The sequence below is a fragment of the Burkholderia sola genome, assembly GCF_905400185.1.
GTDB classification, from domain to species: Bacteria; Pseudomonadota; Gammaproteobacteria; order Burkholderiales; family Burkholderiaceae; genus Burkholderia; species Burkholderia sola.
In genome coordinates this window covers 969,879-1,027,549 of the sequence record NZ_FR989677.1, presented here as the reverse complement: position 1 = coordinate 1,027,549, position 57,671 = coordinate 969,879, and the positions used below count along the sequence as shown (strand labels likewise).

Below are 57,671 nucleotides of genomic sequence, written 5' to 3'. Positions count from 1 at the left end.
CAGCGCCGTGCCCGCCGACGACGCGCGCGACGGGATCGAGCCGTACACGTCGGCGATCGCGATGAACTCGGGGTGGACCTGGAAGATCCCGATGCTCGGCCGGTTCGGCAGCGGCTATGTGTTCTCGAGCAAGTTCACGTCGCGCGATCAGGCCACCGCCGACTTCCTCGACCTTTGGGGGCTCTCGGACAAGCAGCCGCTCAACCAGATCAAGTTCCGGGTCGGGCGCAACCGGCGCGCGTGGGTCAACAACTGCGTCGCGATCGGGCTGTCGTCGTGCTTTCTGGAGCCGCTGGAATCGACGGGCATCTACTTCATCTACGCGGCGCTTTACCAGCTCGTGAAGCACTTCCCCGATACGTCGTTCGACCCGCGGTTGGCCGACGCATTCAACGCCGAAATCGTCTACATGTTCGATGACTGCCGGGATTTCGTGCAGGCGCACTATTTCACCACGTCGCGCGACGACACCGCGTTCTGGCGCGCGAACCGGCACGACCTGCGGCTGTCGGACGCGATCAAGGAGAAGGTCGAACGCTACAAGGCGGGGCTGCCGCTGACCACCACGTCGTTCGACGATTCCACGTACTACGACACCTTCGATTACGAATTCAAGAACTTCTGGTTGAACGGAAACTACTACTGCATTTTTGCCGGCCTGGGACTGCTGCCCGACCAGTCGCTGCCGCTCTTGCGGCACCGGCCGGAGTCGATCGACAAGGCCGAGGCGATGTTCGCGCGGATCCGGCGCGAGGCGGAGCGTCTGCGAGCGACCCTGCCGACGAACTACGATTACCTGCGCTCGCTGCGCGCGGGCGATGCGGGACTGTCCCGCAGCCAGCCCGGGCCGACGCTCGCGACGCCGGAGATCCTGTAGTGGACCGCGCCCCGGACCGGGTACGCGCGATCGCGGCCACGCACGCTGCCGTGGCGGCCTGCGACCCGCTGCAGGCGCGCGCGCTCGTCCTGCGGCTGCCGGGCCTGAACCGTCGACAGGATGTGCCGGGCATCGTCGGGCTGTTGCGCGAGTTCCTCCCGGCGCGCGGCGTGCCCTCGGGCTGGGGCTTCGTCGAAGCCGCCGCCGCGATGCGCGACATCGGGTTCTTTCTGGGATCGCTCAAGCGGCACGGACACGAGCCCGTGGATGCGGTGCCCGGGCTCGAGCCGGTGTTGCTCGACCTGGCGCGCGCGACCGGCCTGCCGCCGCGCGAGACGCTGTTGCACGTGACGGTCTGGAACCCCGCGGCGGCCGACGCGCAGCGCAGCTACACGGGGCTGCGCGACGAAGCGCACCTGCTCGAGAGCGTGCGCATCTCGATGGCCGCGCTCGAGGCGGCCATCGCGTTGACCGTCGAGCTGACCGACGTGCCGCTGCGTTCGCCCGCGTTCGCGCAAGGGTGCGACGCGCTGGCGGACTATCTGCAGAAAATGGTCGACTCGATCGTCTACGCGTATCGCTTCATCTCGCTGCAGGTGTTCTACGACGAGCTTCGTCCGTACTACGAACCGATTCGAGTTGGCTGTCAGAACTACCTCGGCCCTGGTGCGGTCGAAATGCCCCTTTTCGTGCTGGAGCACGTGTTGTGGGGGGCGCGATCGGACCACGAGGCTTATCTGGAGTTCAAGGAGACGTACCTGCCCTACGTGCTTCCCGCGTTCAGGGCGATCTACGCGCGGTTCGCCGGGCGGCCGGCGCTCGTCGACCGCGTGCTCGGCGAAGCGCAAGCGGCCCGTGCGCGCGGCGAGCCGGTCGAGGCCGGGTTGGCGGCCCTCGACCGCGTATTCGAGGTCCTGCTGCGTTTTCGCGCGCCGCACGGCAAATTGGCCGAGCGTGCGTACGAAGTCGGGCGAAGCGGCCCCACGATCGGCAGCGGCGGGTACGCACCGAGCATGCTCGGCGATCTGCTCACGCTCACGCGCGCGGCACGGTCACGCGTTCGCGCCGCGCTCGACGCGCGCTGACGGCGCGACGCGGGCGGCGGCCATGTGTTCCATCTCACCAGGAGAGTTTGCCCCATGACTCAGCAGAGCCCCGCGAACGGGCGCGACAGCAACCACTACGACGTGATCATTCTCGGCTCGGGCATGTCGGGCACCCAGATGGGGGCCATCCTGGCCAAGCAACGGTTTCGCGTGTTGATCATCGAGGAATCGTCGCATCCGCGCTTCACGATCGGCGAATCGTCGATCCCCGAGACGTCGCTGATGAACCGCATCATCGCCGATCGCTACGGCATTCCGGAGCTCGACCACATCACGTCGTTCTATGCGACGCAGCGTTACGTCGCGTCGAGCACGGGCATCAAGCGCAACTTCGGCTTCGTGTTCCACAAGCCCGGCGAGGAGCACGACCCGAAGGAGTTCACGCAGTGCGTGATTCCCGAGCTGCCATGGGGGCCCGAGAGCCACTATTACCGGCAGGACGTCGACGCGTACCTGTTGCAAGCCGCCATCAAGTACGGCTGCACGGTTCGCCAGAAGACGAGCGTGACCGAATACCACGCCGACCAGGACGGCGTCGCGGTGGCCACCGCCCAGGGCGAACGCTTCACCGGCCGCTACATGATCGACTGCGGCGGGCCGCGCGCGCCGCTCGCGACCAAGTTCGGGCTGCGCGAAGAGCCGTGCCGTTTCAAGACGCACTCGCGCAGCCTCTACACGCACATGCTCGGGGTCAAGCCGTTCGACGACATCTTCAAGGTCAAGGGGCAGCGCTGGCGCTGGCACGAGGGAACCTTGCACCACATGTTCGAGGGCGGCTGGCTCTGGGTGATCCCGTTCAACAACCACCCGCGATCGACCAACAACCTGGTGAGCGTCGGCCTGCAGCTCGACCCGCGTGTCTACCCGAAAACGGACATCTCCGCGCAGCAGGAATTCGACGAATTCCTCGCGCGGTTCCCTAGCATCGCGGCGCAGTTCCGGGATGCCGTGCCGGTGCGCGACTGGGTCAAGACCGACCGTCTGCAGTTCTCGTCGCGCGCGTGCGTCGGCGACCGCTACTGCCTGATGCTGCACGCGAACGGGTTCATCGATCCGCTGTTCTCCCGCGGGCTCGAGAACACCGCGGTGACCATCCACGCGCTCGCGGCACGCCTGATCAAGGCGCTGCGCGACGACGACTTCTCCCCCGAGCGCTTCGAGTACATCGAGCGCCTGCAGCAGAAGCTGCTGGACCACAACGACGACTTCGTCAGCTGCTGCTACACGGCGTTCTCGGACTTCCGCCTGTGGGACGCGTTCCACAGGCTGTGGGCGGTCGGCACGATCCTCGGGCAGTTCCGGCTCGTGCAGGCGCACGCGAGGTTCCGCGCGTCGCGCGACGAGCGCGCCCTCGATCATCTCGACGACGATCCCCCGTACCTCGGGTACCTGTGCGCGGACATGGAGGGGTACTACCAGTTGTTCAACGACGCCAAAGCCGAGGTCGAGGCCGTGAGCGCGGGGCTGAAGCCGGCCGGGGAGGCCGCAGCGCGGATTCACGCCCTCATCGACGAACGCGAATTCGCGAAGCCGATGTTCGGCTTCGGATACTGCATCACCGGCGCCAAACCGCAGCTCAACAACTCGAAGTACAGCCTGCTGCCGGCGATGAAGCTGCTGCACTGGACGCAGACCAGCGCGCCGGCGGAGGTGAAGCGGTACTTCGACTACAACCCGATGTTCGCGCTGCTCAGGGCGTACGTCACGACCCGCATCGGCCTGGCGCTGAAGTAGTCGACCGACCCCGGAATGAAAATGATAGACGACGTTCAATTGAATCAAGTGCGCGCCAGCGAGCATCCGTCGGCGGCGTATGACGCGACCACGCGCGTGGCCGCGAGCTGGTACGTCGCGATGCGCTCGGACGACCTCAAGGACAAGCCGACCGCGTTGACGCTGTTCGGCCGCCCGTGCGTCGCGTGGCGCGGCACGACGGGCCGGGCCGTGGTGATGGACCGCCACTGCGCGCATCTTGGCGCGAACCTGGCCGACGGGCAGATCAAGGATGGGTGCATCCAGTGCCCGTTTCACCACTGGCGGTACGACGAGCACGGCCAGTGCGTGCATATTCCCGGCCACAGTGCGGCGGTGCAGCGCCTGGAGCCGGTGCCGCGCGGGGCGCGCCAGCCGACGTGGGTCACCGTCGAGCGGTACGGCTACGTGTGGGTCTGGTACGGCTCTCCGCAGCCGCAGCACCCGCTGCCTGAAATCGCCGCGGCCGACGTCGACAACGGCGACTTCATGCACGTGCACTTCGCGTTCGAGACGACCACGGCGGTGTTGCGGATCGTCGAGAACTTCTACGACGCGCAGCACGCGACCCCCGTCCACGCGCTCCCGGTCTCGGCCTTCGAGCTCAAGCTCTTCGACGATTGGCGCGCGTGGCCGGAGGTCGAGCCGCTGGCAAGGGCCGGTGCGTGGTTCGGCGCCGGGATCGATTTCAGCGTCAACCGGTACTTCGGGCCCCTCGGCATGCTGTCGCGCGCGCTGGGCCTGAACATGTCGCAGATGAACCTGCACTTCGACGGCTACCCCGGCGGGTGCGTGATGACCGTCGCGCTGGACGGAGACGTCAAGTACAAGCTGCTCCAGTGCGTGACGCCGGTGAGCGACGGCAAGAACGTCATGCACATGCTGATCTCGATCAGGAAGGTGGGCGGCGTCCTGCGCCGCGCGACCGACTACGTGCTGTTCGGGCTCCAGACCCGGCAGGCCGCGGGGTACGACGTCAAGATCTGGAACGGGATGAAGCCGGACGGCGGCGGCGCTTACAGCAAGTACGACAAGCTCGTGCTCAAGTACCGCGCGTTCTACCGCGGGTGGGTCGACCGCGTCGGCTCGAGCGAGCGGTAACGCATGAGTCGGCGGCGCTGGCCGGCCCGGTGTCGGTCGCGCCGCTTCGTCCGGCGCTCGCGAACCGCGGCGCACTGAGCGACCGCGTGTCGCCTTCGCGTGCCGCGAGTCGGCCGGATCCGCTTCCGCGCGATTGTCGCCGGTGCGTTCCAGCGTGCACAGGAAAGGGCCCGCCTGTCTCAGCCGCTATATGGCGATCTGCGTCGAAGAAAAAACCTGCTTGAGCACCATGAAAGTCCGAATCTGACGCACGCCGGGCAGATAAAGCAGTTGCTCGGCATGGAGCCGGTTGAAGCTTTCGCTGTCGCGGGTGCGCAGCATCATGAAGTAGTCGAACTCGCCGGTCACCACATGGCATTCCATGCAGCCGGATACGTTCTGTGCCGCTTTTTCAAACGCGGCAAAGGATTCGGGCGTCGATCGATCCAGCACGACCCCGATGATGACGACCATGCCCGCGTCGAGGGCAGGCGCGTTGAGCAACGCGACGATTCCTCGGATCAAACCGAGGCTCTTGAGCCGTTCGACGCGGCGCAAACAGGCCGGCGCACTCAAATTCACCTTCGCCGCCAGCGCGACGTTCGAGATCGATGCGTCCTTCTGAAGGGCGCGCAGGATCGCTTTGTCCGTACGGTCAAGTTCGACGTGGCTCGCGTCCGCCGGGTGCGATTTGTCGAGAAATTTTGTTGTCGATTTCATCGATTCGAAAAAATTTGCGTTCGTCGGGATGGGGAAAATTGTATTTCAAAGCACGGAGGAGGAAATATGTTTGCAACCACGTTTCGAGGGTATTTCACTAGAATTTCTTCATGCCCGGTCGCCCTGACGACAGGCGTCCGAACCCACCGCCCATCTTTCGGAGAACCTCCGTGAACCTCGATCGCTTTCCCCGCCACAAGCTGACCTTCGGACCCACCCCCATTCATGAGTTGCCGCGCCTCGGCAAGGCGCTGGGCGGCAAAGTGCAGCTCTATGCAAAACGCGAAGACTGCAACAGCGGCCTGGCGTTCGGCGGCAACAAGACCCGCAAGCTCGAGTACATCGTGCCGGACGTGCTGGCGAGCGGCGCCGACACGCTGGTATCGATTGGCGGCATCCAGTCGAACCAGACGCGTCAGGTCGCGGCAGTCGCGGCTCATCTTGGCCTGAAATGCGTGCTGGTTCAAGAAAACTGGGTCAACTACTCGGATGCTGTGTATGACCGCGTCGGCAACATTCAGATGTCCCGCATGATGGGCGCCGACGTTCGGCTGGTCAGCGACGGCTTCGACATCGGCATTCGCCCGAGTTGGGAAGAGGCGCTGGAGAGTGTCCGCAACGCGGGCGGGAAGCCGTATCCGATCCCCGCCGGTTGTTCCGAGCATCGGCTTGGCGGCCTCGGGTTCGTCGGTTTCGCGGAGGAAGTGCGCGCCCAGGAAGCTGAACTCGGATTCAAGTTCGACTACATCGTCGTGTGTTCGGTGACCGGAAGCACGCAGGCCGGCATGGTCGTCGGGTTCGCGGCGGATGGACGCGCGGATCGCGTGATCGGTATCGATGCGTCGGCCAAACCCGAGCAGACGCGCGAGCAGATTCTTCGCATCGCACGCCAGACCGCCGATCTCGTGGAACTCGAGCGGCCGATCGAGGACGCGGACGTGGTGCTCGATACGCGCTACGGCGGCCCTGAATACGGCCTGCCGTCGGAAGGGACGCTCGAAGCGATTCGACTGTGCGCGAAGACCGAGGGAATGCTGACCGACCCGGTTTATGAAGGCAAGTCGATGCACGGAATGATCGATAGGGTGCGCCGCGGCGAGTTTCCGGAAGGGTCCCGGGTCTTGTATGCGCACCTCGGCGGTGTCCCCGCATTGAACGCATACAGCTTCCTGTTCAAGAACGGTTGAGGCTTTGGCCGCGTTCCGACTGCAAGTGAAGTCGGAACGCGGCGTGCATATCGCCAATTCGGGGCGCCAAGTATGGACATGCAGAATCGACTTCCGACCAGCACGATGACGGATCCCGACCCGGAGGAACTCAGGGAATGGTGCGACGCGCTCGATGGCGTGTTGCATGCGTGGGGCGGCGATCAAGGCAACGCACGTGCACGCCATCTTCTCGACTCGTTGTTGGCGCATGCACACACCCGTCGCGTCGCGTGGCGGCCGCCGCTGGTCACGCCGTACGTCAATACCGTGGCGCCCGACGAGCAGCCGGCCTATCCGGGCGATCTGCACCTCGAGCGGCGGATCGCGGCGTTGATACGGTGGAACGCGCTCGCGATGGTGGTTCGCGCCAACCGTGCGCTGGGTGAACTGGGCGGGCACATTGCAAGCTATGCTTCCGCCGCGGATTTGTTTGCTATCGGTCTGCTAGCGTCGCCCCTGCGCGGGGCGGCGGTCACTTTTCTTTGTCTTCCAAAGAAAAGTAACCAAAAGAAAGGCGCGTCCTTGGGCGGACGGCAAAGGAGGTCCTGCTCAGGGTCGTGGTTTCCTTGTTGTCCCAGTTCGTGGGATTCGGACTGGGCGTGACAACAGTGCGACGTCGCCGTGTACCTAATCGGCCGTTTGCAGTTGCTTCACCAATTCGCCAACGAAGTCGATCAATACGGTCGACAACACTCTTCCGGTCAAGGTCTGGATCTGGATCGCTCGCAACGACATGCCCGGATGATCGATCGGTATCGCCACCAGACCGTCCGTCGCCAGACGCGCCTGCACCGTCAGGCGGCTCGTCAGGGACACGACCCCCGACATTTGAGTGAATGCATACAGGCTGCCAGAGTTGTTGCAGGTCAGGACGGGCTCGAAGAGAAGATTCTCCAGGCTCGCCGTCGTATCGAACAATTGACGGATCGTCGTGCCGCGGTCAAGTAGCGCAATCGGGTAATTCCGCAGCTCGGCCATCGATACCGTCGCACGACCGGCCAGCGCATGCGAACGCGGCATGACCGCGCAAATGGGCGCGCTCTGCGTGTACTCGACGTGGATCTCCGGCGCTCGTACAACACCGAACGTCAGGCCGATATCGGCTTCGCCGCTCCGGACGTGTGCCGTCACCTCTGCCGGCGCAGTCACCGCCACCTCGAAACGGGTGCCGGGCGACTTTTCCAGAAATTGCGTGATCGCGCGCGGGAGAACATCCCGGGAAAACGCCTCCGACGTCGAGACGCGGATCGTGCTTCGATCGAATGAGTTCAGCGCCTTGATCTCCTCGATCACCTGCTGACCTTCGAGCAAGGTTCGCCGGACATGCGCAGCCAACAGCTCCCCGGCCTTGTTGGGGACCATGCCGCGCGCCTGACGCTCGAACAGCGGGCAGCCAACCTCCTCCTCAAGCTTCGTAATCTGACGGCTGAGCGCCGAGATCGAAACGTGCAGTTTCTCCGACGCCTCGCTCAGCGAACCGGTGTTGGCAACGGCAAGGAAGTATCGGAGTGCAGCGTTGTGCATGACGGCCGCCAAGTTTGCATTATTGGAAAGCAGGGCGCGCAAAAAAGTCAATTGTAGTGCGCGTTTTGGCTTCGTACGCTCGATCCATCAAGGTTGAACAACCCGCTCTCCACGATACACGCGAGGATCACGATGACGCGCCACCAAGCAATCGACTCTGCCACAACATATTTCGATTCGGGGAGCTTCCTGAAAGATCTCGCGCGGCGCGTCCACATGATGACGGAAAGTCAGGATTCCGGAAGGGCCGGCGAGCTTCGAGCCTACCTCGCCGACGAGATTGCGCCGTCGATCGACCGTATGGGCTTCGAGTCTCGTATCGTCGAGAACCCGGTTGCGGGGAACGCGCCGTTCTTGATTGCGACGCGTATCGAGGATCCCGCGCTTCCGACGGTCCTGATGTACGGGCACGGTGATGTCGTCCGCGGCTATGACGGACAGTGGAAGGACCAGATGTCGCCATGGCACATCACGGTCGAAGGAGACCGATGGTTCGGGCGGGGCACCGCGGACAACAAAGGGCAACACACGATCAACCTGGCCGCGCTGGAGCAAGTCGTCGAGGCCAGGAATCGACGCCTGGGTTTCAATGCGACGCTGCTGATCGAGATGGGCGAGGAAACGGGATCGCCCGGGCTACGCGCGGTCTGCGAGCAGAACAAGGACCTTCTCGCGGCCGACATTCTGATCGCTTCGGACGGCCCGCGGGCCAGATCGAACGTCCCCTGCGTTTTTCTCGGGTCGCGCGGGTTCGTCAACTTCACGCTTTCCGTCCGGCTCCGGTCGGGCGCACATCATTCCGGAAATTGGGGCGGGGCGCTCAGCAATGCCGGAACCGTACTCGCGAACGCGATTTCATCGCTCGTCGACGGGCGCGGGCGGATCCTCGTCGACGCGCTGTTGCCGACGCCTATTCCGGCCGCGGTACGCACTGCGCTGAAGAATATCGCCGTCGGTGGCGGGGCCAACGATCCTCACGTCGATGCCAATTGGGGCGAACCTGGCTTGACGGCCCAGGAGCGTGTCTACGCATGGAACGCGCTGGAAGTACTGGCCTTTACCACCGGTAACCCGACCAGCCCGGTCGGCGCGATTCCGCCCGTTGCGCACGCGCATTGCCAACTCAGATACGTCGTCGGTACGGATTGCGCGCGTATCGAAGAAGTTCTGCGGCATCACCTCGACGCACGCGGGTTCGATAGCGTCGAGGTTGCAATCGGCGAGCGGATGGGCGCCACGCGTCTGCCGCCGGAAGATCCGTGGGTCGCGTGGGCGCTCGATTCAATCGAGCGGACGACCGGCAAGCATCCGGATTTGCTTCCCAATCTCGGCGGGTCGCTGCCCAACGACGTCTTTTCCGAGGTTCTGGGCCTTCCGACCGTCTGGATTCCGCACTCATACGGCGCCTGCTCCCAGCACGCCCCGAACGAACACCTGCTTGGAAGCGTCGCGCGCGAGGCGCTGCAGATCATGGCCGGCATATTTTGGGATCTCGGAGAGTCGGCATCCGCCGTCCGAGATCGGCGCAAGGAAGGAGCGCTTGTCGTCCAGGCATAACACGCCAGTTTTTAATGCACTTGTGATCGTCAGTCAACGGAGAATGAGATGCGTACTATGGAAATGGTGGATGCCGCGCCGACAAGAGAACAGGCTCCAAACGTGTTGCGATTGGTGTCCGCCGCAACCGTCGGCAATGCGTTGGAGTGGTTCGACATACTGATTTACGGATTCTTCGCAATCTCGATTTCAAAGGCCTTCTTTCCGGCGTCGAGCAGCGGGGTATCCCTTCTGCTGACCTTCGGGACGTTCGCGATCTCGTATTTGGCCCGACCGATCGGCGCGCTGGTGCTGGGTTCGTACGCGGATCGTCGCGGTCGCAAGGCGTCGATGATGGTGTCGATCGTGACGATGATGGTCGGCACGACGACGATCGCGCTGATGCCGAGTTACGAGTCGATCGGCGTGATCGCACCGATTCTGGTCATCTGCGCTCGACTGCTTCAGGGCTTTTCCGCGGGCGGCGAGTTCGGCAGTACCACTGCGTTTCTGGTGGAACAGTGCCCCGAACGCAAGGGATTGTTCGCGAGCTTCCAGTTCGCGAGTCAGGGATTGAGCTATATGCTCGCGGCCGGTTTTGGGGTTCTCCTGACCTTGACCCTCGATGCAGACGCCATCGACGCATGGGGTTGGCGCATACCGTTTCTCTTTGGTGTGTTGATCGGCCCCGTCGGCCTGTACCTGCGAAAGCACGTGCACGAGGCCGACGGCGCAACGCGTGAAAGGCGCGAATCGTTCCCGGTAAGGGAAGTGTTCGTCAATCAGAAAGCCAGAATGTTGTTGGCGATCGGTACGCTCGTCCTTTCCACCGGCGCCAGTTACGTCATTCTTTATGTTCCGACCTACGCGGTGCGCGAGCTTCATCTGCCTGCCAGTTTCGGCTTCATTGCAACGATGTTGACCGGCGCGATCCTGACGTTCGTGACGCCGTTCGTCGGCTATCTGTCGGACGGGATCGGCCGCGTCAGGCTGATGATCTGGGCCGGGATGGCATTCATTCTGACCATTTATCCGGTTTTCAAATTGCTTGGCGCACATCCCGATCTGGGAAGGCTCATTGCGATGATGGCCTGGATCGGGACGCTGAAGGCGGTCTATTTCGGCGCGCTGCCGGCGCTGATGGCGGAAGTATTTCCGACAGAAACCCGAGCGACGGGCATGGCCATCAGCTACAACATCGGCGTCACGCTTTTTGGCGGTTTCGCGCCGCTGATCGTCGCATCGTTGATCCATCAGACAGGCAATTTGGCATCGCCGGCGCTTTACCTGATGTTGCTCGGCGTGCTGAGCTTGATGGCGTTGCGCGGCTGTCGATCAATGTTGAATCTCCGATAAGGCGGCGCATCGAGAGAATCCCGCACAGTCGAGCGATTGCTTCGTCGGGTGCGGTCCGAGACTGTTTCGACGACATGCGAGGAGAGATCGGGATGAGTGCAAGGAAACTGGACACGGTATCGTCGGTCGCGTCGACGTGGAATTGGCTGTTGCCGCCTTCGGAGCGGGCCCGCGTGTGTGTCGTCATTGATCCGAGCCTCGGCGTTGCCGCGGTTTTGGCGACCGTAGCGTGCTTCACGGCGATGCCGGAAGTCGCGCTTCTCCAGATTGACGATCCCGTCGATGCGCACCGTGCATGGAGCGCGTCGCTCATGCCGGGTAACGGTCCCGATGCGGCGAAGACGAGCGCGGAGTGCCGATCGGGTCGATTGCCGCGAGGCGTGCCGTTGCTGGTGTGGTCGACACGCCCGCAGGACCTCGACTGGGTCGGCGGCATCGAAGGGAACAGGGTGAGTGCGCTCGTTACTTTCGACGGCGACGATGTCGAAATACAGGTATCTCGTCTTCTCACGCTTGTTCTGAAGGAGTTGAAGCATGCGATCGCCGAGAACATGTTGATCTATTAATACGATCAAAATGGTCTTGCTTCGGCATGCGGCCTTCCGGATTTCATCGAGTCATTTCAATGCCGGAGAGCGGGCGCGATGCACCGCCTGCGATAGCCGACCGCACGGCAATTGGTCGAAAAAGTCGCGCATCAGGACCGACGGCGCGGGAATCCGCCGTCTGGCGCCGCGACCGCACGCCAGGCTGACCGTCCGATTACCGTTTTGTCATCTACGCCGTTCGCGCCTGCACGGAGCGAAGCCGTGTCGCCGTTTCCGGGTAACATCGCCGGATGTCCCCACGAATGCGACGGAGCCGCCATGCGCATCCTGATAGTCGAAGACGAACCGAAGACGGGCGCGTACCTGAAGAAGGGGCTCGAGGAATCGGGCTTCAGTGTCGATCTCGCGAAGGACGGCGCTGAAGGGCTGATGCTCGCGCAGGAAGAGCGTTACGACGTGATCGTGCTCGACGTGATGCTGCCCGTGCTCGACGGCTGGGGCGTGCTCAAGCGGCTGCGCGAAACGCACACGACGCCGGTGCTGTTCCTGACCGCGCGCGACGACGTGCAGGACCGCGTGCACGGCCTCGAACTCGGCGCCGACGACTACCTCGTGAAGCCGTTCGCGTTCGTCGAACTGCTCGCCCGCATCCGCACGCTCGCGCGTCGCGGGCCGCCGCGCGAGACCGAACACCTGGTGGTCGGCGATCTGGAAATCGACGTGGTGCGCCGCCGCGTGAAGCGCGGCGCCACGCGGATCGACCTGACGCCGCGCGAATTCTCGCTGCTGCAGCTGCTCGCGCGCCGGCAGGGCGAGGTGCTGAGCCGCACGCAGATCGCGTCGTACGTGTGGGACATGAATTTCGACAGTGACACCAACGTCGTCGAGGTCGCGATCCGGCGCCTGCGCGCGAAGATCGACGATGCGTTCCCGGTCAAGCTGATCCATACCGTGCGCGGCGTGGGCTACGTGCTCGAACCGAAGGACGACGCATGACGCGCCCGCGCTCGCTTGCGGCGACGCTCGCGCTCGCGTTCGCCGCAACCACGCTCGCCGCGTTCGCGCTCGTCGGCGCATACGTGTATGCGGGCCTCGAGCGACAGGTCAACACGCAGGACGATCTCGACATCGTGCTGGCCGCGCGTCACACGCGCCGGCTCGCGGGCGAACTCGAGTCGCTCGACGCGGTTCGCGCGCACGCGGAGCGGCTCACGAGCCAGGTGCTGGGCAACGAGGCGCTGTCGATGGTCGTCGTCGATGCGCAGGGCGACGTGCTCGCGCGCCACAACGTCCGGCTCGCGGCGCTCGACGACGCGCCTGCGGCCGCATCCGTTCCGCTGGCGGACGCGCAGCTGTTCGCGCCGCACGCAGTGCCGGTTCCGTCGAACGACCGGATCACGGCCGACCGGCTCGTCACATGGACCGCCGGCGGCGGCACGCCGATGCGCGGCGTCCTGATCGAGGCCGCACTCGGCGACCGCACGCCGATCCGCATCGCGATCGCGCGCAACATGCACGACCGGGCCGATCTGCTCGAAGGCTACCGCGACCGGCTCAAGCTTGCCGGCGCGCTCGGCGCGCTGTTCGCGCTGCTGCTCGGGTACTGGCTGATTCGCCAGGCGCTCGCGCCGCTGCGCGAGATCGTCGACGACACCGGCCGGATCACGGTCGACAAGCTCGACACGCGGCTCGATGCGTCGCGCGCGCCGCCCGAACTGCGCGCGCTCGTCGATGCGCAGAACGCGATGCTCGGCCGCCTGCAGCAGGCGTTCGCGCATCTGTCGCAATTCAGCGCCGATCTCGCGCACGACTTGCGCACGCCGCTGAACAACATGCGCGGCGCGACCGAAGTCGCGCTCGCGCGACCGCGTTCGGTCGACGAGTACCAGACGCTGCTCGAATCGAATCTCGAGGAATACGACCGTCTCGCGCGGATGATCGAGAACGTGCTGTTTCTCGCGCGCGCCGAGCACCCGAGCTTCGTCACGCGGCAGCGCGCATTCGACGTGCGCGAGGAACTCGAGCGCATCGCCGAGTATTTCGAGGGGCTCGCCGACGAAGCGGGCTCGACGCTGCGCGTCGATGGGCACGGGCAACTGACCGCCGACGTCGAGCTGTTTCGTCGCGCGGTGGGCAACCTGCTCGCGAACGCGCTGCGTTACACGCCGGCCGGTGGCGTCATCACGCTCGCTGTCGACGAAACGCCGGACGCGGTGCGCGTCGTCGTCGCGAATCCGGGCGAGCCGATCGATCCCGCGCTGCTGCCGCGGATCTTCGACCGGTTCGTGCGCGGCGACCCCGCGCGCAGCGGCGGTGTGCCGGGCGGCACGGCCGGGCTCGGCCTTGCGATCGTGCGCTCGGTGATGGAACTCCACGGCGGCACCGCGCAGGTCGAAAGCGACGCGCGCGACACGCGGTTCGTGCTCACGTTCAACCGGCCGCCGGCAGCGTGACGGCGGGTTCGGGCCCGGCGGCGGGCGCGTAGAACGCCACTTCGAAGCCTACCTGTTCGCAAGCGCTGGTCGGGTTCGACACAAAGATTGAGATGCTCCTTCTCGGGCACCACGCAAAACGAGGCTCGCCTCATGGCATGCTCACGCCGTGAACCCGCGACCAGTGAGCCAACGAGCACGCCCGAAACATGATGGCGCGTTCTTGCTCATTCAGCGGCGATGGATCGGCGCAGCGGCGCTGCAGCCGCGGTACGTCGAGCAAGCCGGCGATGCGGTCGGCGTCCGTAGCCAGTATTTCGCGGGTGTGCTGGCGCAATGCCTCGCCGTTGCCTTGATCCTTGGGTAAGGCCGATTTCCTGCGCAGGCGCACGGCTTCCGGCAACGCACCGCGCGACGCTTCACGCAACATGGCCTTTTCCACGCCATCACGTAGCGCCAGTTCGGCCGGAATGGTGGCAGCCAGGTCCAGAACTTCGGTATCGCTGAAGGGGATGCGCGCTTCCAGTCCATGTGCCATCCCATGGATATCGCCGTTATGCAACAGCCGCTGCAACCAACGATGGCGCACCAGCCATTGCGTGGCGCGCAGACGTGAGGCGGGCGTATGCCAATCGTGTCCGGCGGCGATCGCCAGTTGGCGATAGACCTCGCCGTAGTGTTGCAACGGTTGCGCCAGCAGGCCGGGCCGTAGATAGGGATCGGCGGTCAAGCGTTGCAGGATATGGGTCGGGTCACGGGTGGCGTGCGGGTCGAGCAAGAAGTGATAGCCGTAGTGCGTTTCATCGGCGGCATCGCCGACCAATACCGCCTTGAGGCGCGTGCTGGCGGCTCGCGCCAGGTAATGTTGCGCCAGCTCCTGTTCCCACGCGGGCAGTGCATCGTTCTGCGTGGCCAATTGCAGCAGATCCTGGGCGAGTGTCGAGCGCGTCGGTGTGACGTCTTCACGTGGCAAACCCAATTCATCGGCGGCCTGCTCGGCGAAAGGTTGATCGTCGGAAGCCACGATCAGCGAACGCGCGTAGTCGTAGCGATGGTGATCTTCAAAGCGAATGGTGAAGCAGGGCGGTGTCGCACCTGCCGCTCGCGCCAGGCCGCCGATCAGCGTGGAGTCGAGGCCACCGCTGAAAAACAGGCCGACCGGTGTATCGGCGATCAAGCTGCGCTGGACGGCTGCGGCGAGGCGCTCGCGCAGCGCGGGAGCGATATCGTCGGCCCGGGTGGCCGGGTTTTCGGCAATCTCCGGCGCCCAGCGCGACAGCTGCAAGCCATCGCGATCCACGCGCAGCAGATGCCCGGGCGGCAGGTACGCCATGCCTTCGAACATGGGTTGCGCCACGCCGCTGAAGAACGGCGCCACCAGGTATTCCAGCACGGCGTCGATATTCGCACGCGGCGCTTGCATCGCGGGCAGCAGTCCTTTGGCCTCCGACGCAAACAGGAATTCCGGCCCCTGTTGCAGGTAAACGAACGGCTTGACGCCCAGCCGGTCGCGCGCGGCAAAGGCGCGTTGACGATGGGTGTCCCACACCAGGAACGCGAACATGCCGTTGAAGCGCCGAAGACACACTTCGCCCCAAACCGCATACGCGGCTAGCACCACCTCGGTGTCGGTGTTCGTACGGAACGACCAGTGCGCGCTCAGTTCGCGGCGAAGCTCAGCGTAGTTGTAGATTTCACCGTTGTAGACCAGCACGTAACGATGGTCGGCACTGCACATCGGCTGCGCGCCATGCTCGGCGTCGAGTAGCGCCAAACGGTCGTGAGCAAGCACGGCGTGTTGGTCATGCCATAAGCCCCGGCCGTCCGGCCCACGATGCCGTTGTCGCTCGCGCATGGCGAGCACCCGCTCGACCTGTGCGGGTGCCTGGCCGTCGTAGCGAATCAGCCCAGCCAAGCCGCACATCAGACGGTCGCGCCCGGTTGAACGGGGGCGAGCAACAGCGTGGTCCATCGCTGTTGCCGTTCGAAGTTTCTGCTAACGGTCACCACAGATACGGCTAATGGGAAAACTCGTGGTAGTGCCGTCAGCAAAGGCTGAGAGCGACGTTCTTTTTGTGTCTGCACGCGTTGCGCTCATGCAAAAAACGGGGGACGTATGCGCGAAGATTTTGCTAATGCGCCTTCAAGCGCTTGCAATGTCGGATTGGGTTCATGAGCGGCGTAATGAGGAAAGCTACTCGTGACAAAAGCATAGCGTGCACGTAACGGATGATCAACAAATTGGTGCGTGCACAACAATATAACCATCATCCGAAGCCCGGTGGGGCGACTCTAGTGGTTGTTTACCCTAGACAGCATCGCAAGTGCGCCGCGAAAGGATTTTTGCGGGCATAGCGCGCGGCACGCGTTCCTTGCAGGTTCAACCAGCCGCCGGCGGCGTGACGGCGGGTTCGGGTTGCGCGGCCCCGGCGTGTTCCTTCACGCCGGTGTTCGATTCCGCACCAGAGCCCGCATTCGCACTCGCCTGCCACCCGCCACCCAATGCCTTCAGCAACCCGACTTCCGCCTCGATCCGCCGCGCGTCGATCTGATCGGCCGTGCGCCGGTTCGTCAGCGCGATCGTCTGCGCGGTCACCACGTCCAGATAGCTGACGGCGCCCGCATTGAAGCGATTCGTCGTCAGCCGCAGCGACAGGTCGGCCGCGTCGGTCGCGCGTTGCTGGCTGCCGGCTTCGGATGCGAGCGCACCGATCGCGGACAACTGATCCTCGACCTGCTGGAACGCGACGAGCACGGTTTGCCGGTAATCGGCGACCGCGCCGTCGTATTGCGCATGCGCGCCGCGCAGCGACGCGCTGCGGCGGCCGCCGTCGAACAGCGTGCCGGCGAGTTGCGGGCCGAGCGACCAGAACAGGCTCGGCGCGGCGAGCCACGGCGCGAAGAACGAACTCTCGAGGCCGGCGCTCGCCGACAGCACCAGATCGGGAAAGAACGCGGCGCGCGCCTCGCCGATCTGCGCGTTCGCGGCCGCGACACGGCGCTCGGCCGCCGCGATGTCGGGCCGCCGCTCGAGCAGTTGCGACGGCACGCCGGCCGGAATGGCCGGCACGTGGAACGCCTGCACGCGCGGCGGCAGCGCGAACGTCGATGCGCTCTCGCCGACGAGCGTCGCGATCGCGTGCTGCAACTGCGCACGCGACGCGTCGATGTCGGTGTCCTGCGTGCGCGTCGATTCGAGCTGCGTGTCGGCTTGCGCAACCGCCGACGCGTCGATCGCACCGGCCGCGAGTTGCTGCTTGAGCAGCGTCAGCGCGTCCGCGTACGCGTGCACCGTGTCATCGAGCAACTGCTTCTGCGTGTCGAGCGAGCGCAGCGCGAAATAGTCGGTCGCGAGTTCGGCCGTGACCGACAGCTTCACGGCCTGCAGGTCGGCCGCGCTCGCGGCGGCATTCGCCTGCGCGCCGGTCACCGCGTCGCGCACGCGGCCGAATACGTCCGGTTCCCAGCTCGCGGCCACGCCGGCCTGGTAGTCGGGCGTCGTCTTGCCGGCGAGCGACGAACCGAGCCGGTTCTGCGACACGCGCGAGCGGCTTTGCGCGACGCCCGCCGTGATCGTCGGCAGGAACCCGGCGTGCTGATAGTCGACCATCGCGCGTGCCTGCTGCAGGTCGGCGACGGCTTTCTTCACCGTCTGGTTCGACACGTCGACGCGGGCTTCGAGCGTGTTCAGGTCGGCGTCGCCGAACACGGTCCACCACGCGCCGCGCGCGGCGGCGTCCGCGGGCATCGCGACGTGCCAGCCGGCTTGCGCGGCCGGTGCGGCCGGCGCGCCCGCGTAGTGCGCGGGCACCGCGACGGCGGGTGGCGAATAGGGCGGCAGCGTCGAGCAGGCGGTCAATGTGGCGACGGCGCCAAGCGCGACGATGCGGCGAGCGAACGGGAGCGGATGAAGAAGGCGCATGGCAGGCATCTCGTGGGTGGTCGTCGATGGGTTAGCCGCGGGCGGGCGCCGGAGCGGGCGTTGAAGCAGCGCGTGCGACGCCGGCCGCGCGCAGCGGCGGCACGTCGCGCGCACCGGTCGCGGACGCCGGTTGCGCGGCCTGCGCGGACGAAGCAGCCGAAGCAGCCGAAGCCGCAACCGGCGCCGCATCGTGCGAAGTCGCCACGATCTTCACGGCTTCCCCGGCCGTGATCGCATCGCCCGGGTTATCGATCACGCGATCGGTCGCCGCGAGCCCCGCGACGATCTCCACGCGCGTGCCGAAATCGCGCCCGATCTGCACGGTCTTCAGCGCGGTGCGTCCGTTCGCGCCGACGGTGGCGACCGTCACGCCGTTCGGGCGGAACAGCAGCGCACTGACCGGCAGGTCGAGCGCCGGCGCCGCGCTCGGCAAGACGAGATGCGCCTGCGCATACGCACCGGGCATCAGCGTGCCGTCGCGGTTGTCGACGTCGATCTCGACGCGCAGCGTGCGCGTGACGGGATCGATCGCGCCCGCGCTGCGCGCGACACGCGCGGCAACGCGCCGCCCCGGATACTGCGGCGTCGTCAGGTAGACCGGCGTGCCGGTCGACACGCCGGCCGCGCTGTCCTGCGGCACGTCGACGAACACGCGCAGCGTGTCCGTCTGTTCGAGATGGAACAGTTCGCCCGACAGGCCGGGGCTGCCGGGCGTGCCGCCCGCGGTGACCAGCGTGCCGACGTCGACGTTGCGTGCGGTGATCACGCCGTCGAACGGCGCGGTGACGGACTCGTACGACACGAGTTCGGCAAGGTGCGCGACGTTCGCCTGCGCGGACGCGAGCATCGCGCGCTTCGCGTTCATGTCCGCGACCTTCGTGTCGGTGTCCTGCTGCGACACCGACTGCGTTTTCAGCATGTCCTGCCAGCGCTGCGCGGTCGATTTCGCATAGTCGTAGTTCGCCTGCGCGCTCGCTTCGTCGGCGCGCGCCTGGCGCAGTTGCGCGTCGAGATCGGGCGCCGAGATCTGCGCGAGCGTCTGGCCGGCCTTCACGTGCGTGCCGAGATCGACGCTCCAGTGCGCGATATAGCCGCTCGTGCGTGCATAGATCGATGCGTCCGCATAGGGCGCGACCGAGCCGGGCAACGTCAGCGTCTGGTCGGCCGGCGCCGCGCCGGGCACGACGATGGACACCGGCAGCGCCTGCTGCACGGCCACCTGCGCACGTTGCGCGGCGCGTGCGTCGATACGCGGCACGATGCCGAGCGCGAGCAGCGCGGCGGCGAGCGCGACGGCCGCGAGCGGCACGGCCAGCTTGCGGCAGGCCGCGGGCCGGCGGGGTGTCGGGGGCGCCGCCGCGGGCGGCGGGCGGTACGGCTGCGGCCGCGGTGGCCGCTTCGGCGGCGGGCGGCGGCGCGACGGGTTCGATCGAGTCGTTCATGATGGGTCCGGGGTCGGGCGAATCGATGGATAGGAAAGGTGGGGCGCCTGCGCTCAACGCAGCGCCGGCGTATCGGGTGCGTGCTGCGCGCGCCGGGCGGCGGCGGCGTCGCGACGCCGCGCGAGCCACGCGTGGACGAAGCCGAACAGCACCGGCACGAACAGCAGCGTCGACACCGTGCCGAACGCGAGGCCGCCGATCACCGCGCGGCCGAGCGGCGCGTTCTGCTCGCCGCCGTCGCCGAGGCCGAGCGCCATCGGCAACATGCCGATCAGCATCGCGAGCGCGGTCATCACGACGGGCCGGAAGCGGCTGAAGCCTGCGTCGAGCGCGGCCTGCCACGGCGATGCGCTGCCCGCGAGCAGCTCGCGCGCCGTATTCACGACGAGGATGCTGTTCGCGGTCGCGATGCCGATGCACAGGATCGTGCCGGTCAGCGCGGGCACCGACAGCGTGGTGCGCGTGACGAACAGCATCCACGCGATGCCGGCGAGCGACGCCGGCAGCCCGCCGACGATCACGAGCGGATCGAGCCACGACTGGAAGTTCACGACCATCAGCAGGTAGACCAGCGAGATCGCGAGCGCGAGGCCGCCGAGCAGGCCCGCGAACGATTCGTGCATCGCCTGCACCTGGCCGCGCAGCACGATCGACGAGCCGGGCGGCAGTTGCGCGCGCGCGGCGTCGACGAGCTTCGTCACGTCGGCCGTGACGCCGCCGAGGTCGCGCCCCTGCACCGACGCGAAGATGTCGAGCACGGGTTGCACGTTGTAGTGCGACACCACGGCCTGCTGCGTCGCGCGCGAGAACGTGCCGAGCGAGCCGAGCAGGTTCTGCGCGGGCACGCCCGCGGCCGGGCCGCCGGCCGGCGTCTGCGGCGAGCGGGCGGTGCCGGCGGGCAGCGGCACGTTCGCGAGCGACTGCAGCGAATTCACCGTGTATTGCGGCGTCTGCACGAGCACCGGGTAGCTGACGCCGTTGCGCGGATCGAGCCAGAAGTTCGGCGTCGTCTGCGAGCTGCCGGACAGTGCGATCAGCAGGTTCTGCGCGACGTCGCGCTGTTCGAGGCCGGCCTGGATCGCCTTCGTGCGATCGACGTTCACGTTGATCGCCGGTTCGTCGCCGGGCTGCTGGATGCGCGCGTCGACGAGCCCGCGCACACCGCGCAGCTTCGCGAGCAGCGCGTTCGCGACCGCACGGTTCTGATCGAGCTTGTTGCCGACGATCTGGATGTCGATCGGCGCGGGCAGCCCGAAATTCAGAATCTGGCTGACGATGTCGGCCGGCAGGAACGCGAACGTCACGCCGGGGAACGATTGCGCGAGCACGTTGCGCAGCTTCGCGACGTACGCGGCGGTCGACGCGTGATTCGGCTTCAGCGTGACGAGCACGTCGGCGTCCTCGGTGCCGATCGGGTCCGACGAGTCGTACGTGAGGTTGATCCCGCTCACCGGCACGCCGATGTTGTCGAGCACGCCGGCGAGTTGGTTCGCCGGAATCACGCCGCGGATCTTTGCTTCGACCTGGTCGGTCAGCCGCGCGGTTTCCTCGATCCGCGTGCCGGTCGGCGCGCGCAGGTGCAGGCGGATCTCGCCGGTGTCGACCGACGGGAAGAAGTCCTGCCCGGCGAACGCGTAGAGGCCGGTCGATGCGACGCAGGCGAGCAGGAACGCGGCCGCGAAGCGGCGGCGATGTGCGATCGCCGCCGACAGCAGCGCGCGATAGCGCAGCCGCACGGCCTCGAAGCGATGCTCGAACGCGGCCTGGAAACGTGCGATGCGCGCGAATACGCCGCGCGGCGGCCGGCCGCTGCCTTTGGCGCGCATCAGCGCCATCGCGAGCGTCGGCACCAGCGTGCGCGAGAAGAAGTACGACGCGATCATCGCGAAGATCACGGCTTCGGCGAGCGGCACGAACAGATAGCGCGCGACGCCGGTCAGCAGGAACATCGGTACGAACACGATGCAGATCGACAGCGTCGACACGAAGGTCGGCACCGCGATTTCGCCCGCGCCGGTCAGAATGGCCTCCTCGAGCGGCGCGCCGAGCTCGAGATGATGCGTGATGTTCTCGATCGCGACGGTCGCGTCGTCGACGAGGATCCCGACCGCGAGCGCGAGCCCGCCGAGCGTCATGATGTTGATGGTCTGGCCGAGCACGGACAGCGCGAGCAGCGACGTGAGCACCGCGAGCGGGATCGTGATCGCGATGATCAGCGTCGCGCGCCAGCTGCCGAGGAACAGCAGGATCATCAGCGCGGTCAGGCACGCGGCGATCAGCGCCTCGCGCACGACGCCCTGGACCGCCGCCTTCACGAACACGGACTGATCGTCGAGCGGCGAAATGTGCAGCGCCTTCGGCAGCCCGGCCGCGATCTTCGGCAGCATCGTCTTCACCTGGTCGATGATCGTCAGCGTCGACGTGCTGCCGGTCTTCTCGACCGTCAGCAGCGCCGCGCGCTTGCCGTCCGCCCGTACGATGTTGGTCTGCGGCGCGTAGCCGTCGCGAACGTGCGCGACGTCGCGCACATAGACGACATTACCGCCGATCGTCTTCACCGGCAGGTCGTTCAGCGCGGCGACCGTCTGCGTGCTGCCGTTCATCTGCACGTTGTATTCGTGCGTGCCGATCTTCGCGGTGCCGCCCGGCAGGATCAGGTTCTGCGCGTTGATCGCGTTGACGACGTCGATCGGCGCGAGCCCCTTCGCCTGCAGCGCGCGCGTATCGAGATCGACGACGATCTGGCGAATCTTGCCGCCGAACGGCAGCGGCACGGCCGCGCCCTGGACGGTCGCGAGCTGCGTGCGGATGAAGCTGTTGCCGAGGTCGTACAGCTGCTGCTCGGGGAGCGTGTCGCTCGACAGGCCGAGCTGCAGGATCGGCACGGTCGACGCGTTATACGTGATGATGTTCGGCGGCAGCGTGCCGGGCGGCAGGATGCGCAGGATCGACGCGGCGTTGCTCGCGGCTTCCGCGATCGCGCGATTGATGTCGGCGCCCGGATGGAAGAAGATCTTCACGACCGACACGCCGTTCAGCGACTGCGACTCGATGTGCTCGATGTCGTCGACGTCGGACGTGAGCGCGCGTTCGTAGTTCGACGTGATCCGCTTGGCCATGTCCTCGGCGGAGAAGCCGTTGTACGACCAGACGATGCTGACGACCGGAATGTCGATGCTCGGGAAAATGTCCGTCGGCGTGCGCAGCAGCGCGAGCGGCCCCGCGATGAAGATCAGCAGTGCGAGTACGACGAACGTGTAGGGCCTGCGTAACGCCAGCCGGACGATCCACATGATGGTGCTCCTCGAAGCAGGGCTTGGATGCGCATTCGATGCGACGAGCATGCAGTCTGCCGGCGCGGCGTTGACCCGACCCTGACTCGAAGATTACGAAACCGTTATCTGTGCGGGCGGCGGCATCGGCCGTGCGGCGGGCGGCGCAGCGCGATGCGGGCTGGCCGACCCTCGCCGCCGACGGCGGTGCGCCGCTTCATCCCTATAATGTCCGGCGGCAAACTTTCGCTCGTTCGCGTATCTCGCTGATTTCAGGAGCCAGACCGATGTCGTTGCGCACCGATGCAAACTTCTTCCTCCTTCTTGCCGACTCGTATCGCCGGCTCGTGAACGGCCCGCTCGTGCCCGACGGCATGAGCGCATCCGACGGCGCCGCGTGGCTGTACGAGACGGCGCCGTTCGGCATCCTTGCGCACGACACGTCGGCCGACCCGGTGTTCGTGTACGGCAACCAGCGCGCGCAGGCGATCTTCGAATACGACTGGGATGAACTGACGGCGTTGCCGTCCCGTCTGTCGGCGGAGCCGATGGAGCGCCACGAGCGCCAGGTGTTTCTCGACAAGGTGATGCGCGATGGCTTCGTGTCCGAGTACCGCGGCGTGCGGGTGACGAAGTCCGGCAAGCGGTTCCGGATCGAGCGCGCGACCGTGTGGCAGCTCATGGACGCAGACGGAATCGTGCACGGGCAGGCCGCGATGATTCCGGAAGTACGGCCGCTCGACGCGTCCGCGTGAACTCGACGATCGATTGGCATAGGCGTCGCGTGGCGGGCCCGCACCGTGTCCGGCGAACCGGGCCGGCCGGCCCGCGACGGGCGCCGGCGCTCAGATGACAAAACCGTAATCGAAGCCTCACCTTCAGGAAAGCGCGCGAATCGCAGAATGCACCCAACTCTTCATCGCATCGATGGGGAGCGGAGGTCCGGCCTGATCTGCGGACGCGAACACGCCATCTTTGAGAGGTGAACATCATGAACAACCTGATTCGTGCAGTCCTGCTTTCCTGTGCGCTGAGCGCACCGATCGTCGCTTTTGCGCAAACCACCGACCATGCGGTCACGCGGGCCGACGTGCGCGCCGATCTCGTCCGCGTCGAAAAGGCCGGTTATCGTCCGGTCGGCAGCGATCCGTACTATCCCGACGACATCCAGGCCGCGGAAGCGAAGGTCGCGGCACAGCAAGCGCAATCGGCCGCCGCGCGGCCGAGCGTCGCGGCCAAGACCGCTGCGCCGTCGTTCGCATCGCTCGCGTCGCTCGACGAGCAACCGTTGTACGAGCATCACTGAATGCGGCGGTCGACCGCCGTCGTTGGCCCGACGGCGGATCGTTCGACGGCGCGCGTGCCGCCGCGAGTCAGTGCTCGCCGTTCTCGAGCACGTTCTGCGTGAGCGCGATCGACGGAATCGTCGGCTTGAGCAACGCACGGCGCGCGCGACGGCTCAGCCACTTCCAGCCGGCCACGAGCAGCAGCGCGACCAGCGGGATCGACGCAATCGTCCACGTCCCGTTCGGGTAGTCGAATGCCATCAACACCAGCACGCCGAGCAGGAACAGCAGCGTGAGCCACGACGTCACGGGCGCGCCCGGCATCCTGAACGCGACGTCTTCCACGTCGCCGCGCCTGACCGCGGCGCGGAACTTCATCTGGCACACGACGATGAAGCCCCATGTGCTGATGATGCCGAGCGACGCGATGTTCAGCACGATCTCGAACACGCTCGACGGCACCAGATAGTTGAGCAGCACGCCGACCACATAGATCGCGACCGTCACCAGAATGCCCGCGTACGGGACGGATTGCGAACTCATCCGCGCGAGGAACGCGGGGGCCGAGCCGCCCATCGACAGCGAACGCAACACGCGCCCCGTCGAATACAGGCCGGAGTTCAGGCTCGACAGCGCGGCTGTGAGCACCACCAGGTTCATCACCGAGCCGATACCCGGCACGCCGAGCGCGCCGAAGAACGTGACGAACGGGCTCTGGCCCGCCTTGTACGCACTCCACGGCAGCAGGCAGACCAGCAGGACGACCGACGCGACGTAGAAAATCGCGATGCGCCAGATCACGTTGTTGATCGCGCGCGGCAGCACCTTGCGCGCGTCCTTGCATTCGCCGGCGGCCGTGCCGACCAGTTCGACGCCCGCGAACGCGAACACCACGCCCTGCACCAGCACCAGCGCCGGCATCAGCCCGTGCGGAAAGAACCCGCCGTTGTCGGTGATCAGATGCATGCCGGTGCCATGGCCGGCCACCGGCATGCCCGTGCCGAGGATCGCCGCACCGATCACGAGAAACAGCACGATCGCGGCGACCTTGATCAGCGCGAACCAGAACTCCATCTCGGCGAACCATTTCACGCCGATCAGGTTCATCGTCGCGACGATGCACAGCGCGACGAGCGCGAAGATCCACTGCGGCACGGCCGCGAACGGCGCCCAGTAATGCATGTAGAGCGCGACGGCGGTGATGTCGACGATGCCGGTCATCGCCCAGTTCAGGAAGTACATCCAGCCGGCGACGAACGATGCCTTCTCGCCGAGGAATTCGCGTGCGTACGACACGAAGCTGCCGCTGCTGGGGCGATGCATCACCAGCTCGCCGAGCGCGCGCAGGATCAGGAACGAAAACGCGCCGCACACCAGGTAGACGATCGCGAGCGCCGGGCCGGCGGCCTGCAGCCGCGCGCCGGCGCCGAGAAACAGCCCGGTGCCGATGGCCCCGCCGATTGCGATCATCTGCACCTGTCGATTGCCGAGGGTCTTGTGATAGCCGGCTTCGTGCGATTCGAGCCAGCTGCGTTTGTCGGTTTCGCCGGTTGTCGACGGGTCGGGAATCGATGCCATGACGGTATCCTCGCGCACGGATGGGATGGGACTCGCCCCGATCGCGGGACGATCGGGACCACCGGTACCGGAGGAGCCGCGCGCGCAATCGAGCGCGCCCGTCCTGATCGCGATTCGTCGGACGTGACGAAAGGCCCGGTACGTCGCGAACGTATTCAGCCGTAATTCCCGTCACAAACGGAATGCAAATTTGGACTGGGGCTGTTCGAATCCGTGCATAGGGCCCCGGCGCCGGGTGAACCGGATAGGTAATTTGGTGCGCCGGCGCGCGCTGCGGGGGCAAGCGTTACCGACGGCACCGGTTCGTGCACCGAAATGAGGAATCCGGTTCGCCGAGAGGTTCGCCGAAATTTCCGCCTCATGCCGGTGCGGCAAGCGTTTCACGTCGGTGGCCCGGTTTTTGCTGGAGTGGTGTCGGCCGCGCAATCGTTGCGCGCTGCCCGACGACATACCAGACAAGGAAGATTCACCGTGAGCCCGACGACCCGACCGTTCCCCCGACGCACCTGGCTGGCTGCGCTGCTCGCCGCCCCCGTGATCGCGCTGTTCGCCGCCGCGCCGGCCCACGCCGATGCGCTCGACACCATCGCGAAGAACGGCACGCTGCGCGTCGCGGTGCCCGAGGACTATCCGCCGTTCGGTTCGGTCGGCACGGACATGCAGCCGCAGGGCTACGACATCGACATGGCAGGACTCCTCGCCAAGGCGCTCGGCGTCAAGCTGAAGCTGGTGCCCGTGAACAGTGCGAACCGGATTCCGTACCTGACGACCAACAAGGTCGACATGGTGATCTCGTCGCTCGGCAAGACGCCGGAGCGCGAGAAGGTCATCGACTTCTCGAGCGCGTACGCACCGTATTTCCAGGGCGTGTTCGGGCCGTCCGACGTGAAGGTGAGCACGCCCGCCGACCTCGGCGGCAAGACGGTCGGCGCGACGCGCGGCGCGCTCGAGGAGATCGCGCTGTCGCAGCTCGCGCCGAACGCGACGATCAAGCGCTTCGAGGACAACAACGCGACGATCCAGGCGTTCCTGTCGGGGCAGGTCCAACTGATCGCGGCCGGCAACATCGTCGCGGCGGCGATTCTCGCGAAGAATCCGCCGCGCCGCCCCGAGGTCAAGTTCGTGATCAAGAATTCGCCGTGCTTCGTCGGCGTCAACAAGAACGAACCGCGCCTGCTCGCGAAGATCGACGATGCGATCGCGCATGCGAAGCAGGACGGCTCGCTGGGCGAAATGTCGCGCAAGTGGCTCGGCCAGCCGTTGCCGGCCGGACTGTGACGCATCGCCGTGTCGCGTGACACGTCGCCGCGGCCGGGATGCCCGGCGCGGCGCGTGTCGTTGTCCGAACCCGAATCTATCCCGTTCCCATGAGCTACCAGCTTCAATTCGGCGAGCTTGCCGAGTATGCCGGCGTATTCGCGAGCGGCGCGGCGATCACGCTCGCGCTGACCGCGGTCGCGACCGTGCTCGGCGTGGCGGTCGGCGTGCTCGGCGCGGCCGCGTACAGCGCCGACGCGCGCGCGGCCGTGAAACTTCGCCCGCTGATCGGCGCGTACGTCGAGGCGATTCGCAATACGCCGTTCGTCGTCCAGCTGTTCTTCATCTTCTTCGGCTTGCCGGCGCTCGGCGTGCACATCGACGAATACACGGCCGCGATCCTCGCGATGACGCTCAATCTCGGCGCGTACTCGGTCGAGATCGTGCGCGCGGGCGTGGCCGCCGTGCCGAAAGGGCATCTGGAGGCGGCGTCCGCGCTCGCGATGTCGCGCGCGCAGATGCTGCGCCACGTCGTGCTGCCGCAGGCGCTCGCCAAGGTGTTTCCCGCGCTGTCGAGCCAGATCGTGATCACGATGCTCGGCTCGGCGGTCGTGTCGCAGATCTCGGTGGCCGATCTGACCTATGCGGCCAGCTACATCCAGTCGCGCAACTTCCGCGCATTCGAGACGTACTTCGTGATCACGCTCGCGTATCTGGCGATGGCGCTGCTGATGCGCGCGACGCTCGGCGCGATGGGCCGCCGCCTGTTCTCCCGCCGCATGCGAGGTGCGCGATGACCGATTTCACGTTCGGGCAGATGCTCGCGAACCTGCTGCTGGCCGCGCGCTGGACGATCGTGCTGTCGATCGTGTCGTTCGTGTCCGGCGGCCTCGTCGGCCTCGGGCTGCTCGTGATGCGCGTGTCGAATTCGACGGTGCTGCGCGGCGTCGCGAAACTCTATATCGAAGTGTTCCAGGGCACGCCGTTGCTGATGCAACTGTTCATCGTGTTCTTCGGCTTGCCGCTCGTCGGGCTCGACGTTTCGCCGTGGGTCGCGGCCACCGCGGGGCTCACGTTCTTCACCAGCGCGTATCTGGCCGAGATCTGGCGCGGCTGCGTCGAGGCGGTGCCGAAAGGGCAGTGGGAAGCATCGGCGAGCCTCGCGATGAGTTATGTCGAGCAGTTGCGTCACGTGATCCTGCCGCAGGCCGCGCGCATCGCGATCGCGCCGACGGTCGGCTTCGGCGTGCAGGCGGTGAAGGATACGGCGCTCGTGTCGATCATCGGCTTCACCGAGCTGACGAAGGTCGGCATCGCGATCTCGAACGCGACGTTCCGGCCGTTCGTCGTGTATGGCCTCGTCGCGCTGATCTATTTCGCGCTCTGCTATCCGCTTACCCGTTATGCGCGCACGTTGCAAAGGAGATGGCATGCCGCTCGTTGAAACCCGGGGTCTCGAAAAGAACTTCGGCACCCATCATGTGCTCAAGGGCATCGATCTGTCCGTCGAGCGCGGGCAGGTCGTGTCGATCATCGGCCGCAGCGGCTCGGGCAAGAGCACGCTGCTGCGCACGCTCAACGGGCTCGAGAGCATCGACGCGGGCACGATTTCGGTCGACGGCGAACGCGTCGATGCACGGCATGCGGACCTGCGTGCACTGCGGCTGAAGGTCGGCATGGTGTTCCAGCAATACAACCTGTTTCCGCATCTGAGCGCCGGACAGAACGTGATGCTCGCGCAGTCGGTGGTGAAGAAGTCGCACCGCCAGCAGGCGCGCGCGATCGCGGAGCTGATGCTCGAGCGCGTCGGCCTCGGCGACAAGTTCGACGCGTTTCCGGAACAGCTGTCGGGCGGCCAGCAGCAGCGCGTCGCGATCGCGCGTGCGCTCGCGATGAAGCCGAGCGTGCTGCTGTGCGACGAGATTACGTCCGCGCTCGATCCCGAGCTCGTCGGCGAGGTGCTGGGCGTCGTCGAGCAACTCGCGCGCGAGGACATGACGCTGATCATGGTCACGCACGAGATGAACTTCGCGCGGGCGGTGAGCGACCGGATCGTGTTCATGCACCAGGGGCGCGTGTGGGAGAGCGGGACGGCCGAGGAAATCTTCGAGCGGCCGCAGACGGTGGAGTTGACGCGGTTTCTGAGCAGCGTGCGGAATCCGGAAACCGCTGCGCGTTGACCGACACGGCCGTGCGGCCGGGCCGCGACCAGATGACAAGACCGTAATCGAAGCCTCACCTTCCGGACAGCGCGCGAATCGCAGAATGGACACCACTCCTCATCGCATCGATGCGGAGCGGATGTCCGGCCTGATCGGCGGACGCGAACACGCTATCTTTGAGAGGTGAAGGTCATGAACAAGCTGATTCGTGCAGTCCTGATTTCCTGTGCGCTGAGCGCGCCGGTCGTCGCATTCGCGCAAACCGCCGACCATACGGTCACGCGCGCCGACGTGCGCGCCGACCTGGTTCGGGCCGAGCGCGACGGCACGGTGCCGACGTCGAACTGGGACTATCCGCCGAGCACGCAGACGATCGCGCGCAATCGCGAGCTGTATGCGATCGCGCATGGCGACAGCCACACGGCAATGGCCATGACGTCGGCCGCCGTGTCGACCGCGAGCGCGCAATGAAGCGGGCCGCCATATCGATACGCGTGACGGGGCTGGCGATCGCCGCGTGGCTTGCGGCGGCCGCGGCCCCGGCTTTCGCGCGCGGGCAGCCGCAACTGCCCGATGACGACGGCGGGCGCGCCGGCGTGCTGCGCGCGTTGAACCCCGACTTCGATCCGCACCGCGCGGCACTCGACCTCCGGCCGGCGAGCCGTCACGCCGCGCCCATCAGCCGCGCGCCGAGCGCGATCCCGCGCGCGGACAACAGCGCGCTGGCCGCCCGCTGACGGGCGTCCCAGCCCGCCAGCGCGGCGTCGAACGCGACGCCGCGTGCGACGTCGCGCAACGCTTCGGCGAGATCGATCGCGTTGTCCGCCGCTTTCGCGACGCCCCCCGCGGTGTGCGGGCGCACGATGCACGCGGCGTCGCCGAGCAGCACCGCGCGGCCGAACGCCATGCGTGCGGCCGCGAGATCGACGATCGCCTGCGCGAACGGCGCGGCGGTCGCATCGACGAGCGCGGCGAGTGTCGGCGCGAGCATCCGGTCGGCGGCGTCGACGAGTTCCGCGCGGTTGTCGTCGCGCATCGCGCCGGGCGGCAGCGACCCGTCGCGCTGCGTGCCGTCGCGCGCGAGGAACAGCGACGGCAGCCGGTCGGACGCGAGCCGCCGGTACCACACCCAGTTCACGCGCCGCCCGCCCGGTTCGGTCGCGCCGTCGGCGCCGGGCACCAGATAGGTGAGGAACAGGTGCCGGTCGCCTTGCTGGAACGTGAAGCGTTCGCGCAGCATGACCAGCACCTGCTCGGGCAGCGCGCGTTCGTCGACGAGCCCGCGCCACGCGACATAACCCGCATACGCCGGCTGCACGTCCGGCAGCAACTGCGCGCGCACCGTCGAGCGGCCGCCGTCCGCGCCGATCAGCAGGTCGGCCGTCTCGGCGCGGCCGCTCGCGAAATGCGCGACGATCCGCTCGCCGTCCTGCTCGAACCGCTCGAATGCGTCGCCCGCGTGGATGATTTCGGCCGGCAGCGCACGCCTCAGCGCCGTGTAGATCACGTTCCATCCCGTCTGCGTCTGCGGCATCGCGAAGCGCTGCACGATCCGGTCCTGCGCGTCGACGTAGATCCGGTCGACCGAATCGACGCCCGCGTCGCGCGGTAGCGCCACGCCGCCGAACGCGAATGCGCGCTCGATCGGCGGCTGCAGCACGATGCCGCCGCCGCGGCTGTCGAGTGCGTGCGGCGATTGCTCGAAGACGCGGACGTCCCAGCCGGCCGCGCGCAGCGCGGTCGCCGCGAACAGCCCGCCGACCGATCCGCCGGCGATGACGGCCTTGCGGCCCGATCCGTGTTCCATCCGATGTTCCCTCGATGATGCCGCGTGCGGCGAACGGCGCGTCAGCCGCCCCAGCCGCGCAGGAAATCGAGCAGCAGCGCGTTCACGCGCTCGGGCTGCTCCTCGTGCGGCAGATGTCCGCACTGCGCGATCGGCTCGGCACGCAGGTGGGTTGCCATGCTTTCCCACACGGTCTTCATGTCGAACATCTTGCCGACCGCGTAGAAATCCTCGCCCCAGATCGCCATGGTCGGGCACGCGATCCTGATATCCGCATCGACGAGGTCCTGCTGGACGTCTTCCGCGTTCGCGCGATAGTCCGCCAGCGCGCCGCGCACGGCGCCCGGACGCCGATACGCGCGCACGTACGTGTCGAACGCATCGCCCGAGATCGCGTGCGGGTTGTAGCACCAGTCGGCGAAAAAATAGCCGAGCCATTCGGCTTCCTTGCCGGCGATCAGCGCCTCCGGCAGGTCGGGCACCTGGTGGAACAGGAAAAACCAGTACGCGCGGGCCGTTTGCGCGGTCATGTTCTGCGCGACGATGCGCGTCGGCACGTTGTCCATCACGACGAGCCGGTCGACACGTTCGGGGAAGTCCTTCGCGAAACGCGTCGCGACGCGTGCGCCGCGGTCGTGCCCGACGAGCGCGATGCGCCCGATGCCGAGCGCATCGAGCAGCGCGGCGACGTCGCGCGCCATGTTGCGCTTGTCGTAGCCGGCCGCGGGCTTGTCGGTTTCGCCGTAGCCGCGCAGGTCGGGCACGATCACGCGATAGTGCCGTGCCAGCGCCGGAATCTGGAAGCGCCACGCGAAGCTCGTTTCGGGGAAGCCGTGCAGCAGCACGACGACGGGCCCCGCGCCGGCATCGATGACGTGCTGGCGGATGCCGTTCGCCGTAACGGTGTGGTGGGTCAGTGCAAGCGTGTCGGTCGTCATGGGAAATCCCGGTTGTGCGGGCGGTGCGCGATACGGCACGCGTCCGATGCTGTCCGAGGATAGGGCAGGTGACGTGCGTCGCGGCTGAATCGTTCTGAACCGGCCTGAGCGCCATGCCACGCCGGCATCACTTGCGGCGGGGGCGCTTGCCGGATGCGTCGGACGCCACACGCTGCAGCGCGGCCGGCGTGCCGTTCAGGAACGCGTCGATCTGCCGTTCGATTTCCGCGTCGAGATCGTCGGGCACCGGCAACCCGTATACCCACTTGCGCACGCCGAGATAGAAGATGCTCGCGTGCAGGCTCCACACCAGTTCGATTTCCGCGTTGCGCTGCGCTTCCGACGCCGGTGTCGCGATGTCGTACGCGTGCCGCAGCTCGCGCAGCACCGGCAGGAACACGCGTTCGCGCAGCCGCGACAGATAGCGCGTATTGAAGCCCTCGCGGCTGAGCCCCGCGAAGATGAACGTGCGGATCCATTCGCGCCGCAGGATCGTCTGCGCGTACGACCGGTAGAACGCGACGAGCCGCTGCTGGAGCGGAACCGAGCGGTCGGCGATCAGCTTTTCCCACTCGGGGTCCCACGTGTAGACCTCGTCGTATACGCGATCGATCAGCGCTTCCTTGCTCGGGAAATACCGGTAGAGCAGCGGCTGGGTCACGCCGATCTGCCGCGCGAGCTCGCGCGTGCTGCCGGAAAAACCGTGGGTCGCGAAGTGTTCGACCGCCTTTTCGACGATCTGTCGTTCGCGTGCTTCCGGCGTGAGGCGGCGGCCCGATGTGCCGGCGGTGTCGTCGGCGGTCGTCCTGCGCGCACGGGGCGCTGCATTGCGCTTGGTCTCGGTCATGCGTCGGCTCCTGAATGGGCCATTCTGCACTTATCGATCGAAAAATAGCAAGGCGCGCCCCGGCGAGGGCCGCGCGGCAGGCCGCGAAGGCGGGCGTCGTGCCGCGCGCGGTTCGGCGGTTTCAGAAAATTTCAGGTCGCCGCCATGACTTTCAGGCCCGCATTCCCTACGCTTGCTCCCGAACCGCTGCACGAGGCCGACGCCCTTCGGCCGGCCCGCGGCGCAACCGGAACGGACCATGGCTTACCTGATCTCGCCGGGAGCCGGCATCGCAGTCGGCTTCCTGCCCCCCCTCGTGCGCGTGCAGTCGCCCGCGCGGCCGCTGACCGCGCCAGCGGGCCTGCTCGGCCTCGTCTTCCGCGAGCATGCGATTCCGCTCGTGCAGGCGCAATGGCGCGTGCTCGCCGCGCGGGTCCGCGATACGGACACCTTCGATAGAACCACGGAAGCCACGACATGCAGCCCGCGCAAGTAACGGCAGCGGGCGCGGCGGCCCCCGATCACCTGCGCGGCGAGGATGTGTTCCTCGCCTCGATCGCCGGCTATGTCGACACGCTCGGCTTCGTCGCGCTGTTCGGGCTCTTTACCGCGCACGTCACCGGCAACTTCATCCTCATCGGCTCGGGCCTCGCCGGTGTCGGCCAGGGCCTGATGATCAAGTGGCTCGCGTTTCCGGCCTTCATTGCGGGCATCGTGGCCGCCCGCCTGCTCGATCACCGGATGCGCGTGCGCGGGCATGGCCCGCGGGCGTGCTCGCTGTATGCACTGCAGACGATCCTGCTGGCCGGCTTCATGCTCGCGGGCGTCGCGGCGTCGCCGATCGGCAGCGCCGATGCGCCCGCGACGATCGTCTGCGGGCTGCTCGGTGCGGCGGCAATGGGCGTGCAGAACGCGCACGGCCGGCTGACCGCGCGCACCGTCGTCGCGAATACCGTGATGACCGGCAACGTCACGCAGGCGGTCATCGATGCATTCGACTGGCTTGTGCCGATCGCCGCGCCGGCCGAACGGGAAGCCGCACGCGCGCGGCTGCGGCGCACGCTGCCGCCGGTTGTCGGTTTCGCGATCGGCGCGGGCGCCGGCGCGACCGCGTACCTGTACGCCGGGTTCTGGGCCCTGGCGCTGCCGCTTGCGGCGCTCGGTTTCCTCACCTGGCGATCCGGCCGCGCCGGCGAGCCGTCCGCGTCGCGCTGAACGCCGATTCCGCACGCGGCGTCGGCTGGGTGCGCCACCGGCGCGGCGGCGAAGCCGCCCTGCGTTTCTTCATTTTATTCAACGCTGACTTCGAGAACCGCTTGATTGATGCAGGTCGGCAAGCGCGAGACCGCTCGACCGTTCGCGGAAAGCGCAGCGTCACGCATGCGCGGTGAACCGGTCGACGAGGTCGTGGTGACCGAGCTGTTCGACCCACCAGCGTAGCGCGCGTCCGGCTTCGTCGGCGCGCCATGCGATATAGCAATGGGTCGTGTCGCGCATGCCGGTGACTTCCCGCGCGACGAGCCTGCCTTGCGCGATCGCGGGCGCCGCGATGCAGTCCGGGAGGGTACCCACCGCGAGTCCTTCGCATTGCGCGGCCAGTTTCGCGGCGAGCGTCGGCACCGCGAGATACGGTTGGCCGGCGTCAAGCGCGACCGGCTGCGGCTGAAGTTCGCGGGACGTGTCGGAGATCACCGCGCTGCGATACTCGACGATCGCCGCCATCGACAGCGGTTCGGGCAGCGCCGCGAGCGGATGGGTAGGGGCGACCGCGAACACGTGCCGGAGCGTGCCGATGGGCTGCGCGACGATGTCCGGCAGTTCCGGAGGCTCGCCCGCCGCGCCGACGATCAGATCGGCCCGCCGCGAAATCAGCGCATCCCAGGTGCCGCCGAGCACTTCGGTGGAGAAGCGCAGTCGCGTGTCCATTTCAAGATCGTAGAACGCGTGAACGTATGGCCACATCATGTCGAACGGCAGTATCTCGGCGATGCAGACGCGGACCTCGGTTTCCCAACCTTGCTGCGCGCGCTGGGCCTTCCGCTCGAGCTGTTCGGCGGCATGAAGGAGACGGCGACCTTCCTCGACGACGACGCGGCCCGCATGCGTGAGCTTCGCACGACGCCCGCTGCGATCGAACAACGCGACGCCGAGATCGCTCTCGAGCTTCTGTACGACGTATGTCAGCGCGGACGGCACGCGGTGCACCAGCTCTGCCGCGTCGGCAAACGTACCGGTGCGGTCGATCGCGTCCAGTGCCTCGAGTGCTTCGAAAGACAGCTTCATGGCGAGTTTTCTACGGCAAGGGCATCAGGCGATGTCGCGCCGTCGGGCGACGCGGATTCCAATCCTGTTCACAACGGGCCGCCGCCGCATTCGCTCGACGTCCGCCTGTCACGTCGGTGTCGATTCGCGGCGCTTCACGGCAGCGTCGGCGTGTGCGCCGGGCAGCGCGCCGAACATGTGCTGGTTGCACTTCGCGTCGCGCCACGCGGTTCCCAGTCGGATCCCGTCGAACATCCGTCGCACCACGGGAAGGATCTGTTCGCCGGCCAGAATGCCGAGCAGGCCCACCAGGGCGACGGCGGGCGGCGCCGGCGATTGCACGCCGATCAGCGCGTAAACGACGCCGGCGAGGATGCCGGCGAGAAGTGAAGCAATGTACGGTTTCATGGGTCTGGAATGGAATGACGGCCGTTTAAAAATACGGATGAATACCGGGCTGGCGTCGATCCGAAAGTCTTGGGCCAGCCTATCAGGTCTGCGCGTTCGTCGTCAGCGCATTCAATGAAATTCAGATCTTTTCAGTCTGAATTCAGCGCGTGGCGAGAATCAGAACAATTAACTGGTGCGGTCGCGCATTCGCGTATTGAATGACGCAGGCCGGTTGCCGGCACCGCGCATTGGACGCTTCGCGGATTCGTCGGCCAGGCGAGTCTCATCTTTCTCCGCGTCAAAGGACATCACCATCATGAGCAACCCCAAGCTTGAAGTACTTACCCCGCACAACAGCCAGCTGATCTTCATCGACCAGCAGCCGCAAATGGCGTTCGGCGTGCAGTCGATCGATCGCCAGACGCTGAAGAACAACGTCGTCGGCCTCGCGAAGGCCGCGAAGGTCTTCAACATCCCGACCACGATCACGACGGTCGAAAGCGAGAGCTTCTCGGGCCACACGTATCCCGAACTGCTCGACGTGTTCCCGAACCAGAAGACGCTCGAACGCACGTCGATGAATTCGTGGGACGACCAGAAGGTGCGCGACGCGCTCGCCGCGAACGGCCGCAAGAAGGTGGTCGTGTCGGGCCTGTGGACCGAAGTCTGCAACACGACGTTCGCGCTGTGCGCGATGCTCGAAGGCGACTACGAGATCTACATGGTCGCCGACGCATCGGGCGGCACGACGCAGGCTGCGCACGATATCGCGATGCAGCGCATGGTGCAGGCCGGCGTGGTGCCGGTCACGTGGCAGCAGGTGCTGCTCGAATGGCAGCGCGACTGGGCGCGCCGCGAGACGTACGACGCGGTGATGGCGATCGCGAAGGAGCATTCGGGCGCATACGGGATGGGCGTGGACTACGCGTACACGATGCTCCACAAGGCACCGCAGCGCACCGCGACGCCGCACGAGTCGATTGCGCCGGTTCCGGCGAAGTAAGTGAAGACGGCCGGTAACGGCTGATGCCGGTGCGGCCGGTTCGACGCGAACGCGCCGCATGGGCTTCATTGCCGCGGGCGGCGGACGTGACCGAAACACGAATGCCGCCCGCGGCATGCGGGTCGAAACACTGCGCCTGCATTTGAAATTGTCCGGGAGATTTATCGCATGGAACCTTATCTGGTTTCCCTTGGTGCGGGCCTGCTGATCGGTGTGATTTACAGCGCCATCAAGGTTCGCTCTCCCGCACCGCCGCTGATTGCGCTGGTCGGGTTGCTTGGCATGCTGATCGGCGTGCAAGCCCTACCCACCGTCAAACAACTCTTTGGCTTCTGATCAACAAGAGGTGATGCATATGACCGCAACCGTGACCCAACCGGATCTGATCCTGCACAACGGACGATTCACGACGCTCGACCGCGCGAACCCCGTCGCGACGGCCGTCGCGATTGCCGCCGGGCGCTTCGTCGCGGTCGGCAGCGAAGCGGACGTGATGCCGCTCGCGGGCCGCGCGACGAAGGTGGTCGATCTCGGCGGCCGCGGCGTGCTGCCGGGTCTGATCGACAACCACTGCCACGTGATTCGTGGCGGACTGAACTACAACATGGAACTGCGTTGGGACGGCGTGCCGTCGCTTGCGCTCGCGATGGAGATGCTCAAGCAGCAGGTCGCGATCACGCCCGCGCCGCAGTGGGTGCGCGTGGTCGGCGGCTTCACCGAACACCAGTTCGTGGAGAAGCGGCTGCCGACGATCGACGAACTCAATGCGGTCGCGCCTGATACGCCCGTGTTCATCCTGCATTTGTACGATCGCGCGTTGCTGAACGCGGCCGCGCTGCGTGTCGTCGGCTACACGAAGGACACGCCGGAGCCGCCGGGCGGCACGATCCTGCGCGATGCCGCCGGCAACCCGACCGGCCTGCTGCTCGCGAACCCGAACGCGACGATCCTCTACGCGACGCTCGCGAAGGGGCCGAAGCTGCCGTTCGAGTATCAGTACAACTCGACGCGCCATTTCATGCGAGAGCTGAACCGGCTCGGCGTGACGGGCGTGATCGACGCGGGCGGCGGTTCGCAGAATTACCCCGACGATTACGAAGTGATCCGCAAGCTGCACGACGCGGGCGAGATGACGATCCGGATCGCGTACAACCTGTTCACGCAGAAGCCGAACGCGGAGAAGGAAGACTTCGTGAACTGGACGAAGAGCGTCAAGTATCACGACGGCACCGACTACTTCCGCAACAACGGCGCCGGCGAGATGCTGGCGTTTTCCGCGGCCGACTTCGAAGACTTCCGCGTCGCGCGTCCGGACCTGCCCGCGCAGATGGAGGACGATCTCGAAGGCGTCGTGCGCGTGCTCGCGGAAAACCGCTGGCCGTGGCGCATGCACGCGACCTATGACGAAACGATCAGCCGCGCGCTCGACGTGTTCGAGAAGGTCAACGAGGACATTCCGCTCGAAGGGCTGAACTGGTTCTTCGATCACGCGGAAACGATCACCGAGCAATCGATGGACCGGATCGCCGCGCTCGGCGGCGGGATCGCGGTGCAGCACCGGATGGCGTACCAGGGCGAATACTTCGTCGAGCGCTACGGCGCGCAAGCCGCGGAGGCGACGCCGCCGGTCGCGAAGATGCTCGCGAAGGGGCTCAAGGTGTCGGCCGGCACGGACGCGACGCGCGTCGCGTCGTACAACCCGTGGGTATCGCTTGCGTGGCTCGTGACGGGCAAGACGGTCGGCGGCATGCGCATGTATCCGCAGCGCAACCTGCTCGATCGCGAAACCGCGCTGCGGATGTGGACCGAGTATGTGACGTGGTTCTCGAACGAGGAAGGCAAGAAAGGCCGGATCGCGGTGGGTCAGCTTGCCGACCTGGTGGTCCCCGATCGCGATTTCTTCGGGTGCGCGGAAGACGATATCGCCGCCACGACCGCGTTGCTGACGGTGGTCGACGGGAAGATCGTGTGGGGCGCGGGGCCGTTCGCATCGCACGACGCGCCGATTCCGCCGGCGATGCCGGACTGGTCGCCGGTGCGCGAGTTCGGCGGCTATGGCGGCTGGGGCGCGACGCAACGCAACGGCGCGCCGCTGCAACGCGCGGCAGCGGCCGCCGCGATGTGCGGCTGCGCGAACGAATGCAACCTTCACCAGCATGCGCACGCGAGCGCATGGGCGAGCACGTTGCCGACGTCGGATGCGAAGGGCTTCTGGGGCGCGTTCGGGTGTTCGTGCTGGGCGATCTGATATCGCGTGCATACCGCTTTCAACTCCCCGGCATGGGTCCGCGCGCTGCCGCTCGCGGTGCGCGTGTTTCTCGCCTGTCGTCCGGGCCGCCCGGATGAGCGGCCTGCATCCCGCTGAATCAGAATCCGCGCGCGGCGCCACGCCGCGCGCGTCAACATCACGGAGAAAACCAATGAGTTCATTCAACCTGCGCAACCTGCTGCGCATGACCGCCGCGTCGTCGGCCGTGCTCGCCGCGCTGCTGGTCGGCGCGCCGGCATTCGCCGACGAAACCCACCTCGACGACATCGCGTCGCCGGCCGCCGCCGCGCGCTCCCCCGCGATCGCGGTCGGCCCGCAGTACGACACGACCCACGTGTGCGTCGCGCCGGAAGACTTCGATCGCTTCACCGACAGCTTCGTCGCGACGTTCGGCGGCAAGAAGTCGAAGCAGGGCGTGTTCCAGGTCACGCCGACGCCGAGCCAGACGATGTCGCAGCTCGTGCTGACGCCGGTCGGCACGATCTCGGTATTCGGCTTCAAGACGCCGATCCCGTATCCGTTCTGCGAGGAACGCACCGGCTATCTCGTCACCGACATGGACGTCGCGGTGAAGTCGGCGCGTGCGCATGGCGCGGACATCGTCGTGACGACGTTCCCCGACCCGATCGGCCGCGACGCGATCGTCCGGTGGCCGGGCGGCGTGAACATGCAGCTGTACTGGCACACGCAGGCGCCGAACTACGACCCGCTGCAGACGGTGCCGGAGAACCGCGTGTACGTATCGCCGGAAAGCGCGAGCAAGCTCGCACGCAACTTCGCCGCGTTCTCGCACGGCAAGATCGTGTCCGACGTGCGCCATGCGCCGGGCATCGAGATCGGCCGGCCGAACGATACGTACCGCCGCATTCGCATCGAGTCGGGCTTCGGCAAGATGACCGTGCTCGCGACCGACGGCCACCTGCCTTACCCGTTCGGGCGGGAAATGACGGGCTATGAAGTCGCCGATCTCGCCGCGACGCTGAAGCAGGCCGAAGCCGCGGGCGTGACCGTGCTGGTGCCGCCGTTCAAGTCGGACGGTCGCGACGCGGCGCTCGTGCAGTTCCCGGGCGGCTACGTCGCCGAAATCCACGCGCGGTCGAAATGACGGTGCGCCGGCCGATGAAGCGATCGTGGCGCGGCGCGCTGCCGTGCGTCGTGCTGGCGGGCGGCGCCGCGTTGCACGCGGGATCGGCCGTCGGCGCCGATGCCGATGTGGCGGCGGCCGGCGCGGCCGCGTCGCCGGCCGCCGCCGCCGCGGCGTGCACCGCGAAGCGCCCGACGGTGTCGTTCAACCGCTGGCAGGAAGACTGGTCGGTGCTCGCGAATCCGTGCGTGCCGCGCAAGCCGTTCGACGCGCTGAAATACATACGGCTCGGCGACGATCCGTCGACCTACCTGTCGCTCGGCGCGAACCTGCGCGAGCGCTTCGAACTGAACAACGCGCCGCTGTTCGGCCTCGGCGCCGCGCACGACGACAACTACGTGATCCAGCGCGCGAACGTGCATGCCGATCTGCGCTATCGCGGGCACTTCCAGGCGTTCGTGCAGTTCGTCGATGCGCGGCCGTTCGGCAAGGACACGGTCGGCCCGGTCGACAAGGATCAGCTCGATATCGAGCAGGCGTTCGTCGCGTACGTCGATCAACTGGGGCCCGGCACGTTCAAGACGCGGATCGGCCGGCAGGAGATGGCGTTCGACTTGCAGCGTTTCGTGTCGGTGCGCGACGGCCCGAACGTGCGGCAGGCGTACGACGGACTGTGGACCGATTACGAAATCGGCAAATGGCGCTTGATCGGCTATGTGACGCGCCCGGTGCAGTATCGCAATGCGGCCGTGTTCGACGACGTGTCGAACCGGCACCTGCGATTCGACGGCGTGCGCGTCGAGCGCACCGCGACGGGGCCCGGCGATCTGTCCGCGTACTGGTCGCGCTATACGCGCGACAACGCGCGCTATCCGGATGCATCCGGCACCGAGCGGCGCGACGTGTTCGACATGCGCTACGCGGGCAAGACCGACGGGTTCGACTGGGACGTCGAGGCGATGCTGCAGACCGGCCACGTCGGGCAGGATACGGTCGGCGCGTGGGCGTTCGGCGCGCTGGGCGGCTACACGTTCGCGAAGACGGCCGGCACGCCGCGCGTCGGCATCCAGGTCGACGGCGCGTCGGGCGACGCGCATCCGGGCGACCGGCGCGTCGGCACGTTCAACCCGATGTTTCCGAACGGCTATTACTTCACGCTCGCCGGCTACACCGGATACAGCAACCTGATCCACGTGAAGCCGTCGCTGACGTTCAAGCCGGCCAGCTCGGTGACGGTGCTCACCGCCGTCGGCTTCCAGTGGCGGCAGACGACCGCCGACGCGATCTACGGTCAGGGGATGTCGGCGGTGCCGGGCACGGCCGGCAAGGGCAGTGCGTGGACGGGGATGTACGCGCAGGCGCGCGTCGACTGGCTCGTGAACGCGAACGTCGCGCTCGCGCTCGAGGCCGTGCACTTCCAGCTTGGCTCGTCGATTCGCGCGCTCGGTGCGCGCAATGCCGACTATCTCGGGATGGAAGCGAAGTTCGGCTGGTGACGCGTCGTGTCGCTCCGCGCCGCACGTGTCAGCGCTGCGCGCGGGCGAGCGATTCGACGAAATCGATGAACGCGGTCACGCGCTTCGAGCCGCGCTGGTTCGGCAGGTACAGCGCGGTGATCACCGCGCGCGCCGAGCCCGGCGTCACGTCGTACTGATCGAACAGCCGCTGCAGGCGGCCCGCTTCGATATCCGCGTCGACGAGCCAGTCGGGCAGCAGCGCGATACCGGCGCCGTCGAGCGCGGCCTCGCGCAGCACCTCGCTGTGATTCGATTTCAGCCGGCCGGTGACGACGACCGGCGTCGTGCGTTGCGCGCCGGCGAACGTCCACGTCTGCTGGTCGACGCCGAAATGAAAGCGCAGGCACGCGTGATCGACCAGTTCGCCCGGCGTCGCGGGCGTGCCGTGCGCGTCGAGGTACGCGCGGCTCGCGACCACGTAGCGCCGGAACGTGCCGAGCGGCCGCGCGACGACTTCCGCGGTCGGGGCCGCGTCGCCGAGCCGGATCGCGACGTCGATCCGCGCGGACACGAGATCGACGCGTTCGTCGGTCAGTTGCAGGTCGAGGTCGAGCTTCGGATGGCGCGCGACGAACGCGGCGACGTGCGGCGCGATGCGTCGCAGCCCGTACGCGACCGGGACCGACACGCGCAGCGGCCCGGACGGCGCGTCGCCGCGGTCGGCCACCAGCGCGTCGGCATCGGCGAGTTCGCCGAGCACGCGTTTCGCTCGCGCATAGTAGACGGCGCCCGCGTCGGACAGCGTGACCTGCCGCGTCGTGCGGTTCAGCAGCACGGTGCCGAGCGATGCCTCGAGCGCGTCCACTGCGCGCACGACGGACGAAGCGGCGAGATCGAGCCGGCGCCCCGCGCTCGAGAAGCCGCCGGCTTCCGCTACTTCGACGAATGCGCGCAGCGCGGAGAATTTGTCCATGGGGTTGCTAGGGCCTGTTCACGCTAATAACGGGCTTGCGCTGGCCCCCGGAAGGGCCGAGCGCAAGGATTGCGACGAAGCGGATACTCGACGTATTCGCGAGGAGCATGACGCGGCGATCGGCCCTTCCGGGGGCAGCCCCACGAATGCATTTTTCCAAACAGGGGAACGCGCCTTTCCGCCCACATTGCGGCGTCGTGCGTCGCTTGTTTGGCACGGCCAAACGGCGCTCCTTACTCCTTGCACTGCGGGCGGAAAGGCACGTTCGCAAGCCCGTTATTAGCGTGAACAGGCCCTTGTGCGGGTCGTAACGTCGCGTAGCATGCGGTTCGCATTCTAGCGCCGGCCGGTGCGGCGGCCGCGCGCGCGTGCCGCGTCTTCAGGACAATTCAGGCGACGCTCAGGATTTTCGCCACGACGCCCGATAAGCTGCGCGACATTGCGTGTTGCACGGGTCGGTCCGTTCGTGACCGGGCGCGCGCACGGTTCGTCGCGGAGATCGCATGAAGACCCTGTTCCGGCACGCGTGCGTTGCGCATGCAGCCCGTTTGCTGATCGTGGCCGGGTGCGCGGGCCTGTCGGCGCCTGGGGCGTTCGCGCAGGCCGGCGTGCAGCCCGACGCCCACGCCAATGCGCAAACCGAAACGCAATCCGCAGCGCTGGCCCCTGGCGCGGGCCAGCAGCCTCCCGGCTTCTACCGGCAGAAGATCGGCGATTTCACGGTGATCGCGCTGTCCGACGGCACTCATCCGTTTCCGGTCGACACGGTGTTTCGCGACATCTCGAAGCACGAGATCCGGCGCGACCTCGACCGCGCGTTCCTGGAGCCGCCCGTGCAGGGGTCGATCAACGCGTTCCTGGTCGATACCGGATCGAAGCGGATCCTCGTCGATGCGGGCGCCGGCACGCTGTACGGCGACTGCTGCGGCAAGCTGATCGACGACCTGCGCGCGGCCGGCTACGCGCCCGCGCAGATCGACGAAGTGCTGCTCACGCACCTGCACAAGGACCATGTCGGCGGGATCGCGTCGAATGGCGCGATGACGTTTCCGAATGCCGTCGTGCGCGTGAACGCCGTCGAGGCCGCGTACTGGCTCGATCCCGCCAACAAGGCGCAGGCGCCGGCGTTCCTCGCGTCGTTTTTCGACGCGGCCGCCGCGGCGGTCGCCCCTTACGTCGCGGCCGGCCGCTTCAAGACGTTTCGCGGCGAAGCGACGCTCGCGCCCGGCATTCGCGCGGTGCCGATGCCCGGCCATACGCCGGGGCATACGGCTTATCTGATCGAGAGCGGCAATGCGGGCCTGCTCGCATGGGGCGACATCGTGCATGTGGCGGCGATCCAGTTGCGCGATGTCGACGCGACGGTCCAGTACGACAGCGATGCCGGCGCCGCCCGCCGTACGCGGCGGGACACGCTGAAGCGCGTCGCCGATCGACGCTATCTCGTCGGCGCCGCGCATATCGCGTTTCCGGGGCTTGGCCACCTGCGCCGCGAGGGTGCGCAATACGACTGGGTGCCGGTCAACTACGACGCGACGCCGGTGCGGTGACGGCCCGGCGTCCTTCGTCATCGCACACGAAGTGCCGTCACACCGCTTCTCCGACGGGCCGGCTACAGCGGAGAGGCCACCTCCGTGGCGGCATGCGCATGCTGCGGCATTCTGGAGGACGACGCGCCACGATGCGAATCGCTCAGGCGCGTTGCGTGTCCCGGTCCGGCGTCGACGCAAGCCACGACCGTCCGGTTCTGGATCGCGAGTCCGAGATACCGCGACGACACATCCAGCAGACATCCAGCAAAATCAACCATCATTTCGTCGTTCCCCCTGCATTCGTATCAGCAAAATCGTCATCAAGCTGCGCACGGCGTGAGCGTCGCCTGCGTCGCTGCCATCCGGGCCATGTTCGGTACAGCGGCCATTGCGCCGATCTCCTCGCGCTGCTCGCCGAAGGCGTCGAGCAAATACTCGGTCAATTTGCGTACCCGCGCGGGGAGATTGCGTCTGGACCGGTAAACGAGACAGGCTTCCAGTGGCGCCACCTGCCACGCATCGAGCACACGCACGAGTTCGCCGCGATTGAGCGCCGCTCGTGCGAGCGGGTCGGGCAGGATGGCTAGCCCCTCGCCGTCGACGGCCGCCGCGAGAAGCGCATGAGGGCAATTCGTGCGCAGCGCCGCGCGCGCGGCAAGCGTCACACTGTCCCCGGATGCTGCATGGCTGACCGTCCACACCGAATGCTGTGCGCCCGTCGCGAGGCAAGCTTCGGCAGGCACATCGAGCGGGTGAGCGAGATCGTTGGTCCGTTCGAGCCACGCAGGACTCGCATAGAGCCCGAGCGGCACGGCCGCGAGCGATCGCGCGATGCACGACGACGGCGCCGAACGACCGACGACGATCGCGAGGTCGGCAAGATCGCCGAGCGTGTCGGCCAGGTGATCGACGCGCCGCACGTCGACCCGTACTTTCGGCCAGGCGCGCATGAAGCGGACCAGGACGGAAGTGAGGCGGGCGGTATCGAAGATTGCCGGCACCTCGATGCGGACGTTACCCGCGCAATCGCCGGCTTCGTCGCTGCCGGTACGCGCGAGGTCTTCATAGGAGGACAGGACGCCCGTGACGCGCTCGAGCACCGCATGGCCCGCCGTGGTCAACGCGACGCGGCGCGTGGTCCGGTTGAAGAGCTGCACGCCGAGCATCGTTTCGAGATCCTGCACCGCGCGGCTCACCGACGGTACGCCAAGATTGGTGGCGTCCGCTGCCCGCGTGAAACTGCCGTGGTCCGCCACTGCCTTGAATACCTCCAGTGCTTTCAGACGCTCCATATCGACCTCCGATCATTGATTGGCTTGCATGGAGCCATATTGGCGGGCAGACGCGCATCGGGCCAGTTACGACTTGTTAAGCGTTGCTAAGTCGGCGCCCGGATCCGTGCCAATCGTCGTCGGCTGCAACAAAGCGGTTTTTTTAAGATCTTTTAAGGGCGCGTACTGAGCTTTTGAGTAATGATTGGCTGTTTTTGCGTCAGTGTGCGCGCCCAGCGCACCGTATTGGTCGACACGGCCGACCCTCAACCCGCGCGACGACGCTCTCGATGACCGCTCCTTACAGCCTCGCGTTCGGCCCCTTTACGCTGCAATTCCCGCAACGAATCCTGCTCAAGGACGGGACGCCGCTGAAAATCGGCAGCCGCGCGCTCGACATTCTCGTCGTACTCGTCGAGCAGGCAGGCGTGCTGGTCTCGACGCGCAATCTGTGCGACAGCGTCTGGGTCGACAACGTCGTCGAGGAAGGCGCGCTGCGCGTGCATCTGTCGGCGTTGCGCAAGGTGCTCGGTGACGGACCGGACGGCGCGCGTTACATCGTCAACGAACCCGGACGCGGCTATCGTTTCGCGGCGCCCGTTACCCGTGCCGACGCAGTGGACCCTGCCGCACCACGGCCCCATACGCACGCCGCCCAGCCTTCCAACGGGTCCGAAAGCGGTTCACGCGGTCTACCGGTCACGCTCGCTCGCGTGATAGGCCGCGAGGACGTCATCGCAGGTCTGACCGACCACTTGCCCGAGCGACGCTTGCTCACCATCGCCGGCCCGGGAGGCATGGGCAAGACGACGGTAGCCGTGGCCATCGCGCATCGCTTCGCCCAGCGCACCGGCATGCGCGCCGTGTTCGTCAATTTCGCGCCGGTTTCCGCGGCCGCGAGCGCGGCCAGTACGATCGCCTCGGCGCTCGGCGTGGCCGTCTCCAGCGGCGATCCGGTACCCGATCTCATCCAGGCGCTCGGGGCGTCGCCGGTGCTGCTGGTGCTGGACAACTGCGAGCATCTGATCGATGCCGTTGCCGTGCTCGCCGAGCAACTGCTGCAAGGCGCGCCGGGCGTGCATCTGCTGGTCACGAGCCGCGAGCCGCTGCGCGCGGAAGGCGAATCCGTCCATCGCCTCGCCGCGTTGCCGTCGCCCGAAACGGTCGCAGGCGTGAGCCTCCACGATGCCGTGCAGTTCCCGGCGATCGCGCTGTTTCAAGACCGTGCGCGCGCCGCCAATGACCGGTTCGCGTTGAGCGACGCGAATCTGGCCGCCGTGATCGATATTTGCCGACGGCTCGACGGCATCCCGCTCGCGATCGAGTTTGCGGCGGCGCGCGTCGGCCTGATGGACGTGCATTCGATTGCAGCGCGGCTCGACGACCGTTTCGCGCTGCTCACGCAGGGCCGCCGCACGGCGCTTCCGCGCCAGCAGACGCTGCGCGCGACGCTCGACTGGAGCTATGAATTGCTCCGGCCGGAGGAGCGCCAGGTGCTGCGCCGCCTCTCGGTCATGCGGGCCGCGTTCGGCATGGATGCCGCGGCGGCTGTCGCGGCCGGTGGCGACGTCGATGAACTCGCCGCCTTCGACGCCGTCACCGGCCTGATCGCCAAGTCGCTGATCGCCTGCGCGATCGACGATCCGGACCATCCGTATCGACTGCTCGACACGACGCGCCATTACGCATATATGCGACTTGAAGAGGCGGACGAACTCGACGACGCGCGCCGCCGCCATGCGCTGTACTGCTGCGCGATCTTTGCCGACCCCGTGGCGGCGTGGGAAGGCAAGGCGCCGCGCCAGTGGCTTGCGATTCACAGCCAGCGAATCGACGACGTGCGAGCCGCGTTCGATTGGGCGGCCGCGCAGGATCGCGAGCCGCAGCTCGCGATCGACCTGCTGATCGCGACGGCGCCGCTGTGGTTTCATCTTTCGCTCCCTCACGAGTTCCTCCGGATGGCCGAGCGCGCGATCGCCGCGGCGGAAAACTCGGATCTGGCGGGCAAGGCGCAGCATATCGAGCTGCTCGCCGCGTACGGTCACGCGCTGTGGCACACGCGTGGGCCGACGGCGGCGATGGCGAACGCATTCGACGCCGCACAGGCCGCCGCGCAGCGCCTCGGCGACGACCGGCTCGCATTGCGCATGCGGTGGGGCGTGTGGGCGCATCGCACGCTCGCGGGCGCGTACACGGAAAGCCTCGAACATGCGCGTGCGTTTCGCGCTGCCGCCGCACGGACGGGTGATTTTTCGACGACGCAAACCGCCGACCGGATGTGTGCGCTGTCACATCACTTCCTCGGGGACCACGATATCGCGCGCGCGTTGATCGAAGCGGTGATGGCGCGCGACAAGGATCCGGTGCGCGCGACGCACGCGAATCACGCGCAGGTCGACGCGCATATCGCTGCGATTTCCATTCTGATGCGCATTCTGTGGCTGCAGGGCGAGACCGACGCGGCGATGGCGCTCGCGCGCGACTGCGCGACGGAGGCGCTCGCGATCGATCACGATCTGACCGTCTGTTATGGGCTCGCGATCGGCTCGATCGCCGTCGCGACATGGGAAGGCGAAGTGGCGCTTGCGCGCGAATGGACCGCGCGGCTTCGCGAGCGCACGCGCCGGCGCGGTCTCGCGTATTGGGACAAATGGGGCGAGGGCTTCGAGGCCATTCACGAAGGCAGACCTGTCACGCCGGCGGGCGCCACCCCGATGCAACTCGAAGTGTTCGCACGCGCCGGCGACGCAGCGAGCGCACACGCATTGATCGAAGCGGGACGGGCGGACACGCCGTCGTGGTTGCAGGGGCATTTGCAGGAGGCCGCGGCAACGCGCGGTGTGCGGACCTGAAGCGACGGCAAATCGGCTCGAAGCGCGCGTCGGTAGCCTGAATGCCTTGCTGGACATGGGCTTAACGGCTCTTAGCAACGCTTAACTGTGGCTCGTGCGGGAATCCGATGAAAATTTGATCTGTCGACGGCCAACGGCGCCGGATCGACAAGCAAGCTCACTCATCGGAAACTGCGCCATGAACGATTTCACGTCTGCCCGTCTGCCCGAAGACGCCGCACCGGGCCTGATCAGATCCGCGGACTCGTATCCGGTTCTCGATGCGGAAACGCAATCGTTCGTCGACCATGCCGCCGAGGCAGGGGTTCCGGCAGAGCGTTTGCGCGAATGGGCAAACGGCGATGCGACGGACGCGATACACGCCGAAGAAATCGCGCTGACAGCGGGTGCTGCGGATCCGGGCTTCACGATACGGATCGTGCGGCCGCCGCAGGCGGCGCCCACTCCGCTGCCCGCCGTGCTCTTCCTGCCGGACGGCGCGAGTTTCGCGGGTGGCCAAAGCGACAACCGGCTGGCGCGCAGGATCGCCACCGACGCCGAGGCGGCCGTCGTACTGGTCGATTACACGTCCGCGCCCGCTGCGTGCTTTCAGACCCAAAACGAGCAGGCATTCGCCGCGCTCGTTCATCTGCAGGAGCACGCACGGGCATTGAATCTCGACGGAGGTGCCCTCATCGTCGCGGGCGAAGGCACGGGCGGTCATCTCGTCGCCACCCTCGCGCTGCTCGTCAAGGCGCGCCGCGGCCCCCGTATCGCGCTTCAGATCATGCTGTGTCCGACGCTTTCCGCAAGCACGGCGGGCGCGTCGGCAGCGAGATATGCGGGCGGTCCGAGCTTGACCACACAGACCACGGGCATGCGTGCACGGACGCGCTTTCCGTCGGACAACCTCGGCGAAACAATCGCAATGCCGCTAAACGCGAGTTACACGGATCTCGAAGACCTGCCGCCCGCGCTGATCGTCACGGCCGAAAACGATGTCGCGCGTGACGACGGCGAAGCCTACGCCCGCAAGCTGATGCTCGCCGGGGTGCGTGTCAGCGCGGTTCGCTGCCTCGGCACGATTCACGATTTCACGGTGCTCGATGGCCTCGCCGACACGCCGCCCACCGAGGCGGCATTGCGATTGGCATGCGGCACGATCCGCGCGACGCTACGCGGACACTGAATATGGGACAGATCGATATGTCAGTCGAGTGCATTGACGAACGCCGCAGCTCAACCTTCCCCTCTCCTCAGGAAGTCGAGCAGCAGCGCGTGTCCATCATAACGATTAAGTTGCCCTCGGTTGGGGGACGTCCTCTAATTCAGGCGTGACCGACTCGCCTCGGTATTCGGTGGCGTCTGCAATAACTCGGGCGGTGCACTCGTGCAACGTGGTCCTGCATACACGCAAATGTCGGTCTATGTCGCCAAACCCGCGTTGAAGCAGCATTACATGGACCTGGATCCGTGCAATTGCTTCAATCCCGGCATGGGACATACATCCAGATTCGCGAACTACCGGGAAGGCGGATCGATGGGAGCAGCGCCAGGCCTATATGCTTCAGCGCGACCGCGCGCGCCGCCACGCGCCGGGCGGATGGCCGACGATCCGCGCGAACACGCGGTTGAGATGGCTCTGGTCGGCGAAGCCGCACGCGACCGCGATGTCGGCCAGCGTCATGTCGGACGTCTCGATCAGCTCGCGTGCGCGCGTCACGCGCTGTTCGAGCAGCCACTGGTGCGGCGTGCGGCCGGTCGTGCGCGAGAACGCGCGGATGAAATAGCCGCGCGACAGGTCGCATTCGTTCGCCACTTCCTCGATCGATACGCCGAGGTCCGCCTTTTCCATCAACAGCTCCTGGGCGCGCGCCACCTTCGCGGCAGACAGCACGCCCTTGCGCTCGAGCTCGCGCGTGCGCGCGCTGCCGTAGCGGCGCAGCAGATGCGTGCCCATCGCGAGCCCGATCTGCTCGATGAACAGCGCGTTCAGCGGGCCGCCCGCGTCGAGGCTGTCGGCCACCGCGTGCGCGAGATGGCCGAGCACCGGGTCGCGTACGTCGGGGCGGCACGTGAGGCCGCCGATCGATTGGCCGCCGTGCTCGGGGCCGACGTGTTCGAGATACGCATGCGGCAGCTCGACCAGCACGAAGTCGAAGTTGCCGTACAGATCCGCGTGGAAATGGCGCGAGAAATCGCGAATGTAGATCGAGTGATGCTGGAACCGGCGCTCGCTCGCGCCGGCGCGCCCATAGAGCGTGCGGCGGTGGCCGCCGCTCAGCGACACGCCGACCAGGAAGCCGCGGTCGCACGGCGGCATCTCGATGCGTTCGACGTGCGCCTCGCGCATGCATTTGCGGTGCAGCCTCAGGCCGCCGGATGCCGTCTCGACATCCTTTGCCAGCAGGCTCGACACGCAGCCGAGCGTGTCTTTCGGCCGCCGCGGAGGCGATGCCACCGGCGCGGCGATGACGGAGTCTGACATGGAATTCCCCAGCGAGGGACTCGGAACATGAAATGACGAGTCCAGTTTAGATGCGCACGCGAACGTTCAAAATGAATTTGCATAAACGTCCGCTCGCCATCCTGACAAATTGCTTTCAATGCGTGGGCGCGGCGAGTGCGCCACCCGGCTCAACGCCTGCGCGAGCGGCCCGGCAGAGTATAGCGCCCCACTTTTACACGCAAGTGATCGTGCCGGTCGCGCCCGCCCGAAATGCGCGGGCAGAGCGCATTTTCCTTCAAGATTTTCGATGGCCATCCGTCTACACTCGGTCCGGAATTCGACATTTTCCGTCCGGTGCAACGGCGCGCCGGACGCGGACTTCCTGCCGGGTGAACTGCCGCGTTCATCGGGCAGCCATCCCGAGGGAACCGGAGGCGGCCATGATCCAGATCGGAACTTTGTCTGTGGATTTCGAGCAACGCGACATTCGCCAGCACGGCGCGTCGCTGCGCATCGGCGCGCGCGCGCTCGACATTCTCGAAGTCCTGCACCGCGCGAGCGGTTCGGTCGTGTCGAAGGACGACATCATGGACGCGGTCTGGCCGGGCCTGATCGTCGAGGAAAACCGGCTTCAGGTGCATGTGGCGACGCTGCGCAAGGCGCTCGGCACGAGCCGCGATCTGATCAAGACGGTGCCCGGGCGCGGCTACCTGCTGGTGGCGAGCGCGTCGTCCGGCCCGGACCTCGTACCCGTGGTCGACGCGCCGGCCGTCGCGGCGGCGCCGGCCGTCGTCGCCTCGCCCGATACGCCCGATGTACCCGATGCGCCCGCGTCGTCGCTGCTCGCGCCGCTCGTCGGGCGCGACGCCGAACTCGCGCAGATCGTCGACATGCTCGAACGCACGCCGGTCGTCACGCTCGTCGGCGCGGGCGGCATCGGCAAGACGAGTCTGGCCGTGCGCGTCGCGCACGGCGTGCGCAGCCGCTCGCGCGAGCGCGTGCTGTTCGTCGAACTGGCGCGCGCGTCGACGCGCGACGACATGCTGATCGCGCTCGCCGCCGAGCTCGGCCTCGACACGCCCGGCGTGCCCGCCATCGACCGCATCGGCGACGCGTTCGCGACGTCGCGCTGCCTGCTCGTGCTCGACAACGCGGAGCACATCGTCGATCTGGTGGCGAGCCTCGTCGAAACGCTGACGTCGAGCGCCGGCTCGCTGCGCGTGCTCGTGACGAGCCGCGAGCCGCTGCACATCTCGGCCGAGGCGGTGCTGCGCATGAGCCCGCTCGCGGTGCCGGACGGCAACGCGTCCGCCGACGAAATCGTCCGCTGCTCGGCCGTCGAGCTGTTCCTCGAACGCGTGCGCGCGGCCGCGCCGGATTGCACGGTCGACGAAGCCGGCGTGCGGCTGATCGGCGACATCTGCCGGCGCCTCGACGGGCTGCCGCTCGCGATCGAACTGGCCGCCGCGCGCGTGGCGACGCTCGGGCTCGCGGTCGTCGCGTCGCGTCTCGACGACCGGCTGAACCTGCTGACGGGCGGGCTGCGCTCGGCGCTGCCGCGTCATCAGACGCTGCGCGCGACGTTCGACTGGAGCTACGTGCTGCTCGATCGGCCCGCGCGCGCGCTGTTTCGCCGGATGGGGTGCTTCATCGGGCCGTTTTCGTTCGATGCCGCGTACGCGGTCGCCACCGAGCCCGGCACGTCGGCCGCGGACATGATCGCGGTGCTCGGCGAACTGGTGGCGAAATCGCTGGTGACCGTCGAGTTTCATGGTGCGTATGCGCGCTACCGGCTGACTGAATCGACGCGCGCGTACGCGCTCGAAAAGCTGCACAACGAAGGCGAGTTCGAGCGCATCGTCGCGCGCCATGCGGCGTACGAGCGCGAGCGCGCGCCCGTGCGGCTCGTCGCGCCCGTGACGCCCGCCGACGTGCCGCCTGCCGATGCGCGCGCGCTGGCCGTGGACGAACCGATGGACGAAGCGGTAGACGAACCGGCGGACGCCGCCGAGGCCGCAGCCGTGCCCGAGCCCGACCGGCTGGCGCGCGCGCTGCTGGAGCCGTCGCGAATGCGCGCATGCACGGCGCGCGCGAGAGAGGTGCTCGACGAACTCGACACGGGCGCGGCAGACCCGGTCGACGCCGCGCGCGAGATGCGGCTGCGGGCGGCCTGCGCGTCGGCGCTGCTGCATACGGACGGCGACGCGCTGGCCGCCGCCGCGATGTGGGACCGCACGCTCGGTCTCGCCGCGCACATCGGCGACGATGCGTTCGACGCGCGCGCGCTGGTCGGGCTGTGGAACACGATGCTGACGCTGTCGGACATTCACGAATCGCTGCGCTACGCGACGCGCTTCGAGCGCGCGGCCGAGCGGCGCGGCGACCGGTCGCAGCGGTTGCTGGCGAACACGATGGTCGCGACGTCGCTGCATTACTTCGGCGAGCATGCGCAGGCGCGCGAGCGGCTGGAAGCCGCGACGGCCGAGCTCGCCGACGTGGGCGAATCGCCGTGCGCGCAGGCCGCGCTGGGCGTCGACATGGCGACGCTGGGCCGCACGATGCTGATCCGTCTGCTGTGGATGCAAGGCGAGCCGGAGCACGCGATGCGCGTCGCCGCGCAAGCGGTCGAGCATGCGCGCCGCGGCCCGTCGCCGCTCGCGTTGTGCATCGTGCTCGGCGCGGCCGCCGTGCCGATCGCGCTGCGCTACGGCGATCACGACATCACGTCCGACTATCTCGCGACGCTGCGCGCGACCGCCGACGCGCACGGTTTCGACATCTGGCGCAGTCACGCCGAATGCCTGACCGGTCAGTTCGACGTCCAGGCCGGCCATCCCGGCGCCGGGCTCGCGCGCCTCGAACCGGCGCTGCGGCGCGTCGAGGCGAGCGGATTCCGGCGCGTGCTCGCGCCGTTGACCGTCGCGTACGCGGAAGGCCTCGTGCGGACCGGCCGCGCGGATGAAGCATGCACCCGGCTCGATGCGACGCTCGCGCGCTGCCGCGCGCACGGCGAGCACCTGTTCGTCCCCGAACTGCTGCGCGTGAGAGGCGTCGCGATGCTCGAGCAGGCGCGCACCGTCGGCGCGGATCTCGCCGTCGCGTACGAGGCGGACGGACATCGTCATCTGCAGATGGCGATCCAGACCGCGAACGCGCAGGGCGCCGCGATGTGGGCGCTGCGCGGTTCGCTCGATCTCGCCGATCACCTGATCGAGCGCGGCCACACCGCGCAGGCGTCGGCGCTCGTCGCCGGAGTCGCGCGGCACTTCGATCCGCATTCGCGCGCCCACGACGTGCGCCGCTTGCTGCGCGTGCAGAACTTCGTCCGTCCGGATGCGCCGCCCGCGCCGTGCCTGACGCATGCACGACGCGATGCCGCCGACGCGGCGCAGCAGGCGGCATGACGATGCGCGAATCCGGTACGGCAGTGCGGCCGCGCGATCGCAGCATGCGTGCCGACGCGCGCGCCGCGGGAAGCCGCGCGTGTCGTGCGGCGTCGCGCGCGGGCGCGCACGGGAGACCCGACGGTGCTTAGAGCGACGGAACCCGCGCGTTCGGCGGACCTCGTCGTGTTCAACGGCAAGATCGCGACCCAGGACGAACAGCGCTCGTTCGTCCGCGCGCTCGCCGTGAAGGACGGGACCATCGTCGCGACCGGCGACGATCGCGACGTGCTGCGCCATGCGCACGACGACACGACCCGAATCGATCTGAACGGCCGTACCGTGATTCCGGGCCTGATCGACGCGCACCTGCAGGCGATCCGCGGCGGCATGAACTTCAACCTCGAGGTGCGCTGGGACGGCGTACCGTCGCTCGCCGACGCGCTCGAGCTGCTCGGCCGTCAGGTCCGCCGCACGCCCGCGCCGCACTGGGCGCGCGTGGCGGGCGGCTGGACCGCGCTGCAGTTCGTGGAAAAGCGCGGCCCGACGGCGGCCGAGCTCAACGCGATCGCACCCGACACGCCGGTGTTCATCCAGCATCTGGCCGACAGCGCGTGGCTGAATGCGGCCGCGCTGCGCGCGCTCGGCTACGGGCGCGACACGCCCGATCCGCCCGGCGGCGAGTTGCGGCGCGACCGCCATGGGCGGCCGACCGGGCTGCTGCTCGCGCGCCCGGACCCGGCGGTGCTCGGCGCGGCGCTCGCCCGCGCGCCGATGCTCGATGCGGACGACCGCGTCAACTCGACGCGGCAGTTCATGCGCGCGCTGAACCGCGTCGGCGTGACGAGTGCGATCGACGCCGGCGGCGACGGTCTCGCGTATCCGGACGACTATGCGGCGGTCGCGACGCTCGCGCGGCGCGGCGAATTGACGACGCGCATCGCGTATGCGCTGGGCGCGCGGCACGCGGGCCGCGAGCTCGACGACTTCGCGACATGGATCGCGCTGACGGCACCCGACCGCGGCGACGCATTCCTGCGCACGAGCGGCGCGGGCGAGCGGCTGCTGTGCTCGGCCGTCGATCTCGGGAATTTTCTCGAACCGCGCGTCGACCTGCCCGCGTCGGTCGACGCGGAGCTGGCGGCGATCGTCCGGCTGCTGGTGCGTCACCGCTGGCCGTTCCGGCTGCATGCGACCTACGACGAATCGATCGGCCGCTTCCTCGACGTATTCGAAGCGATCGATCGCGACACGCCGTTCGACGGGCTGCGCTGGAGCTTCGACCGCTGCGAGACGATTTCGGATGCCAATATCGCGCGCGTCGCGGCGCTCGGCGGCGGCATCACCGTGCAGCCGCGCATGGCGTTCCAGGGCGAAGCGTTCATCGCGCGCCATGGGGCGGCGGCGGCCACGCGCGCGCCGCCGATCCGCGCGATGCTCGCGGCCGGGCTGCCGGTCGGCGCCGGTTCGGGCGCGACGGGCGCGGCGAGCTACAACCCGTTCGTCGCACTGTACTGGATGGTGTCGGGGCGCAGCGTGGGCGGCACCGCGCTGTATCCGGCGCGCAACCGGCTCGGCCGGATGGAGGCGCTGCGCCGCTACACGGTCGGCAGCGCGTGGTTCTCCGCGGACGAGCATCGCAAGGGCGCGCTGGTGCCCGGCCGATACGCCGACTTCGCGGTGCTGAGCGACGACTACTTCACGGTCGACGCGCGGCGTATCCCGACGTTGTCGTCGGTGCTGACGGTCGTCGACGGCAAGGTCGTGCACGCGGAGCAGGAATTCTCGCCGCTGGCGCCGCCGCCGCCGCCCGTCAGCCCCGTATGGTCGCCGGTCGCCGCAGGCGGCGTCGCCGATGCGGCGGGCGCCGGCGGCCGCGACGCGCCGCACGCGTCGGCGGCGGGCGACGCATGCGCGGCGCCCGGCATCGATGCGTGCCGCGCGCGCGGTCACGGACGCCGCTTCGCGCGGTCGCGCTATCCGACCGCAAGCGCGGCCGCCGAACGCTGCGAAGCCTTCGGCCGCTGCTGCGTCGCGTTTTGAGCGGCGCGTGCCGGTGCGCGACGCACGCCGCCGCGCATTGAACGATTTTCCGCCCCGTGCGCGGGGCATGAAGGAGACAGGATGAATGCTGCGCACCCGCGCGCATCGGCCACCGGCGACGAAGTGGCCGGCGTTCGCATTCCGCGCACGCCCGTTGCGGTCGAGGCAGCCGACGCGGCCCGCGCGTCGTTGCCCGCCGCGCTCGTCGATCACGCGGCGCGCGTGTTCGTGTTCGCGTCGCTCGCCGCGCGGCGGGCGGGCGACGCGTGCGATGCCGATGCACTGTATGTCGCCGCGATGTACGCCAACATGGGGCTGAGTCCGGCGTACGGCCGTTCGACCGAACGCTACGAGCTCGACGGCGCGGATGCCGCGCACGCGTTGCTGCTGCGGCATCGCCGGTCGCGGCGCATGCGCGACGACGTGTGGCACGCGATCGCGCTGCATACGACGCCGGGCGTGGCCGTCCGCGCGTCGCCGCTCGCGCGCGCATTGGCGTGCGCGGTGTCGACGGACCTGATGGCGACCGACTTCGACGCGTACATGGCCCACGAGCGCGACGCGCTCCTTGCCGCGTATCCGCGCGCTGGCGATTTCCCCGAAGCGTTTCTCGACCTGGTCGCGCGCGGCGTCGCGCACCGGCCGCAGTCGACCTTCGGCACGTGGAGCGCCGACGTGCTCGAACGCGCGGATCCGGATTTTCATCGGCCGAATTTCTGCGGCCGCGTGCTGGGCGCGCGGTGGAACGACATGTGACGGCCCCGGTCGAGCGTGCGGCAGCCGCACGCTCGACCGGCTGCGGCGCGCGGCCGCGCGCGGGATGCCGCACGTGGCGCGCCGCATGTGCGGGTCACGCGTGCGACGGCGCCGCATCGTACCGCGCATAGTCGACGTAGCCGGCGCGGTCGCCGCCGTACCAGCCGGCGGCCTTCGGCTCCGCGAGCGGTGCGCGGGCCGCGATGCGCTCGACGAGATCCGGGTTCGCGATATACGCGCGCGCAAACGCGACGAGATCGGCGTCGCCCGCGTCGATCAGCGCGTTCGCCGCGTCCGGCGAAATGCCGCCGTTGACGATCAGCGTGCCGTGGAACGACCGGCGCGCGTGCTCGACGATGCGCGGCAGATCGGGCTCGCCGCTCCAGCCGTTGGTGTCGGCCGCGTGCAGGTACGCGACGCCCGCCGCGTCGAGCATCCGGCCGACGTACGCGAGCGTCGCGTCCGGATCGGCGTCGCGCACGTTGTTGTATTTCGCGTACGGCGAGATGCGCACGCCGACGCGGTTCAGCGGCATCACGCCGCCGACCGCGTCGACGATTTCCTCGAGAAAGCGCGCGCGGTTCGCGACCGATCCGCCGTAGCGATCGTCGCGGCGGTTCAGCGTCGACGACAGGAACTGGTGCGGCAGATAGCCGTTGGCCGCATGGATCTCGACGCCGTCGAAGCCCGCGGCCATCGCGTGCGCGGCGGCCTGCCGGAATTCGTCGACGGCCGCGACGACTTCATCGGTCGTCATCGCGCGCGATGGTGTCGCATGAATCTTCGTGTAGTAGCCGTTCTGCAACTGCGCCCACACCTGCAACTGTTCGAGGTCGTCGTTCACGCCGGACGGCGACAGCGGCGCGGCGCCGCCGAGCAGCGTCAGCGAACTGACGCGGCCGCCGTGCCACAGCTGCGCGAAGATGCGTCCGCCGTTCGCATGGACGGCGTCGGTGACGGTTTTCCACGCGGCGGCTTGCGCATCGTCGACGAGACCGGGCGTCAGCTCGAATGCGGCGGACGCCGGGCTGACGTTGGTGGCCTCGGTCACGATCAGGCCGGCCGACGCGCGCTGCGCGTAGTACTCGGCCATCAGTTCGGTGGGCAGGCCGCGGGACGGCGCGCGCGAGCGCGTCATCGGCCCCATCACGACGCGGTTCGGCAGCGCGAGGCCGCGCAGATCGTAGGCACTGAGCAGGGAAGACATGATGGACTCCTGTGGTTCGACGGGGAGCGGGGCGGCTTTGCGCCCCGCGAACGGATCGATTCGATGGGTGACGATGGATCAACCCGCGGCGTGACGTTGCGCGTGCGGCCGCCCGACGAGCAGGTAGTGGCCGAGCGCGACGATCGGGAACGC

At 67.4% G+C, this 57,671-nt stretch carries 47 protein-coding genes and 4 pseudogenes (2 of these 51 cut by a window edge); 34 read left to right on the top strand and 17 right to left on the bottom strand.

The annotated features are described in order from the left end of the window. The 4 genes in view from KR541_RS34710 to KR541_RS34695 are tightly spaced (at most 54 nt apart) and all read left to right on the top strand, a layout consistent with a single transcriptional unit that may run on beyond the window. Positions 1–877, top strand: partial view of a tryptophan halogenase family protein gene (locus KR541_RS34710; protein WP_050014207.1) — the 3' portion only. 740 nt of this gene lie to the left of the window's left edge; 877 of the gene's 1,617 nt are visible here — the last part of the coding sequence; its start codon lies beyond the left edge, outside the window; the stop codon is at positions 875–877. Further along, entirely contained in the window at positions 877–1,962 is a 1,086-nt protein-coding gene (locus KR541_RS34705) for a monodechloroaminopyrrolnitrin synthase PrnB family protein (RefSeq protein ID WP_050014208.1), read from the top strand. Before KR541_RS34710 ends, KR541_RS34705 begins: the two co-directional genes overlap by 1 nt. A 54-nt stretch (positions 1,963–2,016) precedes the next feature. Then, the gene (locus KR541_RS34700) at positions 2,017–3,717 is read left to right on the top strand and encodes an NAD(P)/FAD-dependent oxidoreductase (protein WP_050014209.1); all 1,701 of its coding nucleotides are present in this window, start codon (positions 2,017–2,019) and stop codon (positions 3,715–3,717) included. Between the two features lie 24 nt (positions 3,718–3,741). Then, positions 3,742–4,836 (top strand): Rieske 2Fe-2S domain-containing protein, encoded by a 1,095-nt coding sequence (locus tag KR541_RS34695; protein WP_216090222.1) that lies wholly within the window; start codon positions 3,742–3,744, stop codon positions 4,834–4,836. A 186-nt stretch (positions 4,837–5,022) separates the two neighbouring features. Here the strand turns inward: KR541_RS34695 and KR541_RS34690 are convergent, their stop codons facing one another. Next, entirely contained in the window at positions 5,023–5,535 is a 513-nt protein-coding gene (locus KR541_RS34690; protein WP_050014210.1) for an Lrp/AsnC family transcriptional regulator, read from the bottom strand. Between the two features lie 170 nt (positions 5,536–5,705). Between KR541_RS34690 and KR541_RS34685 the strand changes: the two genes are divergently transcribed. Both KR541_RS34685 and KR541_RS34680 read left to right on the top strand, forming a co-directional pair. Further along, positions 5,706–6,722, top strand: a complete 1,017-nt coding sequence (locus tag KR541_RS34685; RefSeq protein ID WP_050014211.1) for a 1-aminocyclopropane-1-carboxylate deaminase — start codon at positions 5,706–5,708, stop codon at positions 6,720–6,722. 72 nt (positions 6,723–6,794) lie between these two features. Then, a pseudogene (locus KR541_RS34680) lies at positions 6,795–7,184 on the top strand (pyruvate dehydrogenase (acetyl-transferring), homodimeric type); the annotation flags it as partial. A gap of 186 nt (positions 7,185–7,370) precedes the next feature. On the opposite strand, the gene KR541_RS34675 reads toward KR541_RS34680, so the two are convergent. Further along, positions 7,371–8,267, bottom strand: coding sequence for a LysR family transcriptional regulator (locus tag KR541_RS34675; RefSeq protein WP_216090174.1), 897 nt, complete (start codon positions 8,265–8,267; stop codon positions 7,371–7,373). A gap of 132 nt (positions 8,268–8,399) precedes the next feature. Between KR541_RS34675 and KR541_RS34670 the strand changes: the two genes are divergently transcribed. From KR541_RS34670 to KR541_RS34650, 5 genes are all read left to right on the top strand, one after another. Continuing rightward, on the top strand, positions 8,400–9,824 hold the full coding sequence (locus tag KR541_RS34670; protein ID WP_216090173.1) for a M20 family metallopeptidase: 1,425 nt from the start codon (positions 8,400–8,402) through the stop codon (positions 9,822–9,824). A gap of 48 nt (positions 9,825–9,872) precedes the next feature. After that, positions 9,873–11,159, top strand: coding sequence for an MFS transporter (locus KR541_RS34665; RefSeq protein ID WP_216090172.1), 1,287 nt, complete (start codon positions 9,873–9,875; stop codon positions 11,157–11,159). Between the two features lie 92 nt (positions 11,160–11,251). Beyond that, positions 11,252–11,725: a hypothetical protein gene (locus tag KR541_RS34660; protein ID WP_124631900.1), complete on the top strand. Its 474-nt coding sequence runs from the start codon at positions 11,252–11,254 to the stop codon at positions 11,723–11,725. A 300-nt stretch (positions 11,726–12,025) separates the two neighbouring features. Continuing rightward, positions 12,026–12,703, top strand: coding sequence for a heavy metal response regulator transcription factor (locus KR541_RS34655; RefSeq protein WP_050014215.1), 678 nt, complete (start codon positions 12,026–12,028; stop codon positions 12,701–12,703). Then, positions 12,700–14,160: a heavy metal sensor histidine kinase gene (locus KR541_RS34650; protein ID WP_216090171.1), complete on the top strand. Its 1,461-nt coding sequence runs from the start codon at positions 12,700–12,702 to the stop codon at positions 14,158–14,160. Before KR541_RS34655 ends, KR541_RS34650 begins: the two co-directional genes overlap by 4 nt. A 130-nt stretch (positions 14,161–14,290) precedes the next feature. Here KR541_RS34650 and asnB read toward each other — a convergent pair whose 3' ends face one another. From asnB to KR541_RS34630, 4 genes and pseudogenes are all read right to left on the bottom strand, one after another. Then, complete coding sequence (gene asnB, locus KR541_RS34645) at positions 14,291–16,111, bottom strand: asparagine synthase (glutamine-hydrolyzing) (protein WP_124557418.1); 1,821 nt, start codon at positions 16,109–16,111, stop codon at positions 14,291–14,293. 408 nt (positions 16,112–16,519) lie between these two features. Next, positions 16,520–18,061: an efflux transporter outer membrane subunit gene (locus KR541_RS34640; RefSeq protein WP_216090170.1), complete on the bottom strand. Its 1,542-nt coding sequence runs from the start codon at positions 18,059–18,061 to the stop codon at positions 16,520–16,522. 31 nt (positions 18,062–18,092) lie between these two features. Beyond that, positions 18,093–19,503, bottom strand: a pseudogene (locus tag KR541_RS34635) (efflux RND transporter periplasmic adaptor subunit). A gap of 53 nt (positions 19,504–19,556) precedes the next feature. Beyond that, positions 19,557–22,796 carry an efflux RND transporter permease subunit gene (locus tag KR541_RS34630; RefSeq protein WP_209939808.1) on the bottom strand — a complete coding sequence of 1,080 codons (3,240 nt, stop codon included), beginning with the start codon at positions 22,794–22,796 and terminating at the stop codon, positions 19,557–19,559. A gap of 266 nt (positions 22,797–23,062) precedes the next feature. Here KR541_RS34630 and KR541_RS34625 point away from each other — a divergent pair, with 266 nt between their 5' ends. Further along, entirely contained in the window at positions 23,063–23,530 is a 468-nt protein-coding gene (locus KR541_RS34625; protein WP_089490276.1) for an MEKHLA domain-containing protein, read from the top strand. 236 nt (positions 23,531–23,766) lie between these two features. After that, positions 23,767–24,081 carry a DUF4148 domain-containing protein gene (locus tag KR541_RS34620; RefSeq protein WP_124557423.1) on the top strand — a complete coding sequence of 105 codons (315 nt, stop codon included), beginning with the start codon at positions 23,767–23,769 and terminating at the stop codon, positions 24,079–24,081. A gap of 67 nt (positions 24,082–24,148) precedes the next feature. Here the strand turns inward: KR541_RS34620 and ansP are convergent, their stop codons facing one another. Next, positions 24,149–25,639, bottom strand: coding sequence for an L-asparagine permease (gene ansP / locus KR541_RS34615; RefSeq protein ID WP_050017630.1), 1,491 nt, complete (start codon positions 25,637–25,639; stop codon positions 24,149–24,151). A 471-nt stretch (positions 25,640–26,110) separates the two neighbouring features. Between ansP and KR541_RS34610 the strand changes: the two genes are divergently transcribed. The 6 genes from KR541_RS34610 (at position 26,111) to KR541_RS34585 (ending at position 29,795) form a co-directional block, all read left to right on the top strand. Further along, positions 26,111–26,917, top strand: coding sequence for a transporter substrate-binding domain-containing protein (locus tag KR541_RS34610; protein ID WP_050017628.1), 807 nt, complete (start codon positions 26,111–26,113; stop codon positions 26,915–26,917). An 89-nt stretch (positions 26,918–27,006) separates the two neighbouring features. Continuing rightward, positions 27,007–27,693: an amino acid ABC transporter permease gene (locus tag KR541_RS34605; RefSeq protein WP_050017627.1), complete on the top strand. Its 687-nt coding sequence runs from the start codon at positions 27,007–27,009 to the stop codon at positions 27,691–27,693. After that, positions 27,690–28,340 (top strand): amino acid ABC transporter permease, encoded by a 651-nt coding sequence (locus tag KR541_RS34600; protein ID WP_050017626.1) that lies wholly within the window; start codon positions 27,690–27,692, stop codon positions 28,338–28,340. The genes KR541_RS34605 and KR541_RS34600 overlap by 4 nt, the downstream gene beginning before the upstream one ends. Then, positions 28,327–29,076 (top strand): amino acid ABC transporter ATP-binding protein, encoded by a 750-nt coding sequence (locus KR541_RS34595; RefSeq protein ID WP_050017625.1) that lies wholly within the window; start codon positions 28,327–28,329, stop codon positions 29,074–29,076. The genes KR541_RS34600 and KR541_RS34595 overlap by 14 nt, the downstream gene beginning before the upstream one ends. A 174-nt stretch (positions 29,077–29,250) precedes the next feature. Continuing rightward, complete coding sequence (locus tag KR541_RS34590; RefSeq protein ID WP_176016159.1) at positions 29,251–29,529, top strand: DUF4148 domain-containing protein; 279 nt, start codon at positions 29,251–29,253, stop codon at positions 29,527–29,529. Further along, on the top strand, positions 29,526–29,795 hold the full coding sequence (locus KR541_RS34585) for a hypothetical protein (protein WP_050017624.1): 270 nt from the start codon (positions 29,526–29,528) through the stop codon (positions 29,793–29,795). The genes KR541_RS34590 and KR541_RS34585 overlap by 4 nt, the downstream gene beginning before the upstream one ends. Here KR541_RS34585 and KR541_RS34580 read toward each other — a convergent pair. From KR541_RS34580 to KR541_RS34570, 3 genes are all read right to left on the bottom strand, one after another. Beyond that, positions 29,723–30,865 (bottom strand): FAD binding domain-containing protein, encoded by a 1,143-nt coding sequence (locus KR541_RS34580; RefSeq protein ID WP_176016160.1) that lies wholly within the window; start codon positions 30,863–30,865, stop codon positions 29,723–29,725. The genes KR541_RS34585 and KR541_RS34580 overlap by 73 nt on opposite strands. Positions 30,866–30,906: 41 nt before the next feature. Continuing rightward, on the bottom strand, positions 30,907–31,782 hold the full coding sequence (locus KR541_RS34575) for an alpha/beta fold hydrolase (protein ID WP_176016161.1): 876 nt from the start codon (positions 31,780–31,782) through the stop codon (positions 30,907–30,909). A 127-nt stretch (positions 31,783–31,909) separates the two neighbouring features. Next, entirely contained in the window at positions 31,910–32,629 is a 720-nt protein-coding gene (locus KR541_RS34570) for a TetR/AcrR family transcriptional regulator (RefSeq protein WP_050017621.1), read from the bottom strand. Between the two features lie 238 nt (positions 32,630–32,867). Here KR541_RS34570 and KR541_RS34565 point away from each other — a divergent pair, with 238 nt between their 5' ends. Both KR541_RS34565 and KR541_RS34560 read left to right on the top strand, forming a co-directional pair. Next, positions 32,868–33,104, top strand: a complete 237-nt coding sequence (locus tag KR541_RS34565) for a DUF1427 family protein (RefSeq protein WP_089490279.1) — start codon at positions 32,868–32,870, stop codon at positions 33,102–33,104. Then, a complete protein-coding gene (locus KR541_RS34560) occupies positions 33,086–33,823 on the top strand; it encodes a YoaK family protein (protein WP_050017619.1) in 738 nt (245 codons plus the stop codon). Before KR541_RS34565 ends, KR541_RS34560 begins: the two co-directional genes overlap by 19 nt. A gap of 159 nt (positions 33,824–33,982) precedes the next feature. Here KR541_RS34560 and KR541_RS34555 read toward each other — a convergent pair whose 3' ends face one another. Both KR541_RS34555 and KR541_RS34550 read right to left on the bottom strand, forming a co-directional pair. Beyond that, positions 33,983–34,891, bottom strand: a complete 909-nt coding sequence (locus tag KR541_RS34555) for a LysR family transcriptional regulator (RefSeq protein WP_124640028.1) — start codon at positions 34,889–34,891, stop codon at positions 33,983–33,985. 108 nt (positions 34,892–34,999) lie between these two features. Continuing rightward, positions 35,000–35,278 carry a XapX domain-containing protein gene (locus KR541_RS34550; RefSeq protein WP_089490280.1) on the bottom strand — a complete coding sequence of 93 codons (279 nt, stop codon included), beginning with the start codon at positions 35,276–35,278 and terminating at the stop codon, positions 35,000–35,002. A gap of 298 nt (positions 35,279–35,576) precedes the next feature. On the opposite strand from KR541_RS34550, the gene KR541_RS34545 reads away from it, so the two are divergent. From KR541_RS34545 to KR541_RS34525, 5 genes are all read left to right on the top strand, one after another. Then, positions 35,577–36,263, top strand: a complete 687-nt coding sequence (locus tag KR541_RS34545) for a hydrolase (RefSeq protein WP_034175518.1) — start codon at positions 35,577–35,579, stop codon at positions 36,261–36,263. Positions 36,264–36,431: 168 nt separating this feature from the next. After that, positions 36,432–36,599 (top strand): DUF1427 family protein, encoded by a 168-nt coding sequence (locus KR541_RS34540; protein WP_014725963.1) that lies wholly within the window; start codon positions 36,432–36,434, stop codon positions 36,597–36,599. Between the two features lie 19 nt (positions 36,600–36,618). Then, on the top strand, positions 36,619–38,511 hold the full coding sequence (locus KR541_RS34535; RefSeq protein ID WP_216090347.1) for an amidohydrolase: 1,893 nt from the start codon (positions 36,619–36,621) through the stop codon (positions 38,509–38,511). A gap of 172 nt (positions 38,512–38,683) precedes the next feature. Beyond that, positions 38,684–39,637, top strand: coding sequence for a VOC family protein (locus KR541_RS34530; protein ID WP_060734298.1), 954 nt, complete (start codon positions 38,684–38,686; stop codon positions 39,635–39,637). Between the two features lie 14 nt (positions 39,638–39,651). Next, positions 39,652–41,112 carry an alginate export family protein gene (locus KR541_RS34525; protein ID WP_050018289.1) on the top strand — a complete coding sequence of 487 codons (1,461 nt, stop codon included), beginning with the start codon at positions 39,652–39,654 and terminating at the stop codon, positions 41,110–41,112. 28 nt (positions 41,113–41,140) lie between these two features. On the opposite strand, the gene KR541_RS34520 is transcribed toward KR541_RS34525, so the two are convergent. Beyond that, entirely contained in the window at positions 41,141–42,046 is a 906-nt protein-coding gene (locus KR541_RS34520; RefSeq protein WP_089490282.1) for a LysR family transcriptional regulator, read from the bottom strand. Positions 42,047–42,549: 503 nt separating this feature from the next. Between KR541_RS34520 and KR541_RS34515 the strand changes: the two genes are divergently transcribed. After that, positions 42,550–43,596: an MBL fold metallo-hydrolase gene (locus tag KR541_RS34515; protein ID WP_089490283.1), complete on the top strand. Its 1,047-nt coding sequence runs from the start codon at positions 42,550–42,552 to the stop codon at positions 43,594–43,596. Between the two features lie 302 nt (positions 43,597–43,898). Here KR541_RS34515 and KR541_RS34510 read toward each other — a convergent pair whose 3' ends face one another. After that, entirely contained in the window at positions 43,899–44,870 is a 972-nt protein-coding gene (locus KR541_RS34510) for a LysR family transcriptional regulator (protein WP_050014118.1), read from the bottom strand. Positions 44,871–45,139: 269 nt separating this feature from the next. Between KR541_RS34510 and KR541_RS34505 the strand changes: the two genes are divergently transcribed. From KR541_RS34505 to KR541_RS34495, 4 genes and pseudogenes are all read left to right on the top strand, one after another. After that, positions 45,140–47,701 carry an ATP-binding protein gene (locus KR541_RS34505; RefSeq protein ID WP_050014119.1) on the top strand — a complete coding sequence of 854 codons (2,562 nt, stop codon included), beginning with the start codon at positions 45,140–45,142 and terminating at the stop codon, positions 47,699–47,701. 178 nt (positions 47,702–47,879) lie between these two features. Further along, positions 47,880–48,869, top strand: coding sequence for an alpha/beta hydrolase fold domain-containing protein (locus KR541_RS34500; protein ID WP_235356231.1), 990 nt, complete (start codon positions 47,880–47,882; stop codon positions 48,867–48,869). A 156-nt stretch (positions 48,870–49,025) separates the two neighbouring features. After that, a pseudogene (locus KR541_RS37090) lies at positions 49,026–49,109 on the top strand (D-lactate dehydrogenase); the annotation flags it as partial. Next, positions 49,098–49,193, top strand: a pseudogene (locus KR541_RS34495) (hypothetical protein); the annotation flags it as partial. The pseudogenes KR541_RS37090 and KR541_RS34495, both read left to right, overlap by 12 nt. Positions 49,194–49,247: 54 nt before the next feature. On the opposite strand, the gene KR541_RS34490 reads toward KR541_RS34495, so the two are convergent. After that, complete coding sequence (locus tag KR541_RS34490; protein WP_050014121.1) at positions 49,248–50,168, bottom strand: helix-turn-helix domain-containing protein; 921 nt, start codon at positions 50,166–50,168, stop codon at positions 49,248–49,250. A gap of 401 nt (positions 50,169–50,569) precedes the next feature. Here KR541_RS34490 and KR541_RS34485 point away from each other — a divergent pair, with 401 nt between their 5' ends. The 3 genes from KR541_RS34485 (at position 50,570) to KR541_RS34475 (ending at position 56,311) form a co-directional block, all read left to right on the top strand. After that, entirely contained in the window at positions 50,570–53,533 is a 2,964-nt protein-coding gene (locus KR541_RS34485) for an ATP-binding protein (protein WP_216090166.1), read from the top strand. Between the two features lie 123 nt (positions 53,534–53,656). Further along, positions 53,657–55,555: an amidohydrolase gene (locus tag KR541_RS34480; RefSeq protein ID WP_050014175.1), complete on the top strand. Its 1,899-nt coding sequence runs from the start codon at positions 53,657–53,659 to the stop codon at positions 55,553–55,555. Positions 55,556–55,636: 81 nt separating this feature from the next. Beyond that, complete coding sequence (locus tag KR541_RS34475; RefSeq protein ID WP_050014123.1) at positions 55,637–56,311, top strand: hypothetical protein; 675 nt, start codon at positions 55,637–55,639, stop codon at positions 56,309–56,311. Positions 56,312–56,405: 94 nt separating this feature from the next. Here KR541_RS34475 and KR541_RS34470 read toward each other — a convergent pair whose 3' ends face one another. Both KR541_RS34470 and KR541_RS34465 read right to left on the bottom strand, forming a co-directional pair. Continuing rightward, positions 56,406–57,518: an alkene reductase gene (locus tag KR541_RS34470; protein ID WP_124639746.1), complete on the bottom strand. Its 1,113-nt coding sequence runs from the start codon at positions 57,516–57,518 to the stop codon at positions 56,406–56,408. Positions 57,519–57,596: 78 nt separating this feature from the next. Then, positions 57,597–57,671, bottom strand: partial view of an MFS transporter gene (locus KR541_RS34465; protein WP_204384617.1) — the final stretch only. 1,143 nt of this gene lie beyond the right edge of the window; only the last 75 of its 1,218 coding nucleotides appear in the window; its start codon lies off the right edge, out of view; its stop codon occupies positions 57,597–57,599.

What these genes read in the sequence shown, in the direction of transcription:
- KR541_RS34700 (WP_050014209.1), top strand. Translation starts at nt 2,017, where the DNA reads ATGACTCAGCAGAGCCCCGCGAACGGGCGCGACAGCAACCACTACGAC.
- KR541_RS34690 (WP_050014210.1), bottom strand. Translation starts at nt 5,535, where the DNA reads ATGAAATCGACAACAAAATTTCTCGACAAATCGCACCCGGCGGACGCG.
- KR541_RS34675 (WP_216090174.1), bottom strand. Translation starts at nt 8,267, where the DNA reads ATGCACAACGCTGCACTCCGATACTTCCTTGCCGTTGCCAACACCGGT.
- KR541_RS34670 (WP_216090173.1), top strand. Translation starts at nt 8,400, where the DNA reads ATGACGCGCCACCAAGCAATCGACTCTGCCACAACATATTTCGATTCG.
- KR541_RS34665 (WP_216090172.1), top strand. Translation starts at nt 9,873, where the DNA reads ATGCGTACTATGGAAATGGTGGATGCCGCGCCGACAAGAGAACAGGCT.
- KR541_RS34660 (WP_124631900.1), top strand. Translation starts at nt 11,252, where the DNA reads ATGAGTGCAAGGAAACTGGACACGGTATCGTCGGTCGCGTCGACGTGG.
- KR541_RS34655 (WP_050014215.1), top strand. Translation starts at nt 12,026, where the DNA reads ATGCGCATCCTGATAGTCGAAGACGAACCGAAGACGGGCGCGTACCTG.
- KR541_RS34650 (WP_216090171.1), top strand. Translation starts at nt 12,700, where the DNA reads ATGACGCGCCCGCGCTCGCTTGCGGCGACGCTCGCGCTCGCGTTCGCC.
- asnB (WP_124557418.1), bottom strand. Translation starts at nt 16,111, where the DNA reads ATGGACCACGCTGTTGCTCGCCCCCGTTCAACCGGGCGCGACCGTCTG.
- KR541_RS34640 (WP_216090170.1), bottom strand. Translation starts at nt 18,061, where the DNA reads ATGCGCCTTCTTCATCCGCTCCCGTTCGCTCGCCGCATCGTCGCGCTT.
- KR541_RS34630 (WP_209939808.1), bottom strand. Translation starts at nt 22,796, where the DNA reads ATGTGGATCGTCCGGCTGGCGTTACGCAGGCCCTACACGTTCGTCGTA.
- KR541_RS34625 (WP_089490276.1), top strand. Translation starts at nt 23,063, where the DNA reads ATGTCGTTGCGCACCGATGCAAACTTCTTCCTCCTTCTTGCCGACTCG.
- KR541_RS34620 (WP_124557423.1), top strand. Translation starts at nt 23,767, where the DNA reads ATGAACAACCTGATTCGTGCAGTCCTGCTTTCCTGTGCGCTGAGCGCA.
- ansP (WP_050017630.1), bottom strand. Translation starts at nt 25,639, where the DNA reads ATGGCATCGATTCCCGACCCGTCGACAACCGGCGAAACCGACAAACGC.
- KR541_RS34605 (WP_050017627.1), top strand. Translation starts at nt 27,007, where the DNA reads ATGAGCTACCAGCTTCAATTCGGCGAGCTTGCCGAGTATGCCGGCGTA.
- KR541_RS34600 (WP_050017626.1), top strand. Translation starts at nt 27,690, where the DNA reads ATGACCGATTTCACGTTCGGGCAGATGCTCGCGAACCTGCTGCTGGCC.
- KR541_RS34595 (WP_050017625.1), top strand. Translation starts at nt 28,327, where the DNA reads ATGCCGCTCGTTGAAACCCGGGGTCTCGAAAAGAACTTCGGCACCCAT.
- KR541_RS34590 (WP_176016159.1), top strand. Translation starts at nt 29,251, where the DNA reads ATGAACAAGCTGATTCGTGCAGTCCTGATTTCCTGTGCGCTGAGCGCG.
- KR541_RS34585 (WP_050017624.1), top strand. Translation starts at nt 29,526, where the DNA reads ATGAAGCGGGCCGCCATATCGATACGCGTGACGGGGCTGGCGATCGCC.
- KR541_RS34580 (WP_176016160.1), bottom strand. Translation starts at nt 30,865, where the DNA reads ATGGAACACGGATCGGGCCGCAAGGCCGTCATCGCCGGCGGATCGGTC.
- KR541_RS34575 (WP_176016161.1), bottom strand. Translation starts at nt 31,782, where the DNA reads ATGACGACCGACACGCTTGCACTGACCCACCACACCGTTACGGCGAAC.
- KR541_RS34570 (WP_050017621.1), bottom strand. Translation starts at nt 32,629, where the DNA reads ATGACCGAGACCAAGCGCAATGCAGCGCCCCGTGCGCGCAGGACGACC.
- KR541_RS34565 (WP_089490279.1), top strand. Translation starts at nt 32,868, where the DNA reads ATGGCTTACCTGATCTCGCCGGGAGCCGGCATCGCAGTCGGCTTCCTG.
- KR541_RS34560 (WP_050017619.1), top strand. Translation starts at nt 33,086, where the DNA reads ATGCAGCCCGCGCAAGTAACGGCAGCGGGCGCGGCGGCCCCCGATCAC.
- KR541_RS34555 (WP_124640028.1), bottom strand. Translation starts at nt 34,891, where the DNA reads ATGAAGCTGTCTTTCGAAGCACTCGAGGCACTGGACGCGATCGACCGC.
- KR541_RS34550 (WP_089490280.1), bottom strand. Translation starts at nt 35,278, where the DNA reads ATGAAACCGTACATTGCTTCACTTCTCGCCGGCATCCTCGCCGGCGTC.
- KR541_RS34545 (WP_034175518.1), top strand. Translation starts at nt 35,577, where the DNA reads ATGAGCAACCCCAAGCTTGAAGTACTTACCCCGCACAACAGCCAGCTG.
- KR541_RS34540 (WP_014725963.1), top strand. Translation starts at nt 36,432, where the DNA reads ATGGAACCTTATCTGGTTTCCCTTGGTGCGGGCCTGCTGATCGGTGTG.
- KR541_RS34535 (WP_216090347.1), top strand. Translation starts at nt 36,619, where the DNA reads ATGACCGCAACCGTGACCCAACCGGATCTGATCCTGCACAACGGACGA.
- KR541_RS34530 (WP_060734298.1), top strand. Translation starts at nt 38,684, where the DNA reads ATGAGTTCATTCAACCTGCGCAACCTGCTGCGCATGACCGCCGCGTCG.
- KR541_RS34525 (WP_050018289.1), top strand. Translation starts at nt 39,652, where the DNA reads ATGAAGCGATCGTGGCGCGGCGCGCTGCCGTGCGTCGTGCTGGCGGGC.
- KR541_RS34520 (WP_089490282.1), bottom strand. Translation starts at nt 42,046, where the DNA reads ATGGACAAATTCTCCGCGCTGCGCGCATTCGTCGAAGTAGCGGAAGCC.
- KR541_RS34515 (WP_089490283.1), top strand. Translation starts at nt 42,550, where the DNA reads ATGAAGACCCTGTTCCGGCACGCGTGCGTTGCGCATGCAGCCCGTTTG.
- KR541_RS34510 (WP_050014118.1), bottom strand. Translation starts at nt 44,870, where the DNA reads ATGGAGCGTCTGAAAGCACTGGAGGTATTCAAGGCAGTGGCGGACCAC.
- KR541_RS34505 (WP_050014119.1), top strand. Translation starts at nt 45,140, where the DNA reads ATGACCGCTCCTTACAGCCTCGCGTTCGGCCCCTTTACGCTGCAATTC.
- KR541_RS34500 (WP_235356231.1), top strand. Translation starts at nt 47,880, where the DNA reads ATGAACGATTTCACGTCTGCCCGTCTGCCCGAAGACGCCGCACCGGGC.
- KR541_RS34490 (WP_050014121.1), bottom strand. Translation starts at nt 50,168, where the DNA reads ATGTCAGACTCCGTCATCGCCGCGCCGGTGGCATCGCCTCCGCGGCGG.
- KR541_RS34485 (WP_216090166.1), top strand. Translation starts at nt 50,570, where the DNA reads ATGATCCAGATCGGAACTTTGTCTGTGGATTTCGAGCAACGCGACATT.
- KR541_RS34475 (WP_050014123.1), top strand. Translation starts at nt 55,637, where the DNA reads ATGAATGCTGCGCACCCGCGCGCATCGGCCACCGGCGACGAAGTGGCC.
- KR541_RS34470 (WP_124639746.1), bottom strand. Translation starts at nt 57,518, where the DNA reads ATGTCTTCCCTGCTCAGTGCCTACGATCTGCGCGGCCTCGCGCTGCCG.